The sequence below is a fragment of the Sphingomonas pseudosanguinis genome, assembly GCF_052056765.1.
In the GTDB taxonomy this organism is placed as follows: domain Bacteria; phylum Pseudomonadota; class Alphaproteobacteria; order Sphingomonadales; family Sphingomonadaceae; genus Sphingomonas; species Sphingomonas pseudosanguinis.
Genome location: NZ_CP189889.1, coordinates 1 through 57,378 on the forward strand (window position 1 = coordinate 1; position 57,378 = coordinate 57,378).

At 62.9% G+C, this 57,378-nt stretch carries 51 protein-coding genes and 7 pseudogenes (1 of these 58 only partly in view); 34 read left to right on the forward strand and 24 right to left on the reverse strand.

The genetic code is table 11. The features are described from left to right. Positions 1–236: 236 nt before the first annotated feature. A complete protein-coding gene (locus ACQHGV_RS16240; protein ID WP_206362449.1) occupies positions 237–485 on the reverse strand; it encodes a helix-turn-helix domain-containing protein in 249 nt (82 codons plus the stop codon). Between the two features lie 75 nt (positions 486–560). On the opposite strand from ACQHGV_RS16240, the gene ACQHGV_RS16245 reads away from it, so the two are divergent. After that, entirely contained in the window at positions 561–1,427 is an 867-nt protein-coding gene (locus ACQHGV_RS16245; RefSeq protein WP_440980262.1) for a hypothetical protein, read from the forward strand. A 462-nt stretch (positions 1,428–1,889) separates the two neighbouring features. On the opposite strand, the gene ACQHGV_RS16250 is transcribed toward ACQHGV_RS16245, so the two are convergent. After that, on the reverse strand, positions 1,890–2,156 hold the full coding sequence (locus ACQHGV_RS16250; RefSeq protein WP_440980263.1) for a hypothetical protein: 267 nt from the start codon (positions 2,154–2,156) through the stop codon (positions 1,890–1,892). A 2-nt stretch (positions 2,157–2,158) separates the two neighbouring features. Continuing rightward, positions 2,159–2,584, reverse strand: coding sequence for a helix-turn-helix transcriptional regulator (locus ACQHGV_RS16255; protein ID WP_440980264.1), 426 nt, complete (start codon positions 2,582–2,584; stop codon positions 2,159–2,161). A 128-nt stretch (positions 2,585–2,712) separates the two neighbouring features. Here ACQHGV_RS16255 and ACQHGV_RS16260 point away from each other — a divergent pair, with 128 nt between their 5' ends. Together ACQHGV_RS16260 and mobF are read left to right on the forward strand one after the other, a co-directional pair. Continuing rightward, positions 2,713–3,510 carry a hypothetical protein gene (locus ACQHGV_RS16260; protein ID WP_126053676.1) on the forward strand — a complete coding sequence of 266 codons (798 nt, stop codon included), beginning with the start codon at positions 2,713–2,715 and terminating at the stop codon, positions 3,508–3,510. After that, positions 3,507–6,398, forward strand: coding sequence for a MobF family relaxase (gene mobF / locus ACQHGV_RS16265; protein WP_440980265.1), 2,892 nt, complete (start codon positions 3,507–3,509; stop codon positions 6,396–6,398). The genes ACQHGV_RS16260 and mobF overlap by 4 nt, the downstream gene beginning before the upstream one ends. A gap of 117 nt (positions 6,399–6,515) precedes the next feature. Here the strand turns inward: mobF and ACQHGV_RS16270 are convergent, their stop codons facing one another. After that, on the reverse strand, positions 6,516–8,996 hold the full coding sequence (locus ACQHGV_RS16270) for a TonB-dependent receptor domain-containing protein (protein ID WP_440980266.1): 2,481 nt from the start codon (positions 8,994–8,996) through the stop codon (positions 6,516–6,518). A gap of 297 nt (positions 8,997–9,293) precedes the next feature. On the opposite strand from ACQHGV_RS16270, the gene ACQHGV_RS16275 reads away from it, so the two are divergent. Genes ACQHGV_RS16275 through ACQHGV_RS16290 form a run of 4 tightly spaced genes read left to right on the forward strand, consistent with a single transcriptional unit; the run spans position 9,294 to position 11,923 of the window. After that, positions 9,294–10,523, forward strand: coding sequence for a PAAR domain-containing protein (locus ACQHGV_RS16275; protein ID WP_440980267.1), 1,230 nt, complete (start codon positions 9,294–9,296; stop codon positions 10,521–10,523). A gap of 8 nt (positions 10,524–10,531) precedes the next feature. Beyond that, positions 10,532–10,999 carry a hypothetical protein gene (locus ACQHGV_RS16280; RefSeq protein WP_440980268.1) on the forward strand — a complete coding sequence of 156 codons (468 nt, stop codon included), beginning with the start codon at positions 10,532–10,534 and terminating at the stop codon, positions 10,997–10,999. Positions 11,000–11,012: 13 nt separating this feature from the next. After that, positions 11,013–11,489 carry a hypothetical protein gene (locus tag ACQHGV_RS16285; RefSeq protein WP_440980269.1) on the forward strand — a complete coding sequence of 159 codons (477 nt, stop codon included), beginning with the start codon at positions 11,013–11,015 and terminating at the stop codon, positions 11,487–11,489. Next, entirely contained in the window at positions 11,486–11,923 is a 438-nt protein-coding gene (locus ACQHGV_RS16290) for a DcrB-related protein (protein ID WP_440980270.1), read from the forward strand. Before ACQHGV_RS16285 ends, ACQHGV_RS16290 begins: the two co-directional genes overlap by 4 nt. 24 nt (positions 11,924–11,947) lie before the next feature. Here the strand turns inward: ACQHGV_RS16290 and ACQHGV_RS16295 are convergent, their stop codons facing one another. After that, positions 11,948–13,120, reverse strand: a complete 1,173-nt coding sequence (locus ACQHGV_RS16295; RefSeq protein WP_440980271.1) for a glycosyltransferase — start codon at positions 13,118–13,120, stop codon at positions 11,948–11,950. A 183-nt stretch (positions 13,121–13,303) separates the two neighbouring features. Between ACQHGV_RS16295 and ACQHGV_RS16300 the strand changes: the two genes are divergently transcribed. From ACQHGV_RS16300 to ACQHGV_RS16315, 4 genes are all read left to right on the forward strand, one after another. Next, a complete protein-coding gene (locus ACQHGV_RS16300) occupies positions 13,304–14,851 on the forward strand; it encodes an ArnT family glycosyltransferase (RefSeq protein WP_440980272.1) in 1,548 nt (515 codons plus the stop codon). 134 nt (positions 14,852–14,985) lie between these two features. Next, the gene (locus ACQHGV_RS16305) at positions 14,986–16,002 is read left to right on the forward strand and encodes a hypothetical protein (RefSeq protein WP_440980273.1); all 1,017 of its coding nucleotides are present in this window, start codon (positions 14,986–14,988) and stop codon (positions 16,000–16,002) included. Continuing rightward, positions 15,999–16,637 carry a hypothetical protein gene (locus ACQHGV_RS16310; RefSeq protein ID WP_440980274.1) on the forward strand — a complete coding sequence of 213 codons (639 nt, stop codon included), beginning with the start codon at positions 15,999–16,001 and terminating at the stop codon, positions 16,635–16,637. The genes ACQHGV_RS16305 and ACQHGV_RS16310 overlap by 4 nt, the downstream gene beginning before the upstream one ends. A 158-nt stretch (positions 16,638–16,795) precedes the next feature. Then, complete coding sequence (locus ACQHGV_RS16315; RefSeq protein WP_440980275.1) at positions 16,796–16,969, forward strand: hypothetical protein; 174 nt, start codon at positions 16,796–16,798, stop codon at positions 16,967–16,969. A gap of 1 nt (position 16,970) precedes the next feature. On the opposite strand, the gene fcl is transcribed toward ACQHGV_RS16315, so the two are convergent. The 5 genes from fcl to ACQHGV_RS16340 all read right to left on the reverse strand — a co-directional run bounded on the left by fcl (position 16,971) and on the right by ACQHGV_RS16340 (position 23,621). Beyond that, positions 16,971–17,924 (reverse strand): GDP-L-fucose synthase, encoded by a 954-nt coding sequence (gene fcl / locus ACQHGV_RS16320; RefSeq protein WP_440980276.1) that lies wholly within the window; start codon positions 17,922–17,924, stop codon positions 16,971–16,973. A gap of 10 nt (positions 17,925–17,934) precedes the next feature. Further along, positions 17,935–19,062, reverse strand: coding sequence for a GDP-mannose 4,6-dehydratase (gmd, locus tag ACQHGV_RS16325; protein WP_440980277.1), 1,128 nt, complete (start codon positions 19,060–19,062; stop codon positions 17,935–17,937). 385 nt (positions 19,063–19,447) lie between these two features. Continuing rightward, the gene (locus ACQHGV_RS16330; RefSeq protein ID WP_440980278.1) at positions 19,448–20,527 is read right to left on the reverse strand and encodes a hypothetical protein; all 1,080 of its coding nucleotides are present in this window, start codon (positions 20,525–20,527) and stop codon (positions 19,448–19,450) included. Positions 20,528–20,691: 164 nt separating this feature from the next. Further along, on the reverse strand, positions 20,692–22,899 hold the full coding sequence (locus ACQHGV_RS16335) for a GumC family protein (RefSeq protein WP_440980279.1): 2,208 nt from the start codon (positions 22,897–22,899) through the stop codon (positions 20,692–20,694). Positions 22,900–22,913: 14 nt separating this feature from the next. Beyond that, on the reverse strand, positions 22,914–23,621 hold the full coding sequence (locus tag ACQHGV_RS16340) for a polysaccharide biosynthesis/export family protein (RefSeq protein WP_440980280.1): 708 nt from the start codon (positions 23,619–23,621) through the stop codon (positions 22,914–22,916). A gap of 276 nt (positions 23,622–23,897) precedes the next feature. Here ACQHGV_RS16340 and ACQHGV_RS16345 point away from each other — a divergent pair, with 276 nt between their 5' ends. From ACQHGV_RS16345 to ACQHGV_RS16400, 12 genes and pseudogenes are all read left to right on the forward strand, one after another. Beyond that, positions 23,898–25,208, forward strand: coding sequence for an O-antigen ligase family protein (locus tag ACQHGV_RS16345; RefSeq protein ID WP_440980281.1), 1,311 nt, complete (start codon positions 23,898–23,900; stop codon positions 25,206–25,208). A gap of 64 nt (positions 25,209–25,272) precedes the next feature. Then, positions 25,273–26,892 carry a glycosyl hydrolase family 28-related protein gene (locus tag ACQHGV_RS16350; protein WP_440980282.1) on the forward strand — a complete coding sequence of 540 codons (1,620 nt, stop codon included), beginning with the start codon at positions 25,273–25,275 and terminating at the stop codon, positions 26,890–26,892. Between the two features lie 92 nt (positions 26,893–26,984). Further along, complete coding sequence (locus tag ACQHGV_RS16355) at positions 26,985–28,391, forward strand: exopolysaccharide biosynthesis polyprenyl glycosylphosphotransferase (RefSeq protein ID WP_440980283.1); 1,407 nt, start codon at positions 26,985–26,987, stop codon at positions 28,389–28,391. A 2-nt stretch (positions 28,392–28,393) separates the two neighbouring features. Next, on the forward strand, positions 28,394–29,674 hold the full coding sequence (locus ACQHGV_RS16360; RefSeq protein ID WP_440980284.1) for a hypothetical protein: 1,281 nt from the start codon (positions 28,394–28,396) through the stop codon (positions 29,672–29,674). Positions 29,675–29,781: 107 nt separating this feature from the next. Then, positions 29,782–30,996, forward strand: a complete 1,215-nt coding sequence (locus ACQHGV_RS16365; protein ID WP_440980285.1) for a hypothetical protein — start codon at positions 29,782–29,784, stop codon at positions 30,994–30,996. Then, positions 30,993–32,435, forward strand: coding sequence for a lipopolysaccharide biosynthesis protein (locus ACQHGV_RS16370; protein WP_440980286.1), 1,443 nt, complete (start codon positions 30,993–30,995; stop codon positions 32,433–32,435). The genes ACQHGV_RS16365 and ACQHGV_RS16370 overlap by 4 nt, the downstream gene beginning before the upstream one ends. Further along, positions 32,432–33,436, forward strand: a complete 1,005-nt coding sequence (locus ACQHGV_RS16375) for a glycosyltransferase family 2 protein (protein ID WP_440980287.1) — start codon at positions 32,432–32,434, stop codon at positions 33,434–33,436. The genes ACQHGV_RS16370 and ACQHGV_RS16375 overlap by 4 nt, the downstream gene beginning before the upstream one ends. After that, on the forward strand, positions 33,426–34,613 hold the full coding sequence (locus ACQHGV_RS16380) for a glycosyltransferase family 4 protein (RefSeq protein WP_440980288.1): 1,188 nt from the start codon (positions 33,426–33,428) through the stop codon (positions 34,611–34,613). Before ACQHGV_RS16375 ends, ACQHGV_RS16380 begins: the two co-directional genes overlap by 11 nt. A 14-nt stretch (positions 34,614–34,627) precedes the next feature. Continuing rightward, positions 34,628–35,725 (forward strand): glycosyltransferase family 4 protein, encoded by a 1,098-nt coding sequence (locus ACQHGV_RS16385; protein ID WP_440980289.1) that lies wholly within the window; start codon positions 34,628–34,630, stop codon positions 35,723–35,725. Next, complete coding sequence (locus ACQHGV_RS16390) at positions 35,722–36,837, forward strand: glycosyltransferase (protein ID WP_440980290.1); 1,116 nt, start codon at positions 35,722–35,724, stop codon at positions 36,835–36,837. The genes ACQHGV_RS16385 and ACQHGV_RS16390 overlap by 4 nt, the downstream gene beginning before the upstream one ends. A 253-nt stretch (positions 36,838–37,090) precedes the next feature. Then, a pseudogene (locus tag ACQHGV_RS16395) lies at positions 37,091–37,372 on the forward strand (transposase); the annotation flags it as partial. Between the two features lie 57 nt (positions 37,373–37,429). Then, a pseudogene (locus ACQHGV_RS16400) lies at positions 37,430–37,783 on the forward strand (transposase); the annotation flags it as partial. A gap of 161 nt (positions 37,784–37,944) precedes the next feature. Here the strand turns inward: ACQHGV_RS16400 and ACQHGV_RS16405 are convergent. From ACQHGV_RS16405 to ACQHGV_RS16425, 5 genes and pseudogenes are all read right to left on the reverse strand, one after another. Further along, positions 37,945–38,270: pseudogene (locus ACQHGV_RS16405) on the reverse strand (transposase); the annotation flags it as partial. Between the two features lie 104 nt (positions 38,271–38,374). Further along, a complete protein-coding gene (locus ACQHGV_RS16410; protein WP_440980291.1) occupies positions 38,375–39,433 on the reverse strand; it encodes an acyltransferase family protein in 1,059 nt (352 codons plus the stop codon). A gap of 101 nt (positions 39,434–39,534) precedes the next feature. Further along, positions 39,535–39,826 (reverse strand): annotated as a pseudogene (locus tag ACQHGV_RS16415) (transposase); the annotation flags it as partial. 176 nt (positions 39,827–40,002) lie between these two features. Further along, a pseudogene (locus tag ACQHGV_RS16420) lies at positions 40,003–40,830 on the reverse strand (IS5 family transposase). 143 nt (positions 40,831–40,973) lie between these two features. Then, the gene (locus tag ACQHGV_RS16425; RefSeq protein ID WP_440980231.1) at positions 40,974–41,558 is read right to left on the reverse strand and encodes a recombinase family protein; all 585 of its coding nucleotides are present in this window, start codon (positions 41,556–41,558) and stop codon (positions 40,974–40,976) included. A gap of 231 nt (positions 41,559–41,789) precedes the next feature. On the opposite strand from ACQHGV_RS16425, the gene ACQHGV_RS16430 reads away from it, so the two are divergent. The 3 genes and pseudogenes from ACQHGV_RS16430 to ACQHGV_RS16440 form a co-directional block, all read left to right on the forward strand. Continuing rightward, positions 41,790–42,038: an AbrB/MazE/SpoVT family DNA-binding domain-containing protein gene (locus tag ACQHGV_RS16430; RefSeq protein WP_440980232.1), complete on the forward strand. Its 249-nt coding sequence runs from the start codon at positions 41,790–41,792 to the stop codon at positions 42,036–42,038. After that, positions 42,031–42,426: a type II toxin-antitoxin system VapC family toxin gene (locus ACQHGV_RS16435; protein WP_440980233.1), complete on the forward strand. Its 396-nt coding sequence runs from the start codon at positions 42,031–42,033 to the stop codon at positions 42,424–42,426. The genes ACQHGV_RS16430 and ACQHGV_RS16435 overlap by 8 nt, the downstream gene beginning before the upstream one ends. 401 nt (positions 42,427–42,827) lie before the next feature. Further along, positions 42,828–42,911, forward strand: a pseudogene (locus tag ACQHGV_RS16440) (integrase catalytic subunit); the annotation flags it as partial. A gap of 154 nt (positions 42,912–43,065) precedes the next feature. On the opposite strand, the gene ACQHGV_RS16445 reads toward ACQHGV_RS16440, so the two are convergent. Then, on the reverse strand, positions 43,066–44,283 hold the full coding sequence (locus ACQHGV_RS16445) for an IS701 family transposase (protein WP_440980234.1): 1,218 nt from the start codon (positions 44,281–44,283) through the stop codon (positions 43,066–43,068). 108 nt (positions 44,284–44,391) lie between these two features. Between ACQHGV_RS16445 and ACQHGV_RS16450 the strand changes: the two genes are divergently transcribed. Together ACQHGV_RS16450 and ACQHGV_RS16455 are read left to right on the forward strand one after the other, a co-directional pair. Then, positions 44,392–45,146 (forward strand): IS5 family transposase gene (locus ACQHGV_RS16450; protein WP_440980235.1). Its coding sequence is split into 2 segments (ribosomal slippage): positions 44,392–44,725 and positions 44,725–45,146, totalling 756 coding nucleotides; the frame shifts between segments, so codons are not numbered across the junction. A 6-nt stretch (positions 45,147–45,152) separates the two neighbouring features. Continuing rightward, positions 45,153–45,337: pseudogene (locus tag ACQHGV_RS16455) on the forward strand (IS5/IS1182 family transposase); the annotation flags it as partial. Here ACQHGV_RS16455 and galU read toward each other — a convergent pair. From galU to ACQHGV_RS16495, 8 genes are all read right to left on the reverse strand, one after another. Beyond that, positions 45,332–46,207: a UTP--glucose-1-phosphate uridylyltransferase GalU gene (gene galU / locus ACQHGV_RS16460; RefSeq protein ID WP_440980236.1), complete on the reverse strand. Its 876-nt coding sequence runs from the start codon at positions 46,205–46,207 to the stop codon at positions 45,332–45,334. The pseudogene ACQHGV_RS16455 and the gene galU overlap by 6 nt on opposite strands. 77 nt (positions 46,208–46,284) lie before the next feature. Next, entirely contained in the window at positions 46,285–46,560 is a 276-nt protein-coding gene (locus ACQHGV_RS16465; protein ID WP_440980237.1) for a ribbon-helix-helix domain-containing protein, read from the reverse strand. Beyond that, positions 46,557–47,210, reverse strand: a complete 654-nt coding sequence (gene parA, locus ACQHGV_RS16470) for a ParA family partition ATPase (RefSeq protein WP_440980238.1) — start codon at positions 47,208–47,210, stop codon at positions 46,557–46,559. Before parA ends, ACQHGV_RS16465 begins: the two co-directional genes overlap by 4 nt. 181 nt (positions 47,211–47,391) lie before the next feature. Next, a complete protein-coding gene (locus ACQHGV_RS16475) occupies positions 47,392–48,276 on the reverse strand; it encodes a helix-turn-helix domain-containing protein (RefSeq protein WP_440980239.1) in 885 nt (294 codons plus the stop codon). Between the two features lie 452 nt (positions 48,277–48,728). Then, positions 48,729–49,688, reverse strand: a complete 960-nt coding sequence (locus ACQHGV_RS16480) for a replication initiator protein A (RefSeq protein WP_440980240.1) — start codon at positions 49,686–49,688, stop codon at positions 48,729–48,731. Between the two features lie 194 nt (positions 49,689–49,882). Then, positions 49,883–50,176 (reverse strand): hypothetical protein, encoded by a 294-nt coding sequence (locus ACQHGV_RS16485; protein WP_440980241.1) that lies wholly within the window; start codon positions 50,174–50,176, stop codon positions 49,883–49,885. A gap of 40 nt (positions 50,177–50,216) precedes the next feature. Beyond that, a complete protein-coding gene (locus ACQHGV_RS16490; protein ID WP_440980242.1) occupies positions 50,217–51,179 on the reverse strand; it encodes a tyrosine-type recombinase/integrase in 963 nt (320 codons plus the stop codon). A 65-nt stretch (positions 51,180–51,244) separates the two neighbouring features. Then, complete coding sequence (locus ACQHGV_RS16495) at positions 51,245–51,994, reverse strand: MauE/DoxX family redox-associated membrane protein (protein WP_440980243.1); 750 nt, start codon at positions 51,992–51,994, stop codon at positions 51,245–51,247. Positions 51,995–52,279: 285 nt separating this feature from the next. On the opposite strand from ACQHGV_RS16495, the gene ACQHGV_RS16500 reads away from it, so the two are divergent. The 6 genes from ACQHGV_RS16500 to ACQHGV_RS16525 form a co-directional block, all read left to right on the forward strand. After that, entirely contained in the window at positions 52,280–53,323 is a 1,044-nt protein-coding gene (locus tag ACQHGV_RS16500; protein WP_440980244.1) for a mannose-1-phosphate guanylyltransferase/mannose-6-phosphate isomerase, read from the forward strand. Positions 53,324–53,440: 117 nt separating this feature from the next. Next, positions 53,441–53,878, forward strand: coding sequence for a MerR family transcriptional regulator (locus tag ACQHGV_RS16505; protein ID WP_440980245.1), 438 nt, complete (start codon positions 53,441–53,443; stop codon positions 53,876–53,878). Positions 53,879–54,105: 227 nt separating this feature from the next. Then, positions 54,106–54,857, forward strand: a protein-coding gene (locus tag ACQHGV_RS16510) for an IS5 family transposase (protein WP_440980246.1) whose coding sequence is annotated in 2 segments (ribosomal slippage) — positions 54,106–54,436 and positions 54,436–54,857 — 753 coding nt in all. Because the reading frame shifts where the segments join, the coding sequence is not laid out codon by codon here. A gap of 116 nt (positions 54,858–54,973) precedes the next feature. Then, positions 54,974–55,525 carry a phosphoribosyltransferase gene (locus tag ACQHGV_RS16515; protein ID WP_440980247.1) on the forward strand — a complete coding sequence of 184 codons (552 nt, stop codon included), beginning with the start codon at positions 54,974–54,976 and terminating at the stop codon, positions 55,523–55,525. A gap of 241 nt (positions 55,526–55,766) precedes the next feature. Further along, positions 55,767–57,110, forward strand: a complete 1,344-nt coding sequence (locus tag ACQHGV_RS16520) for an ABC1 kinase family protein (RefSeq protein WP_440980248.1) — start codon at positions 55,767–55,769, stop codon at positions 57,108–57,110. Positions 57,111–57,267: 157 nt separating this feature from the next. Next, a protein-coding gene (locus ACQHGV_RS16525) for a hypothetical protein (RefSeq protein ID WP_440980249.1) crosses the window boundary here: on the forward strand, positions 57,268–57,378 show its 5' portion. It continues 81 nt past the right edge of the window; the window shows 111 of its 192 coding nt (coding positions 1–111); its start codon is at positions 57,268–57,270; its stop codon lies beyond the right edge, outside the window.

Sequence of the window (57,378 nt, forward strand, 5' to 3'; positions counted from 1 at the left end):
AGTGGCGGTAGCTACCATCCGCCTCGCAAAGTAAGGATACTCTCGAGCCTGAGGCGAGTAAGGACCGTGTTGTACCGGGACGCGCTGACGTGTGTACCGGTACAACACATATCTTGCCTGCTACTCAGCTGCAACGTCGCACCACCATAGCGAAGGCGCTTTTTGATTTACCGAACGACGGCGGAATATGTTTAAGCTGATCGTACATCGCATCGACAGGTGGCCCTAAACACAGATCACGACCGGTTTTCAGAGAGAAGTTCACTGAGCAAGGCCACTGGATCAACCCCGATCGCCAGCGCAACTGCGACATATTCATCCACGCTCAACTGACGCTCGCCGGTCTCGTAGCGCGATACATAAGCCTGCTTCCATCCGAGCCGTTTCGCGAGGTCGACCTGACGAAGGCCGGCGTCCCGCCGCGCTACGGTCAGCGCAGCAACGATGCGGGCGTGCAGGTCAGATGGGGCATGGGAGATGGGCACCCCGAAGTATCTAGACCGGCTTGAGCAATATACGGAAAGCGTATATCGTGTGAACAGCCGATCGGGAGTGCTGACATGAGACTGTTCGAGCGCATTGCCATCTGGTTCGAAGACAGGACAATGCCGGATAACCTGAGGATCGGCAGCGACGGCATGGACATCAATCCGGTGACCAGATTCCCGACGATCGCCGGGGCGGAGACACCCGACGTCGCCGGCAATCCCTATGGCTCCACCCAGCCGAATGATTGCCAGTGTGAATGGCAGCACTACGATCGCCGGGACAGCGGGACCCATAACCATTTTCAGCATAACGATAGCTGGTCAACGAGCAGCCATGGTCCCTGCGTAGCTAAGCGTATCCCGGTGTCTGACCGATTAGTCGCACGATGGGAGGTGAGCCAACTGAGCATCATTCCCTATGGGATCAGCCTCATGGCCGTTCTGCCGATGCTGATAGCGACGATCGGTATCGCCAAGGCGATCGGGACCAGGCCGCTCGTGCTCGGGCAAGGCATGGTCATCCTCTGGATTGTGCTGCTCGGCACTGAGACAGGGCGGATACTCTGGACGCTGAAGCACCGTTACGCCTCGCCCCGCTGGCTGCGCGCGGTTCATGCCGTGGTCGGTGATGACCTCGCTGTCCACGCGCTCGCTGAGCTGATGCGCCAGCATCGGTACGAGCCCGATTACGTCCTTGTCAGGTCTGACATGACCATCGCGATCCAGCAGGAGCGTTCCAGACGCAAGGAGGCGGCACTACGTGCTGAGGGGGTCCGGGTGATGGAGAAACCCGAACCTGCCTTGGGTTCAGAGCCCGGAGACGAAGATTCTCGGATCGGCGAAGATCAACGCGCCTGGGCGCGGCAGCGTCGTGCCGCCGAGAGGCTACTGGTTGCAGCAGAACCGGTAACGGGCAGTATCTACAGCGGCTCGCATTGAACCTGCTGTCCCGCGCCATGGATGGCGCAATCGAAGTAGAATGACCACGAGTCCACTATCCGGCTGACAAGCCGGTCTGGGTGCCCCGCCGGAAGCCGGAATGAATGCCGGAGCATCACGGCATCGATACGGCAAGCGTCCGGATCGTGCAGGGAAGGGGCACACACCACGCTATGGATAGCGGTCGCGCGCGGATCGAAAAACCAATATTTATCATGACTGTAGCATAATATCGATCGTGCTACAGCTTTCACGAAAGCTGCCTTCTGACGTGCTACAAGGCTGCTACAGCGCTACGGAGACTATGCTTCATCGGACTGTACGGCGCCTGAGGGTCGCAGGCATGCGGCCCGTGCGCCGCCCCTTGAAGGCACGGCCCATCTCTCGGCAAGCGTCATGGATAAGACCGGGGCGCCAGCACCGGCCGGTATCGAACCCTGCTGTGTGCTTGCGCCAGCGCGATCAGAACGTGCCAGGCGGCCGTTGTTTGAAGCGGCGGGGATCGAGGAACCAGACGAGCATGGCCATGCCGGCGATGGCCGCCGCCACCCAGCAAGCCGCTGTCAGGACAGAGGAGTAATCCAGCAGACTGGCGGCTAGGCCTGCCAGCAACAGTGCGACGGTCAGCCCCGCCAATCGGCGCACGACGGGCCAGTTGCGCCGCGCGAACCCGACGCGTTTGGTATCGGCCGTCCAGGCCGCTAGCTGCTCCTTCGAAGGTCCGCTCATCTTCAATCCCCCAGCGACAAGGCGAGCAACGTGCCGCGCAGCTGCCTGCGATTGGCGGCGCCCGCGTCCGCCCCCCCGTCGTATAGTACGCGTGCGAGCGCCTGACTGCGTTCGTCAGGCAGCTTTAGCCCTACGTCCCTGCAAACGGCGTCCACGTCGCTGCGTAGGCGATCAAGCCGGTCCCAGTCGACGGGGCCGTAATAGCTCTGGGGGACGGTGTCCTTGGCCAGGATCACCCATTCGGGATCGACGTCGTAAGTGTGCCGGAGCTTTGCCATTAGGGCGACTGGTGGCTCCGCCTCGCCTAGTTCCCAGCCGACCAATGTACGCTTGGCATAGCCCAGCGCCTTGGCGAACGCCTCCTGTCCCAAGTTAGCTCTGAGCCGTACCGCCTTGATTCGCTCGCCGATAGTGGATGAACCGCTCACGTCGTCATGGCCTATTCCGTCATCCTGCTCATTATAGCAATTCTCCACCACAACGCTATCGTGACACCATAGCGGTGCCGGCGACAAGCAATTCGCCGGAATTTCACTTGGCGGGGGACGAAGATTTCATGGGCGGTCAGGTCAATGTGCGGCTCGGTGACGAGGACGATGCAGCCCTTACCCGTTGTGCGGCCGAGCGCGGGGTCGAGCGCGCGACCCTCGCCAAATCGTTCGTTCGGGAATGTCTCGATGCGTGGCGGGATGGGCGGGCGGTATTCGATCGGCCCGAGCAACTGGGGCCCGGTGATGTCGTCGCCTTCGGAGCCAGGCTGGACAAGGCGGTCATGGAGATCGACCGCATCGCCCAAGCTTGGGCAGCGCATGAGAGCGACATGCACAAGCTCGAGCGTGAGGATCAGCTGGCGCTGACGCGGGTCCGGGCCGAGTTTATCAAGGGCATGCCCGAGCGCATCACCGCGAGCTTGAATCCGATCAGAGCGGAAATGTTGCTGCTTGCCGAGCGGATCGACAGGCAACCCCGTCTAGACGCCATCGACGAGCGGCAGCGCGACCATAGCGAGCTATTACGAGAGAACACCGCCGCCATCAGGAGCCTCGAGCGACAGCCCCGGACAAACGTCAGCTACACCATCTGGGACAGGGAATTGTCAGGCCGCAAGGTAGGTGCGGCGCTGGCGGTCATCTGGCTGCTCTCCGTCTCCAGCTACTTCGTTGGAGCGATGGCGCTGCCGCCATCGTGGTTCGCCGTTCGATCGGCCAATTATCTGCTAGGCGGCGGAGACCAGGCGGTCTGCGCCCTGGTGAACTACCGGCTGGCAACCGATAGCTGCCGGACACAGTTCGAAGGGAAGGCAAGCAAGGTCACTGTCCGGGCGACACCCGGTACGCCACAGGGCAAACAGTGATCTCGGTTGCGGCGGTCGGTTCGGCCTCCGACGCAGCCGCCTATTACGCTCGCGACAATTATTATACCGCTGATCAGGCAGAAGGGGTCAGTGCCTGGGCAGGCGAGGGGGCCGCCGAGCTGGGTCTGTCCGGGCCGGTCGATGCCGAGCGGTTCGAACAAGTGCTGGCCGGCAAACTCCCCAATGGCGTCGTTCTGGACGCCAAACGAGGTGAACACCGGGCGGGTTGGGACATCACCATGTCCGTGCCCAAGTCGGTGTCGATCCTGGCGCTTGTGGGCGGGGACGCACGGCTGGTGACTGCGGTGCGCGAGGCGGCGGCCGCGACTCTCACCTGGACGGAGCGCAACATTGCCGAAGGGCGGGTCTGGAATGGCAAGGGACAGGGCCCCGAGATGACCGGCCGGTTCGTCGCCGCTACCTTTCTTCACGACGTGAACCGCAGCGGCGAGCCGCAGCTGCACGTCCATAACGTCATCGCCAACGCGACCCGCACTGCGGACGGCCAGTGGCGGGCCCTGCACGCGGACCAGCTGTACGAGCGCCAGCATGTCATGGATGCGGTGTTTCTGTCCGCACTCCGCAGCCGAGTTGAGACGCTCGGCTTTGCCACTATCCCTCGGCACGACGGCCGCAACGGCGCCTTCGAGATTGCCGGCGTGTCCCGCGCGGTGGTGGAAGCATTTTCCGGCCGATCGGCCGAGATCGACGCATACATCAAGGAACGCGGACTGGAGAACACAGCCCAGACGCGCGAATATGCGGCGCTGGCGACGCGCGCGCCCAAATCGTCAGATATTGCCGCAGAGCAGCGCGCGGAAGGATGGCGGAAGCTGGCTGTTGAGAAGGGGCTGAATCCGACAGCGCTGGTGAAGGATGCACTGGCGGAGGCGCGGCGGGGGTATGATGTGTGGACGCGCACGGTGCGGGGCGTGCGCGGAATAGGCGAGCGTGGGGTGGCCATCGCCGGCCGTATGGGGCTGACCCCGCGCGACGGCGACCCGCTGGTGCCCGAACGGCTGGGACGGCTGGAGCCGCGAGCTTATGCCGTAGCGCACGCGGTCGCATCGGCGGTGCGCGACCTGGGCGAACGGGAGGCAGCGTTCGACCGGCTGGAACTCATCCGCGAAAGCCTGTCGCGTGGCGGGCCGGTGACGGTCGGCGATGTCGAGGCCCGGCTGGCGCTGCTGCAGGAGAAAGGCCTGCTGCTCAACGACGACGATCGCATGGTGACGACGCAGGGCGCGGTGCGGTTGGAGCAGGCGTATCTTGCCACGGTCGAGGCGGGGAAGGGGCAGTCCGCCCCGATCGTTCCGCCGGTCGACGCCGCGATCCGGGTGCAGGAGGTAGCACGCGAGCTGGGGCTGCGCCGGCTCAATCCAGGCCAGGAAGCCGCAGCCGTGTTGATGCTGTCCTCGTCCGATCGGGTGGTGAACGTGCAGGGCGGGTCGGGACGCGGCAAGTCCACCGCGATGGCGCCGGTGACGGCGGTAGCGAAGGCGGAGGGGCGGACGGTGATCGGGCTTGCCATCGCCAGCGTGAAGGCGAGTGAATTCGGCCGCGACACCGGGGCGGACGTGAGCACTGTCGCCCGTTTTCTGACGCGTCATGCCCGCGTGATCGACGGCACCGCCCGACCGGAACAGGTCGCCCGCGTGAAAGCGGAGCTGGCGGGTTCGATCATCATGGTCGAGGAGGCCGGGCAGCTCGGTACGCGCGACATGGAACGGATCGTGCGGCTTGCCAATATCACGGGCGTCGCGCGCGTCGTGCAGACCGGCGATACTCGCCAGCTGACCGCGATCGCAGCCGGCAAGCCGTTCGAAGCGAGCCAGCGAGCCGGTGTCGTCACAGCCCATATCACCGAGAATTTGCGTTCCAGATCCGATCAGATGAAGGCGGTCACGGCCGCACTCGACCGCGGCGACGTGTCGGGCACGTTCGAGTTGCTCAGGCCTGCCACGACCGAAGTGCCGGGCAGCGAGGTGGCGACCACGGCTGCAGCGCAGTGGGCAACGCTACCGCGAGCCGAGCGTGACGCCACCCTCCTTCTGACCGCCGGCCGCACCATGCGGAGCGAGGCCAACCAGGCCGTGCAGGCCGAACTGAAGGCGCGTGGCGAGATCGCCGCTACCGGCACATCGTTCACCGTACTCGACCGGGTCAACGCCACCAGGGAAGGCGCGCGGCTGATGCGCGCCTACCGGCCCGGCCATGTGGTGGAGGTGCGCACCAATCTGCCGAGCCAGGGCCTCGTCCGGGGCGATCGTGGTGTCGTGACTGGCGTCGACGAGGATCGAGTGCGGCTCGGCATGGCGGACGGGACCGAAAAGCTGTTTCGTCCCGGTCGGCTAGCCAAGAACCTCGACCGCGATGCCGTGTCGATTTTCGCGTTGAAGCAAGTCGAGTTGCACGTCGGCGACCGTATCCGTTGGAGCGACAACGACCAGACCCGCGAGCTCGATAACGGTGCGATGGCGCGGGTGGATGAGGTGGGCAGGGGCAGGCTGGTCGTGTCCTCACTCGTCGACGGCGCTGTGCATGAGATCGCGTCCGGCGATCGTATGGCCGAGCGGCTGGACCTTGCCTATGCGATCAACGTCCATGTCGCGCAGGGGATCACGACCGACCACGGTATCGTGGCAATGCGGTCGTCGGAGCGCAAGCTGCTGACTGAGCGCTCTTTTCTGGTCGCGCTGACCCGCGTGGCAGACAAGGTGGCGCTGGTGGTCGACGACGGGCGAAAGGTCGAAAGGCATGTCACCCGCAATACCGGCAACAAGACCTCAGCGCTCGACGTGGTCAAACAGGTGCCGGAAAAACATCTGTCGCTTGATGGACCATCGGGGGGCGGGGGCCGGTCGCGGGACTTCGGTCTGGAAATGTAGGTGTGATAGGATAGCAGCCATTGGGACGTCGGATTTTGACCATCCTCTCACCACCCCCCTTGTCGCGCGCGTCCGAACCGTTGCGATCGGCGGGAATCGGCGTCCTACCACCCCAGTTCAGAACAGCTTGCGCACCCCGATCCGGATCGATCGGCCCACCGGGTCGATCAGCGCCGGCTGGAAGCGGTTCGGCGTCTGGCCGTTACGATCGGTGACGTTGATCCGGTCGTTGAGCAGATTCTCGATCGTGAAGTGGATCATCAGGCCCTTGGTCCAGGGCTTGTCCACGATCTTGTGCGTGTCCAGAAAGCTGTAGACGACCAGCCAGGTCCGCCCCGAGAATTGCAGGTCGGAGGCGGCGATGTCGCTGCGGATGCGGGTCGGCCCCTGGACCCGGCCATACATCCCCAGATTGGCGATCCCGTAATTGACCGAGCCGTTCAGCTCGACGTCCCAGCGTGGTCGCCCGCCGGTGCCGCTGAGCGTCGCACCGTCGAGCAGGTCGAGGACCGCCCCGCCGTCGCGCAGGGTCAGCCGATCCTCCAGCCGGTAGTTGGTCGTCGCCGACATCCGCATCTGCAATCGCGGCTTGGGCGGGCGGGGCGGGGGCGCGGTCTTGGCCGCATCGGGGGCGAGCGGCGCGGCCGGGGGCGGTGGGGCCTTGCCCAGGGTCGCCTGGAGATCGACGGTCATGCGCAGCTTGCGCTCGCGCTCGAACGCCAGGTTCACCGGGCGCAGATCGACGCTGATCAACTGGCCGAGCGCGTCGCGACGGAACAGGTCGGGGAAAACGCGTTGAAACGCCGGAGTAGCCCCGCCCAAGGAGGCCGCCTGGTTGTCGATCCGCGTGTCGAGATAATCGACGCTCAGCCGGATATCCTTGTCCCGGATCGGCTGGAGCGCGATGCCGAGCGTCGTGATCCGACGCCGTTCGGGCGCCAGATCGGGATTACCGCCCATGATGGTGGTGACCAGTGTGCTGCGCCCGGTCACATAGTCGAAAAAGGGCGTGTTGGGCGTGGTCAGCACCGGCGCGACCAGCTGGGTGACGGCGGGTGCGGTCTGCGCGACATTGACCGAGGCGTTGAGCTGGACCGGGCGGACGGGCGACCAGGTCAGCCCGAGATTGGAGGTGCTGAGCCGGCCGAAGTCGGACACCTGCGACACCCCCGCCATGCCGCTGAGCTGCATCTCGCCCAGAAAGGACAGCGAGCCTTCGCGCGCCGAGGCGATCGGCACCGTCGCATTGACGCTGGCCCCGCGCATGGTGCGTCCGACGCCGGGGTCCGCGAGCGCGAGGTTCGAGCGTGCCTGGCTGTCGATGCGGCTGTAATCGGTGGTAACGGTCAGTTGCGCCTCGCCGGCGGGCAGGCGGACGATGGGGCCATTGGCGGTCGCCTTGATCCCCAGCGTGTCGGAGGTCGCACGGCTGCGGTTGACAAGGCGCTGCGCCGCGATCGCCGGATCGATCGGCGCCATGGGATCGCCGCCCGCATCGATCGCCGCCTGAAGCGCCCCCAACGGCACGCCCGTCTCCGAACTGTTCCGCGAGACCAGCCGGTCGTAATTGCCCGTCACCGCCCAGCTCCAGCGGCGGACATCACCCAGAAGCGTGCCGCCCGCATGCAGCGCCATGCTGGTCGTCCGTTGGTGCAGCACGCTTGCGGGCAGATAGCGATAGAGCAGCGCATCATTGGCGAAGGGCAGCGCCCCCGCCCCGCCGGGCACCCCCAGTACGGCCGGTGCCAGTCCGTTCAGCCCGCGATTCTGGCTCGCCTCCATCGACAGGGTCAGCGATCCCGACAGGGACTTGCCGAGCGGGCTGGCGATACCGGTTTCGGCATGGATGGTGTCGGTGCGCGGGATCAGGGTGCGATAGGGTCCCAGATCGGTGACCGCGACCGGGGTCGTCGCATAGGCCGCCAGCGACGCCCGCGCGGCCGGATCGACCGGCACCCCCGATAGGATCGCCGCCCGCCCCGCCAGCCGGTCGAGCGCGGGGTCCAGGCTGGCACCGTTCACGCCCGTCACATTGCCCGTCGTCGCGAACAGCGTCTCGGGATCGGGCACGACAGCGCGCTCGCTTTGAAGGACGGGGTTCTGTCGGAAGTGCGACAGGTTGAAGGTCAGGCGGCGGGGGCCGTCGATCCGGGCCGAGGTCAACTCGGCATAATTGGTCTCACCGCCTCCGTCCGTCGCGATGCCGGGCAGGACCTGGAGCGTGACCGCGCGGAATTTCTTCTTGGTGATGAAGTTCATCACCCGCACCGTCGGTGGATAGCCGAAGCGCGCCGCCTCCTGCTCGGGCAGCACCTCGATCCGCTCCATCGCCTCATAGGGCAGGTTCTGGAACTCGGCGAAGCCCGATATGCGCCGCCCGTTGAGCAGCATCACCGGCTCGCCCCCGCTCGCCGAACTGGTCAGCGATTTCACGCGCTTGAGCAACTCGGCCAGACTGGGCGCGCCCAGCGCCGCAATCGCCTCGGCATCGAGCACCGCGACCGGCTCGACCGCGCCGATGATGGAGCCGGGAATGCGCTTGCCGGTGACGGTGACTTCCGCAGGGGGTGCCTGTTCGCCGGGATCGGCCTGCGCCATCGCCCCTGTTGGTATCGCCAGTCCCAGGACAACCGCCGACCATCCCACGCCGCCCCTCGGCCGCGCGCGCTCCCTGTACCCCATCGCCCAGCCACTCCCATCGCCGACGTGATGGTGATGTTTAGTGTGGCAATCATGTCACAATTAAGGCTCGTGCTTCGCCGTATCGACGGAATATCGCGGTGGCCGCCTGCCGTGGTTTTCATAACTGACGTGAAGATATGGCTTGTTTACCCGTCCGACGATTGTCGAATAAGGTCAAACGATCGCGACGACATGCAGGGAGAAGCGCCTGCGATGAGCATGAATGCCGCCGCCAGAGTGGGTGATCCGATCGGCCACAGCTTTAGCCAGAGCCTGTTCGGGGAAGCACTGGACGGTTTGTTCTTTGCCCGCCGCAGCGAGGTGGACATGCGCGCCGGCAATCTCGGCCGACTGATCGCGCGCGGGCTGAGCGGTGGACGCTGGGCGCCGGCCGATGGCCAGCTGACGCTCGGATCGCGCGACGTCTTCATCAACGGCCGCCCCGCCACCATGACGATCCTATCGACCGGCCAGTGCCGCCAGCATAGCGGCCTGCGCACGGTCGTCAGCGGGTCTCGTACGGTCTCCATCAACCAGCGCGAGGCGGCGCGGGTTTCCGACACGCTCGATTGCGGTGCTCTCATCCTGGAGGGATCGCCCGATGTCCGGATCGGCGAGGGACCACCGCCCTCGACCTGCGACCTGTTACGTGCGGACGCCGCCAAGATCGCGCAATTCCTCGTTGAAGCACAGGCCGCGCAGGCGGTGTATGATCCCCCCGGCGAACGCACCCCGCCGCCCGGCTATCGCAACGCCACGCCTGAGGATCTGCGCCGGTTGAACCTGACGGAAGCTATGCTGGAGCATCCCATCGATCCCACGACGAGCGAACCCACCGAGTTTCGTGCCGGTGTGTTCGTCAACAATGCGACGGGCGCGCCGCTGGTGGCGTTCAAGGGGACGACCATGACCAGTGCTTCGGATTGGGGGCAGAATTTTGCCCAAGGCCTGGGGATGGATGCGTTCTATTATACCCATGCACAGAATATCGGCGATACGGTCGCCAATGCACCAGGCGGCATGGGGCGAAACGCGCGTTTCACTGGGCATTCATTAGGTGGTGGCATGGCCTCAGCAGCAGCGCGCTCGTCTGGCCTGCCAGCAACGACGTTCAACGCGGCAGGTTTGCGCAGCGACACCGTACCTAACGCGCTACCATCCGAAATAGACGGCGTTTATCTCAAGGGCGAAATATTACGTTCCAGTCAGGCAATCCCGGGAATGCCGCGGACAGCTGAAACCCGCGCCTGGCCGTTGCCCCCAGACGAACCCGACATAAAAGATGGAATACGTCAGGCTTATGAAAGCGACGGTATCGTAGCCGCCGGTAAATATGCCGCGATGCGCTCGGTCAATTTGCACTTGATGGACGAGGTTATCCCAGCGCTCCATATGAAACAGCGTTCAATTGCACTCGATCTAGTCAGCAACGGATGCGGTTAGGACAGCTTATGCGACGTTACGTAATGATGATAGCTGGCGGCTTGCTGGCAGCAGGATGCTCGGGAGAAGACACGGTGGCGAACAAGCAGGCGATCCAGCCGATGTTAGGTGCCGTCATGCATGCCAAGACCAATGAGGTGCGTCGCCTGGCGGGTCAGGGCGTCGGCCTGAACGAACGCTATTACACCAACAATGATACGCCGATGATCTTTGCCGCGGGCTCAAACCAATGGACCGTGGTCGAAATTCTCATTGATCACGGGGCCGACATCTGGGCCTATAATCAATTCGGAATAACCGCAGCTCAGCGTACCGAAACGAGCCGCGTCATTCCCGGATCAGACGAGGACCAGGCACGACTGCGCGTGATCGCCAAGCTGAAGGCGCGTGGCTATCCCTTTCCGCCACCGAAGAGCGACGAGGTGCTGAAGCTGGTCGAGGAACGACGCTGGCCACCGACGGGAGCGCAGTCATAGGTGAGCGAAGGGTATGAAAATCATTTGGCAGGTCTATGCCGTGACGATCGGCTGCCTATTGGCGACTGGGTGCTCGGGGGAGAGCACAGTGACGAACAATACGGCAATACAGCCGATGTTGGGGGCTGTAATGCATTCCCGGCCTGAAAGGGTTCGCCAGCTAGCGGAACAGGGCGTCGGCCTGAACGAACGCGACCCGGCCAATCAAAGCACGCCAATGATTGCGGCGGCCGAAACGATGCAATGGGGCATGGTCGAAACCTTTATCGATCACGGTGCGGATATCTGGGCGCATGACCAGTTCGGCATCACCGCCGCCCAGCGCACCCAAACCAGCCGCGTCATTCCCGGATCGAACGAGGACCAGGCGCGGTTGCGCGTGATCGCCAAGCTGAAGGCGCGCGGCTATCCGTTTCCGCCGCCCAAGAGCGACGAGGTGCTGGAAATGGTCAAGGAAGGGCACTGGCCACCGGCGGGGGCGCGGTCGTGAGCCGGACGCAGGGCATGGAGATCGCTTGTCCCGAGGGGTGGACCGACCGATCGATGCTGGTGCTGACGGCACCTCCCGGCGTATCGGGGATCGCGGCCAATCTGGTGGTGACGCGTGACGTGCTGGGGGGCGGCGGACAGGCCCCTGCCGACATCGCCCGGCGGATCGAGGCATATGTCGAAGACGAGATCATGCGCTGGAAGGGCAAACCCGGCTATGCAGAATTGATGCGCCGCCACGCCACGCCCGACCTGCCGACCGCCGAGATGCGGCTCGTGTGGACCGATGGCGCGGAGCCGCTGGCGCAGTGGCTGTCCTTCCTGCCGGCGGGCCCCGATACGGTCGTAGTCGCGGCGGCCACCGCACCGCGCGGCGACATGGCCGCGCTCGAACCCCAGTTTCATGCCATGCTGGAAACGCTGCGGCTGACATAGGGCGACAGGCCCTGTGCGCAGGGCTCAGAGTTGCGGCGCGATCGGGACCTCGATACGCGGGGCGGGCACTTGCACGGCCCGGCGGTGCAGGAGGGTGCGCATCACGCGGATATAATGGTCCGCACCATGTTCGATGGTGAAGCGGCGCGCCTGGTGCAGGGTCCGCTGGGCGTTCTGGGCCCGGGGGCGGGCGGCGCGGATGGCGGCTGCGAAGCCTGCTTCGTCGCCGATCGGCACCAGCGTGCCCAGCGTGCCCTGTTGCAGGAGCGCGGCCATTGATCGGCTACAGTCGGTGGAGATGATGCCGATATTGGCGGCCAGCGCCTCGAGGATCACCGCCGGCACCCCCTCATAATGCGAGGACAGGAGCAGCGTGTCGTAGCCCGACAGAAGGCTGGCGGGATTGGCGACATAACCCCGGAACGCGATCCGGTCGGCCACGCCCAGTTCCACCGCCAATGCCTCCAGCATCGTGCGTTCGGGGCCCTCACCGAAGATGGTGAGCGTGTCGGCGGGTGCGGCACCGCGCGCGAAACCGCGTAGCATCAGCGCGAGGTTCTTCTGCGGCGCCAGCCGCGCGACGGTGACGAAGCGGTGGCCGGTGCCGTCGCGCGGCTGCGCGACCGGCGCACCTTGGCGCAGGGCTGCGATCTGCGCCTCGGACAAGGCGGGATCGGGAATGATCGCGACGCGCGCGGGCGAGACGCCGATGCATTGCACGATCTCGGCGCGCATCGGCTTTTCCATGCCGACGAAATGGTCGATCGCCACCCCCTGGATACGCAGCCAGAGGCGATAGAAGACACGGTAGACCCAGGATGCGTCGGTGCGGTCGAGATTGTTGCTGATCTTGGCGATGATCGGCGGGCAATCGCGGCCCAGGATCAGCTTCAGCATCACCGCGACAAAGGCATAGGTATTGCCCGCGCAGAACAGCACGTCCGGTCGGATCGTCCGCACCGCGCGCGGCAGCGTGGCGACCATCCACAGCGTTTCCCAATGCGCGATGCCCGGCCAGCGACGCCGCGGCGTTACGAAATCGAGGTCGGCGCCGACATCCCGCGCCATCGCGCCATCGGTCCGCCCCAGGAACAACGGCGCATCGACGCCGGTCGCGCGCCAGCGATGGACGAGGCGTAGCGCGACCCGCTCCACCCCACCTGGTTCGAAACTGTGCAGGAAGGTCAGGACGCGCACGTCATCCGCCCGCCCCGATCCTCGTCGATATGGCCCATGATCCCGCTCATAGGCCGCCCGGATAGCATGACAGCCCCGTCCATAGACAGCCCCCCATGACACAGGCGTCATAAGGGACTGTCATCGCAGCCCCGACGCATTGCCGCTTGCCTTCGCGCGCAAAGCGACCCACCCGCTGGTCGTATGAAGGACGGGCAGGGTCAGCGGGGATGGACGGCGCGGCGCAGCCGGAACGGGCAGGGCTGGGGCGGGCAGGGGACCGTGCTGCTGCTCCTGACGCTGGTCGCGCTGGTCGCCCGCGCGCGGACCTTCGGCAATCCGGTGATCGGGTTCGACGAGCAATTCTATCTGCTGGTCGGCGACCGGATGCTGCATGGCGCGCTGCCCTATGTCGACATATTCGATCGCAAGCCGATCGGGCTGTTCCTGCTCTATGCCGGTGCGCGGTCGCTCGGGGGCGACGGATTCCTGGCCTATAAGCTGGTCGCGACCGGCTTCGTCATCGCTACCGCTTACGGTGTGCACCGGGTGGCCCGGCGGTTCGCCGGCCCCATCGGCACGGTCGTGGCTGCGATCCTCTATATCCTCTGGCTGAACCTGATGGAGGGGGAAGGGGGGCAGTCCCCCGTCTTCTACAATGTGCTGATGCTGGTGGCGGCGGGCGCGGTACTGCGCGCGGTCCAGGGGCGGGGGCGGCTGTGCGTTCAGGGCGCGGTCGCGATGGCGGCGATCGGGATCGCGCTTCAGATCAAATATTCGGTGCTGCCCGAAGGGGTGGCCTTTGGCTGTATCCTGCTCTGGCACGGGTGGCGCACGCGGGTGCCGATGATGCGGTTGGCGGGCATGGCGCTGGGGTGGATCGCGCTGGCGCTGCTGCCGACGCTGGTCGCTTACGGCATCTATGTCGCGATGGGGCATGGCCCCGCCTGGCTGTTCGGCAATCTCCTGTCGGTTGGCGGACAGGCGGCGCGGCCGTTGGCCGATGAGCTGGAAGGGCTGGCGGCGTGCGTCGGCATCCTGTCGCCGCTGGCGCTGGTGATCGCGCTCGGCCGGCCCTGGCGTCGCGTACCGGGCGAGGCGCGGGGCGGCTTCGGCGTGCTGCTGATCTGGCTGGCGGTGACGGTCGTGGCGGTGCTGCTCTATGGCCGGTTCGGCAGCCCGCATTATGCCATGCCCATCGTCCTGCCCGCCGTGATCGTCGCGGCGCCCGTGTTCGACCGCTGGCGGCGGACATGGACCATCGCCTTCGTCCTCGCGATCGCATTGGCCGGGCAGATCGTGCTTTTCTTGAGCGAACGTACAAAAGGCGGTGCGGCCGAGGCGATGGCGGTCGCGCGCGCGGCGACACCGGCCAGCGGCTGCCTCTATGTCTATGACGGCTATCCGGCGCTCTATATGCTGACCCATAGCTGCCTGCCGTCACGCTGGGTCTTTCCCGGCCATCTCAACACCCGCGACGAGGCGAGCGCGGCTGCGATCGGCATCGATCCCGTTGCCGAGATCCGCCGCATCCTGGCCCAGAGGCCTGGCGCGATCGTCGACGATTATCCGCGCTTCGCCTTCGGCAATGCCGCCACCCGCGCGGTGCTGCGCGGCGTATTGGCGCGCGACTATCACCTGGCCGCCTGCGTGCCGACGGGGCCGCACCGGATGCGGCTGGTCTATCGCCCCGGGCCGGGCACGACGCCCGCGCACTGTCCGTCGCGCGCCGATTTGGACAGCCCGACTTAACCCAGGCGAAGCGGCTACCCCCTTGTCGACCCATAATATTGCCCCCTAGGGTTCCTCCCACGTTCGCACTGAGCAACTTTCGACCACCGTCCCGATGGCGCGGCCCATCCCCCGGACGACCGATGGAGGGCACAATGCCGGATCGACTACAAAGCTATCGCAACCAGGTGAGCGATGCGGTGGATGCGTGGCAGGCCAATGTCTGCAACCCCTATATCATCGCCTACAACACGGCGTACAAAAGCTACAACGACACCTTCAAGAAGCAGAATGACAGCGACAAGGCGCGCGCCGAGCTGTTCGTGACCGCCGCGGCGATCCTGCCGGGATCGATCCTGATGGCGACCGCCGCCACCTCGTCGCTGCGGGTGCTGGCCAATCGCGGCGCGCTGCGCCTGCTGGCGGGGCGCAGCACCACCCGCGCGCTGAACGTCTATAATGCGGTGGCCGCCAATGCGACCGCCACCTTCGCGATCGGCAAGGCGCTCGACATCGTCAAGGACGAGACGGGCAAGGTGATCAAGGACTCGGTCGTCAAGGCGATGAGCAACAGCCGCGACCTGCTGGCCACCGACCCGCTCAACCGCGACAAGCAGCTCAATTCGTGGCTGATCAACCACAAGCTGCTGGCGTTCGAGGCGGCCGGCGCGATCGAGCGCAGCGGTTCGCTGAGCGAGCGTGACAAGGCGCGCGCCTATGACTCTTTGCGCGCCGCGCCGATCGCCAACAAGCCGAATGGCAAGATCGATCCCGCCCGGCTGGCGCCCAAGATCGAGCTCGGCTTCTATATGGTCTGGGTGCTCGATTCCGACGAGCTGGTGACCCAGACCATTCCGGGCAACATGCACAGCCTGACCAGCAAGCCGATCGATGCGCTGCCCAGTTCGCGCGACTATCCGCGCGGCAATACCGATCCCTCGCGCGGCCCCGTGCAATGGGTCGGCGTCACCCGCCCGGGCGGCGATGTCGAGGATCAGATCGACAAGGTGCACAAGCATGTGCGCGGCAACGCCTTTTACGCCCCCGGCGGCTGGTTCGGCAAAAGCGATGCCGGACAGGCCCGGCTGAAGGAGGTCGCCGCAGCCGAGCGGACCCTGACCTGGCTGTCTGATATGACACAGCCGCTGGCGCCGCTGGGGTTGCGGACGTGACCCGGGCGCTGGTCGCGGGGCTGGCGCTGCTCGCGGCGTGCAGCGAAGGGGCGAGCCAGCCCCAGCCCAGCGGCGAGGCACTCGCCCAGATCCGCGCACAGGTGGAGGGGCAGCGGCAATGTGCGCCGCTGTTGTCGGGCACATGGCCGATCGAATTCAGCGCCGATGCGCTGAGCGGCCCCAGGGTCGACGCGTTGGTCGCGGCCGGGCTGATCCGCCGTGTGGCCTTGCCCGACACCGGCGATCGTCCGCGCGTCCGGATCGAGCCGACGGAAGCGGGCAAGCGTGACCTGTGGCTACGCCGCCTCGACCCCACCAGCCCGGCCGAGCCTTTGCTCTGCTACGGCCGCAAGCAGGTGGTCGCGGTCCGTCCCGAGGCACGCGATGTCGGCGCCGCGACCGGCCCAGCGGTCAAGGGCGAGGTGCTGCGCTACGACTATCGTATCGTTCAGCCGCCCGCCTGGACCCAGCGCGCCGACATCCGTGCCGCCTTCCCCTTCCTTACCCGTCAATTGGACGAGGTGCATAGCGCCGAGCAGGCCGCCACGCGCGAGGGTGATCGCTGGGTGTTGAACGGCGATACCGGGAAGGACGCCAGTGCCGAACTCCCTGCCGATCAAGGCTTTTTCCCGTAGACCTGTCGACATATCGACATATCGACATGCCTACAGAGCCTTAAGATTGTATACTATTGTCTTTCATAGCGGCGTGATTGCGATATCATGCCGCTATGACGATCCCTGATGACGCTCCACTCCGCTCGCCGACCCATCGCGGCAGGAGGGGGCGTCATGTGATCCTGCCCTTGCTAATCCTGCTCGCCGGTGCCGCGACGCCGTCGCCCGAGATGATCCATAGCCGTGGCAATCCGATCCTCAGCGATGGTCGCTTCTATTCGACCGACCCCATTGCTGGCTTGAATGGGCTGACTGTCGCCTGCTCAAACAGGCAGGCGACGGCCGTATAGCTCACCGTTCGGCGACGGAGTGTTGATCGAGGAACCACTGGTAGGTTTCGCGCACGCCGTCGGCCAGCGCGATCAATGGCTTGAAGCCCATCGCGCCGAGCCGGCTCGAATCCATCAGCTTGCGCATCGTCCCGTCGGGCTTGCTCGTGTCAAACACGATCTCGCCACCAAAGCCCGTCACTTGCGCTACCAGATGCGCGAGTTCACCGATGGTCACATCCTCGCCATAACCAACGTTGATATGGCTCAGCATCGGCTCGGTATTGGCATCATAGGTCGCCTTGTCGAGGTCGAACACGAACAGCGACGCCTCCGCCATGTCGTCGACGTGCAGGAATTCGCGTCGCGGCGTACCTGTGCCCCAGATCACCACCTGGTTCGCACCCGAGCGGACCGCCTCGTGGAAGCGACGGATGAGTGCCGGCATCACATGGCTGTTCTCGGGGTGGAAATTGTCGCCGGGGCCATAGAGGTTGGTCGGCATGACGCTGCGATAGTCGGTGCCGTGCTGCCGGTTGTAGCTCTCGCACAGCTTGATGCCAGCGATCTTGGCGACCGCGTAGGGTTCGTTAGTTGACTCGAGCACGCCGGTCAGCAGCGCATCCTCGCGCATCGGCTGTGCAACGGCCCGCGGATAGATGCACGACGACCCCAAGAACAACAGCCGGCGAACCCCGCTCGCGAATGCCTGATGGATTACGTTGCATTCGATCATCAGGTTTTCGTAGATGAAGTCGGCCGGATAGGTGTTGTTGGCGTGGATGCCCCCCACCTTGGCCGCCGCCAGCACCACCCCGTCGACCCCTGCCTCGGCGAAGAAACCGCGTACCGCCTGCTGGTCGGTCAGGTCGAGCTCGGCGCGGGTGCGCGTCACCACCTCGACACCGCGCTCTGTCAGCTTGCGCGCGATCGCGCCGCCCACCATGCCGCGATGCCCTGCCACGAAGATCCGCATCAGTCCGTCCTTACGATTCAAGCGACACAGGCAGCGCATAGCCGTGCTGCTTCAGCAGCGCATGGCGCTTGGCCGAATTCAGGTCCTCGGCGACCATTTCGGCGCACATCTCCTGCACGCTTATCTCGGGCACCCAGCCCAGCTTGTCTTTGGCGCGCGTCGGATCGCCCAAGAGCGTGTCGACCTCGGCCGGACGGAAGTAGCGCGGATCGATCCGCATGATTACGTCGCCCGTCTTCACCGCTGGCGCATCCTCGCCCTCGACCGCTTCGACGATACCGATCTCGGCCTCGCCCTCGCCCTCGAAACGTAGCGTGATGCCCAGATGCTTCGCCGACCAGGTGATGAACTCGCGCACCGAATACTGCACGCCGGTGGCGATCACGAAGTCCTCCGCCGTCTCCTGCTGCAGCATCATCCACTGCATGCGGACATAGTCCTTGGCGTGGCCCCAGTCGCGCAGCGAGTCGATATTGCCCATGTACAGGCAAGGCTCGAGCCCCTGTGCGATATTAGCCAACCCGCGGGTGATTTTGCGCGTCACGAACGTCTCGCCGCGTCGCGGGCTCTCATGGTTGAAGAGTACGCCGTTGCAGGCATACATGCCGTATGCCTCGCGGTAGTTGACCGTGATCCAGTACGCATAGAGCTTGGCCACCGCATAGGGCGAGCGCGGATAGAAGGGCGTCGTCTCGCGCTGCGGAATCTCCTGCACCAGCCCGTAGAGCTCGGAGGTCGACGCCTGGTAGAAGCGCGTCTTCTTCTCCAGCCCAAGGAAGCGGATCGCCTCGAGCAAGCGCAACGTGCCAAGACCATCGACGTCGGCGGTATATTCGGGCGCCTCGAAGCTTACCGCAACATGGCTCTGCGCGCCGAGGTTGTAGACCTCGTCGGGCTGGATTTCCTGGATGATCCGCGTCAGGTTCGACGTGTCCGACAAATCGCCGTAATGTAGCTTCAGGTCGGGCGAAGGCGCATGCGGGTCCTGATAGATATGGTCGATGCGCTGGGTGTTGAACAGCGACGCACGCCGCTTGATCCCATGCACCTCATACCCCTTCTCAAGCAGCAATTCCGCCAGATACGAACCATCTTGGCCCGTAACACCCGTGATCAACGCGACCTTCTTACCGCTCACTGATTAATCCCTTTTATAAATCTAGTTCTACTTTTGACGCTTGTCCTGAACCAGAACAAAGAACGATCAAGGATTTTGGGTGGCAGCAGTGGTATTCTCCTGATTACGCACTGCTTGTTGGAACGACCGTAATCCGTTGCGACGTGAGGCATTGCCTTCGATATCGACGTTGTGCGTGATACGGCTATCGATCCGCGTCTGCAGCCGGTTTGGAATTCGCCCCATCGGGCTTACCCCTCGAGCCGAATCAGCCCGACTAAGACGGGTACCAACGCTATTTGGCAGGCTACCACGTGTCCGCGCGGTCTGCGCAGATGTCGGTAGGATCCAAAGCGTAACAATTGGCAGCAGCATGATTGCAGCCCGGTGATAGCGCCGCATCGGGTTATCCCGCCGGTTGCAATTGGACTGCATCGATCGTTCCTTCCACGGCATCGGCCTGGTCATGTGGACGTGCGATGAGCGAGAGCTGTTGCACCGGGCAGTCCGCCGGCACGGTGAAATTCTGTACGAACCCCGTGCTGTCGGAGGTAGCGGGTAATGCGATCTGCCCGAGATCGCGACCATCGGCACAGCGTAATTCCCAATAAGGCCGCACCGCTTCGGACTGTCCGGGTACGCTGCCCCGCCCGCGCAGGACATAACGTCCGGGGGGAAGCAACTGGGCCTGACGGACGAGCAGCCCGCCGCTGCCCGCTCCGACAGCGATACTTAGCACATTGCCGCTATCGCCGCGTTCGATGGACGCCAGGTTACTGCCATCACCAAAGAACTGCCAGTCGAAGACCGAACGCCCCAGGCGTTCCTCGGTAAAGCGCGGGTCACGTGAGCGATCGCGCCGTGCCCTGGAATGAGCGGCCGCGTAGAACCCCCATGCCTCCTGCAAAGCTCCCGCACCAATCAGCTTATCGATTAGAATTGCGACGGGACCTTCGCCGACCGGGAAACCACGATGGCGCAATTCGCGGAACACCTCCCCCGTGACTGCTGGATTGGGTCCTTCCCGTGCCAGAAAGAAGACGAACGCTGGCGCCCAATAGGGTCGACGGTTCAGCAGATCAATCGCACCGCGTCGTACCGGCGGCTCGGAAATCGCCTGCGCCAACACGGGAAAGAGCACATCACGCCCGTTCTGCGACGTACGGAGCGCAATGTCATATTCGCGAAGCACCTGAGGTATGTCGTTGCGTGCAACGGCATCCTCGATCGCCCAGAACTGCACCTGAAGATTGTGCTTCGATAATGCACGGGCATAGTTGAGATAGCCCCGCGCCTGCGCGTTGTCGCCACGTGCCAGCGCGACGATGCCAAGGGTTAGCACGGCGTCGAGCGACATTCCTTCACGGATGATTGCCGATCGCGCTACGCTTCCCGCTGCCGTGATGCGTGGGTCGGTCACGCCCGCAGGTGCCGGCTGCTCCGATGCTACACCAACCGCAGCCCGGGCATAGCGTCCGGCAAGCATGCCGTCCCATGGCGCCATCACTGTCGCACGGGCCGGATTGCTACGCGCCGTCGCGGATGCAAGCGACTGTGCGCCAGCAAGATACGCCGCGACCAGCGCGCCTAGACCAAGCAATCCCCGACCACCCCATCGGACGGCGGTAGCATAGAGGGCCATGGCCGGTGTCAATCCTTACTGCCCGTATCGCGACCGTAGCCATAGCCATAGTCATAGCCGTAGCCGTAGTGCGCCTTACGGGGTTCAAATTTGGTAAGGATGCTGCCGACAATATGCACATTCGCGGCAAGCAGGCGCCCGATTGCCGTCTTGACTAGCGTCGAGCGAATGCCGTGCGATTCCACCGCATAGACCACACATTCGACCCGGCTGCCGATCAGCGGGGCATCGGCGATGCCCATGACCGGCGGGGAGTCGATGACGATATGGTCATAGCGCTCGAGAAGCTGTTCGATCAGCAGCGACAGACGGCTACCGGTCAGCAGTTCCGCCGCATTCGGCGGAACCGGCCCCGCCGACATGGCCGAGATACCCAAATCTTCCATGCGGAAGGTCAGCCGCTCGATATCATTATCGCCCGACAGGAAGTTGCTGAGGCCCTGGTTATGTGTGACGTCCCCCAAAGCATGTACGGAGGGGGCGCGCATGTCGCCATCGACCAGGATGACACGACGTCCTTCGCGGGCTAGCATCGTGGCCAGCGCGAGCGCGGTCGTCGACTTGCCCTCGGCAGGCCGTGTCGAGGTAACCGACAGCGAACGCGGGACGCCATGTTCGGTCGTGAAACGCAGGTTGGTGTGTATCGCAAGATACGCATCGACCAGATCGGACTTCCGGTTGAGCAGCGCTTCCCGCGGGGTCGTACCCACCACCTTGGGCACCGATCCCAACAGGGGCAAACCAAGCCGACGCTCGATCTCCCCCGGATCGGCGATGGATTCATCCATCTGCTCGAGCGCAAGCGCGAGACCCGCTCCGATGAGCGTACCAGCGATCAACGCCAGTGCAAGGTTGAGCAACATGCGCGGGCTGGAGGGCTTCTGCGGAACGTCGGCACGGTCGACAACCGAGATGTTGTTGACGCCTACGCCACCCGCAACGCCGATTTCCTTGAAGCGGTTCAGCAGACCATCGTACAATGCCCGGTTGGAATCCACCTCCTGCTGATAGATGTTGTACTGGATGCTGCGTCGACGGACGTCGATGTACCGCGACTTTAGTTCGTCCACGCGCGTCTGCAATTGCTGCTCACGCTGTACTGCCTGCCGATAATCGGCATCAAGTGAACCGGTGACACGCTGTTCTTCCCGAGCGATGCTCTGGTCCAGTTCACGGATTTGCGAGCGCAGCGCCTGCGCTGCCGGATACCCCGGCTCGAACTGAGTCATCAGGCGCTGGTAATCGGCTGCCAGCTCGGCGCGGCGCTCCCGCAGACCGTTGATCGCCGGGTTGACCAGGGCCGATGCCGAGGCACCGCCACGACCCATTTGGCGGAAGCGTGCTTCGGCTTCGATCCGGTCTGCCGTCGCTTTGGAAAGCGCGGCGTTCAAAGCCGCGAGATCATCGACGACGATGGGGCGCTCAGCGCTGCCTTCACTCTGGCCGGGCAGATTGATAATACGCTCATTCGACGCATAATCGACCAGCTGACGTTGCGATTGGTCGAGGCGCCCCTTGAGCTGGACCAGCTGGCGCTGGAGTACGTCGCGGCCATAGGCGGTCGCTTGTACCTTGCGCTCGAGATTGGTGCGGATGAAATTGTCGGCCCAGGCGTTGGCGACCTTTGCCGACAATGCCGGATCGGGGCTCTCGAAACCAACGCTTACCAAACGGGAAAGCCGCTCCGGCTCGACACTGATGTGCTTCAGCAGCACGTCGCCCGCAGCGCGCAACCGTTCGGCGCGGCCGTTGGCGGGATAGCGACCGTTGACCACGTTGAACGCCGGATTGGTATCATCGCCGACGTTGAACATCTCGAAGAATGCCGGATCGTTCACCAGACGCAATTCGTTCGCGACCCGTTCGGCCAGCGAACGCGCCTTCAGTAACCCATATTGGGTCTGATAAAATTCCTGGTCGGCAATGCTTGCCTCGCGATCGACCCCCTGGAAGTTGGTGACGCGATTGGATTCGCGCGCGATCTCGATCGTCGTGGTGGCGGTATAGCGCGGGGTCATCAACAAGGTGACGACCAGCCCGATCAGCGCGCTGGCGACGATCGCACCGATGATGACGTAGCGCCAACGCAACGCAATGCGCAGATACTGTCGAATGATCGAAATTTTTTCGTTCTCGGACGGTCCTACCTGTAGCGGACGAACGCTGCGATCGCCTGTCGGTACGGACGTGGACGGGATCGGCAATGCGGGATTCATAGGGGTGAAACGCCTTATTGCAAGATAGCGATGAGCGGCCCGGCCAGCAAAGGCGCCAGCGAAACCACGTCACGGAAGATACGACGTTGTGGTGAATCACCTACCACCACCACGTCATTGGCGTAGATCGGCGGATCGACATAGGCACCCCGCCGAATGGCACCAATATTATACAATCCCGCCATTCGCCGATTACCGACGGTACGTAGGATGACGACATCGTCCTGACGTGCGAATTCCGACAACCCCTTGGCCGACGCGACGACGCGCATCAGCGTCATCTGGTTGGTGACGGGATAGAGACCGGGTTCAACAACCTGACCGTCGATCGTCACAACTTGGCTGACCGAATTCTGGATGTTGACCGTAACACGCGGATTGCGGACGTAGCGGCCACGGAGCGACGTTTCGATCATATCCGCCAGTTCACTCGCAGTCTTGCCCCGAGCATCCAACGTTCCGACCAGCGGCATTGAAATTCGTCCGCTGGCATCGACCTGGAGTTCCCGGGTCAGTTCGGAAACGCCGAACACATCGACCTGAATGGTGTCGAGCGGACCGATCAAAGCAGGGCGGTCGGCGGCGGTTAGGTCGGCGCGGTCGGGGGGGGGGAGAATATCGGTTTCCACGACCGTCAGTTCGGCCGAGGGTTCCAGATGTGTGCGGCCGGCGCATCCGGTCAGCACGAGGGCAATCAGCAAGGTGCTAAACGTCTTACGCATGCGGTCCGACAATCTGTGATTGGGGATAAACAATCGCGTCTATAGAAGCAGGTGCAGCAATGGTAAAGTTATCCTTGGATAGCCCTGCTCTGGCAAAGTCCGATCGCTTCGCCTAGTCAGACGCCGTCCCAACCAGCGCAACTGCGCGATCCGCCCCGCCGCAGACGATGGAGAAGCTAAGTCATGCACAGTGCCGCTGCACGTCCTCGGAGAAGTGCAAAGTCCGCGCGTCTTCCTAGCACATTCCGCCCCCGGCCAACCTTCTGGACCTTGGCAGTGCTGCTGGTGCTGGCGTTTCTGACTGGTGGCAGCTACCGTGCCGATGCGCCGTTCCTGTTCCTGCTGCGCCCGGTAGCGATCCTTGCCCTGGCCTATGGGCTGATCGCCTTGCCACGCGATCGGTGGCGGGTGTTTCGTGTACCGCTAGGGATGGCGGGTCTGGTCACAGGTTTGACGGCAATCCACCTGATCCCGCTGCCTCCCACGGTCTGGCAGGCGTTGCCGGGTCATACTCCTGTTGCCGCGCTCGACACGCTGGCGGGGATCGCTCCTGTCTGGCGACCGCTGTCTCTGGTCCCCTCGACAACGCTGAACGCTCTGTTTGCCCTCAGCGTACCGTTAGCCGCGCTGGTGCTCGCAGCGGGGCTCGATCGACAGGACCATGTCCAGTTGCTGCGTCTGTTGCTGGTGATGGCGGGCGTCAGCGCGATCCTCGGCCTAATGCAAGCGACGGGGATGCTCTTCAACCTTTATGCGCCCAACGGCAATGAACGCGGCATCGAGGCGGCCGGCCTGTTCGCCAACAAGAACCATCAGGCCGTGCTGCTGGCCGCCATGCTGCCGATGCTAGCGGTCCTCGCGCGGATCGACCGGAGCGCACGTCCCCACGGCAAGCTGATCGGCATCCTCGCCACCTGCGCCGCACTCACCGTTCTGCTGCTGCTGATCGTCACCGGATCGCGCGCGGGACTGTTCGTCGGGCTGCTCTCGCTCGTCGTCACCCTGTTCTACGGACTGGCACAAATCGCCCCGCTCGCCCGGATCAAGGCCCGCCGGGCATTCATCATCAAGGTGGCGATCGCGATCGGAGCCGCAGGGATCGTTACGATCGCCGCCATCCTGACCTCGCGCGGGCTGGCCTTTGACAGAATGACCAGCGCGACCGCCGATCTGCGTCCGCGCCTGTGGGAAAGCATCCTGCCGATCGTGCCGCAATATCTGCCATGGGGATCGGGGATCGGCTCCTATGTCGAGGTCTATCGCGCACACGAGCCGGTCGCCTTGCTGCGCGACACTTATTCCAACCATGCCCATAATGAATATCTCGAGGTGGCGCTGACCGCTGGCATTCCCGGTCTGCTGCTGATTGTCGGTGCAGGCGCAATATTCGCCTACGCGGCATGGCGGAACCGACAAGGCTCGGACATCCCTGTGCTGTTCGCCCGGCTCGGCAGCGCGATCGTGCTGTTCCTCGCGGCGGCCAGCTTGACCGACTATCCTCTCCGCACGCCGTTGATGGGCGTTGTGTTCGCCATCGCCGTCATCTGGTGCACGCGGATCGAGCCGCCCCGCACCGCCGAGCGTTAGCACCGGACACCTCACGGTAATCTGCGGAAGGACCAGGATGCGCTCATCCCTTACCCGTCGCCGAATGATCGGCGGTACCTTGTCGGCCTCGGCGGCGGCAACGCTTGCCGGCTCGTCGAGCGACGCGACCCAGAATCCGGGTGTGACGGACGTACCCGAATCACCACTGGCGCGACTGCGCTCGGCCATCGGCGCGTCGCTGATCGGTTTCGCGCGGATCGGCGATGGCCGTTCCGCCGGCACGGTGCAGCGGAAATTATCCGAATTGCCCTCGATCGTCGATTTTGGGGCCGTCGGTGACGACCGGACCGACAATACTGATGCGATCCAGCGTGCGATCGATACCATCGCGACGCAGGGCGGGGGTCTGTTGCTGGTGCCGGCCGGCATCTTCCAGATCCGGCACGCCTTGATACTTCGCACCAATGTCCGGTTGACTGGAGTCGGCTCGGCCGCGGTCCTGCACCTCGTCAATACCGACCGCAGCAGTGCGATCCGCGGCGATGGTACCCGAAACCAACGGCTGTACGGCATCTCGATCCGCGATCTGACGGTCGCCGGCGACGTCCGCTTTTCCGGTGGCGTACCCAGCGTCGTGAACGGCAGCGGCATCACGCTCGTCCATGCCGACGATTGCGACGTGACAGGTGTACAGGTGATCGGCTTTTCCGACGGGGGCATCAACTTCCATAACGGTAGCCATAACAGCATCGCCAACTGCCGCGTCGAGCGGACCGCGCAGGGCATATGTTTCACCGCCAGCGACGTGAACGTCACCGGGAACATTGCGCTCGGCAACCGCATCAGCGATACCGGTCAGTACAACGGCCTGCACCTTGAAGGCGGCTTCGGCGGCGAGAAGATGAATGGGCAGGTGTCGCATACGACGCTGAGCGGCAATACGATCACGACGTCCTGGGAAGCGGGAATCAATATCGAACTCGCGCCGCATACGAGTTGCGTCGGCAATACCGTCCACCAGTCCGGCATGGGCCGTACCGTCATCGCGATGGGGATCAAGGTCTATGGCGGCGCTTACAGCGCACTATGCGGCAACACCGTGACCGGATCGAGCGGCGACGCAATCGTCATCGGTGCGAACAGCGGCAGATGTTCGGTGGAGGGAAACACCACCGCTGACAACGGCGGCGCCTTGCTGCTGACCGATAGCGGCGCGCAGGTAACCAACGACGTCGCGATCGGCATCAATAATTTTACCGAAGGCGATGTTCGTACCCAGGGTAACGTGCGTATTCGCAATCGCACTACCGGGTTCAGCTTCGCCAACCGCACCGATCCCGATCCTCAGGTTCTCGACTGGTACCAGGAAGGACGTTTCACGCCGCGCCCGACAGGCCCCAACGCAGCCGGATATACCGTTCGCGACGCACGCTTCACGCGGATCGGCAATGTCGTGCATGTCGCCATCCACCTGACGGGGCCGGGAGAGGGGGCACCGCGTCCGATCGCGATCGGCGGGCTACCCGCCTCGGCGTCGATGGCATCGCATCTGCCCGTCGCCTATCGATCCGGGGCGCACAGCGGCGAAATGTCTGCTGCGCTTACCGCCGGGCAGACGGTGCTTGTGCTGTCGTCCCCGGCTCGGGTAGAAGAGCGAATAAAGAATGCCCGCCAAGTCAAGTGGGAAGTGACGATAACCGGCAGTTACCTGACCAACGATTGAGACGACAGCCCTTCTTCACCCGCCCGCTAGAAACAATCTCCGGGCGTCGCGATCGGCCTCGATCTGAAACCGAATTTTTCAAGGCCTCTCAAATGCTTTCCACGAATGGACCCCGACTTAAGAAGCCAGAACATGATCCCGAAGCCTGGAATATCCATGCTACACCGTCGAGCAAGGAAGCGCTCCGTCTGCGCGGCTATCTTATTCTCGCATTAAGCGATGCCCTTTGCTTGGCGGTAGCATTTATCGGTGCGGGTTTCTTTTACATTAAGGATTGGCAAAGCCCGCATGGCTGGGTCATTCTGCTGTGCATTTTGCCTATTTATTTAGTACTTGCTGCTTATAATAAAGCCTATAGCGGCGCAGTCCTTATCAATCCTCGGACCGGCATCGTATACGCGGCACAGTCGTTTCTATGGAGTGCAGCGGTTGTTTTGTTCGTGGCCTATTTCCTCAAGGCCGGCAGCAATTTCTCTCGCATCGTCTTCGCGATGGGTTGTATCGCCAGTATCGGGTTGATTGCCGTCATCCGAACTTTCGTCGGCAGCATGCTGCTGCGCTATCTGGGGGGGACTCCATTCACGACGGTCGTACTGGTTGATGGGGTCGACTATGTACTGCAAGGGAACGAGCGGATCATGCATGCCGAGCAGATTGGCTTCGATCCGAGCACCAGCGATCCCTACCACTATCATTTGTTCGCGACTGCGGTGCGCGAAGCCGACCGGTTGATCGTCGCCTGCCCTCAATCACGCTACCGCTTGTGGTCGGCCGTTCTCAAGAGCCTGTCGGTCGATGGCGAGATCCTGACCGACGAGCATGATCCACTGGGGATCCTCGGCATCGATCGTTACAACGACCGACAGACGCTGGTCGTCTCCGTCGAACCGCTTCATCTGCGCCAGCGAATTTTTAAGCGGCTGTTCGATATCGTCTTTTCGGCTGCAGCGCTGCTGATTCTGTTGGTGTTGCTAGTCGGCGTGGCGATTGCGATTCGACTGGATTCCGCCGGTCCGATCTTCTTCCGGCAGGACCGGATCGGACGCGACAACCGCATCTTCAGCATGTTCAAATTCCGCAGCATGTACGTCGATCAATCCGACAGCAACGCCGCACAGCTTACCCGTCGCGGGGACAGTCGGGTGACGCGCGTCGGTGCGTTCATTCGCGCGCACAGCATCGACGAACTCCCGCAGTTGCTCAACGTGCTGAACGGTACAATGAGTGTCGTGGGACCGCGTCCGCATGCCATTTCAGCCAAGGCTGGCGATCTGCTCTATTGGGATGTCGACGACCGGTACCGGTTCCGCCATTCGATCAAGCCAGGTCTGACCGGCCTCGCGCAGGTCCGTGGTTTCCGGGGAGCGACCGAACGTACTGAGGATCTGACCAATCGCCTGACAGCCGACCTCGAATATCTGTCGCGCTGGTCGATCTCGCGCGATATCTGGATCATCCTCCAGACTTTCGGCGTGTTGCGCCACAGCAACGCCTTCTAACTATGACAACCCGTTTCCGCATCGGCATGGGATCGACGATCGACCGTCAGGACGAAACAGCCATGGGTACGGGCGATCGATCAATCGCCCCGATATTATGCTTCATTGCGGGATTGACGGTTTTCTTGCCGGTCGCACCGCTAGCCCGCGTCACGCTGTTCGATCTGGTCGCTGCCGGGCTGCTGGTGGGATACTGGTCGTCGGTCAGCGCGCTGTTGCGCGGCACGGTAGCGTTGTTGACGATCAGCATCGCCGCCATGGTGTTGTCCGCCTATGTCAACGGGTCCGGCATGGCAGCATTCGTGGGGCGGGCTTATTCCCCGGTTCTGCTGATGCTGGAGATCATAGGCTATGCCATTCTGATCCGCAACACGTCGGATACCGGGCGCATGGCATTGGTAGTGGGCGCGATGCTTGGTATCTGCTGCCACTTCTTCTATCCGAACGAAGAACGCGTGCTGACCAATCCGATCAAGTTCCTGATCGGTATTCCTTTGGGTGTAGGCGTCGTCGCCGCCTATGCGCTGGCTTGGCGCAACCGCAAAGCATCGATCGGGATCGTCGTTTTGCTGATGATCGGTTATGCTGGAATGTGTTTTTTGGTCGGATCGCGCTCGGTCGGTGGCGTCTATTTCGTGTCGGCGCTATTGCTAGCGGTGATCGGTCGAATCCGGATGCCGGCCAACTACGCAAGCTTCGCGCCGATAATGATCGTGATCGCCGGGTTGCTTGGATACGGCTTCACCGAACTCTATACGTTGCTGGCAATCAAAGGCTTCTTCGGTAGCAAAGCGGCGGGCATCGCCATATTCCAGAGTTCGTTCGGTTCAATCCTGCTCGGCGGGCGACCCGAGATCATTGTCAATTTTTCCGGGATCCGCGATGCGCCGTTCCTAGGCGTTGGAATCGGCAATTATCCGTCGGTCTATCTGTACGAGATGCTCAGCCTTTCGGTCTATTCATCTGACGACGTCTTTGACATCCAGAACATTCTGTACCACTCTAGCTTGTTCGCCACCGCGTTCGAGTCCGGGATCGTCGCGGCATTGTTCTGGGCGTTCCTGTTGTATCGCGCGGTATTCGTCATTCCGCTGATGTCAATCCTGCCGGTCGGCATCCGTGCCTTCGTATTGCCGCTGACGCTGATCTCGGTGTGGAACATCCTATATTCGCCGCCGATACCCTATAACCGGTTCGTCATGGGGATTTCCTTCGCCTTCGTCTTTCATCTCTATTCGCAGTGGACGCGGGAACGAACGAACGACGCTCTACTTGCAACCTGAGCGCCCAGCGACTAGGCGAAGCCGCCCATCAGGCGTTGCACGTCCGAAAGGATTGCGAGTGTCCTGGTGACGATTTCCGCCGCACCAATCCGGATTATGCCTTGACGATGTCTGATCCGCCCGTGCGTCATATCGCCATATTTGAACCCGACCCGTCGGGCCATCGCATGGTATTCGTACGCTATATCCTTGAGGCGATCGCACGCCGGGGCGGCATTCGCGCGACGTTGATCCTTTGTCCTGAGGCATCGCAGACGGCTCAGGTCGTTGTGATGCGCGAGGCGTTCGGGAATCTGCTTGCGATCCACACGGTACCCGACCCCGATCCGATGCGTGGCCCTTTGGCGCTGTCGGGCAAGCTGGCGCGGCAAATTGGCTTTGCGCGACGCCTGCGCGAGGCGGTGACGACGCTAAGGGCGCAAGGCGAGGTTAATCATGTCCATATCCCCTTCGCCGACGACTATGTCCTGTTCCCCTTCGCGATGCGCCAGCGGCCGTTCGGCGATATCCCGTGGAGCGGGATCGTGATCCGGCCCCGCTTCCATCTGGCACGTGCCGGCGCGATCGTGCCGGCGCGGCGTGAGGATCGCGTGGAGGCATGGGCCTATCGCCGGTTGCTGCGCGGAACGACGTTGCGGACCCTGTTCAGCATCGACCCGTTCCTCGCATCGCAGGTCGACGACCCACGGATCGTCACCGTCTGCGATCCCGCCGACATCACCGACCGGACGCCGCAGCGCGACTGGTTGCCGGTCGGCGACGACGCCACGGTCCTGCTGGCCTATGGCTATGTCGACCACCGCAAGGCGATCGACCGCCTGCTGCGCTGCGCAGCCGATCCGAGCGTCCCCAAATCGCTGGTCGTCGCCCTGGTCGGGGTACAGGATCCGGCGATGCACGACGTCCTGCAGGGACCCGATGCCGCGCTGCTGCGTCAACAGGGCAGGCTGGTCGAAGTCGCTCGCCACGTCACCGATACCGAAGAAGCATCGGCCTTTGCGCGGGCCGACATCGTCTGGTGCTATTACCCCGGCAGCTATTGTTCGAGCGGCGCGATGGTACGTGCCGGGCAGATGGGCAAGCCGCTGCTGGCCGGTACCGAAGGGCTGGTCGGGCATTTGACGCGGCAACATGATCTCGGCCTTACCGCACCCGAATATGATGACGCCGCGCTGACCGGGCAGCTTGCCTGCATCGCCGGCGACGCAGCGCTACGTACCCGCCTGGGGACTGCCGGCGAGCGCCATTTTGCCACCGCGACCGGTCACATCTTCGGCGACCGGATCGTCACCCATATCGCCGGACAGGAAGCGGACGCATGAACCGTCCGTTGCCCGAACCCGTCGATGCCGTGCTCGACGCGGACGATGTCCACGCCGAGCGCCGGGCCTTCCGGGCCGGCCGGGTACGGCTCGCCTTCTTTACCAGTGCCGGATCCAAAGCACTCGGATTGCTGGTACAGTTTCTAGCGGTACCGCTGGCGGTCCGCTCGCTGGGACCGGAACGCTTCGGGCTCTACACGATGCTGGTATCGGCCTTAGTCTGGATCGATCTCGGTCGCCTCGGCATCGGGCCGGGACTGACGCGCGAACTGGCGCTGGCATGGAACCGCGACGAGCGCGAACGCGAACGCACCATCTTTTCCAATGCGATGTTCTTCCTGTTCGGCATGGCCGGGCTGATCGGCATCGCGCTGTTGCTGGGCTATCATGCCGGTGCCGCGCATCTGGATGTGGTGTTCGGTCCCTCGGTCGAGCGCTATCGTGGCGAGATCGTCGCCGGCATCGCGGTTGTCGGACTGTTCCTGGTGGCACAGGTGATCTTCAGCGCCGGCGAGGCGGCGCGATCGGCCTATCAGGACGATTTCATTAACAATCTGATGAACGCGCTCGCTAATCTGGCATCGTTGCTGCTGGTGTTCTGGGTCGCGTTGTGGATGCCGACGATCTGGGCGTTCGCACTGGCGGTGTTCGGAGCGATCGCGCTCGGCAAGGGTGTGAACCTCGCACTGCTGCTCACACGGTCGCGCCCCTATCTGTTTCCGCGCTGGCGCTTCGTCGACCGCGGATCGTTCCGGCTGCTGCTGGGATCGAGCATCGCCTTCTGGGTGGCGCAGGTCGCGGTGCTGCTGATGCACAATCTGTCACTGGTGCAATTGGGACAATCGGTCGGCGCACAGGCGCTAACCCCGTTCGCGGTCGTGTTCCGCCTGTTGCAGCTGCTCTCGACCGCGGTGCTGATGATAAGCATGCCCTTGTGGCCGGCGATCACCGATGCTGCTGTACGGGGCGACCGCGAATGGATCGTCGCATCCTACCGCCGCCTGGTGACGATGGCGCTGCTCTTCAGCGGCGCGGTCGCCATCGGCATCGCCTTGCTGGGCAGCACGCTCATTCCGCTGTGGGCCGGAGCCACGGTGCAGGTCGATCCGATGCTCAGCGCGTTGCTGGGGGCCTATTTCGTGATCTGGATGTGGAATCATTGTCATTCCACCGTTCTGTTCGGGCTGGGCCGATTGTGGCCGGTCGCATGGATCATGCTGGTTGAAGGACTCGCGGTGCTGGGCCTCGCGATGCTGCTGATCCCGCGATACGGTGCCACCGGCACCGCGATGGCGCTGTGCCTTGCCGGCGTTCTGGTCAGTGGCTGGTTGTTGCCGCTGGTTCTGCGCCGCACGCTTGCCCGCCCGTTCGACGTGTCCGCAACCTCTTCGGCGGCCCCGCCCGCCGGTCCGACGCTATCCGAGGAACCGATCCCTTGAACAAGATTCTGCATTATGCCCGGCACCTTACCCGGCCGCGTAGCTGGTATCGCCTGTTCAGCCACCTCGCCGACGCGCCGCGTCGCCGCCGGATCGCGGACCAGCTTGCCGAGCAGAAGGCGAAGCGCAGCGGGCAGCAGTATAACCCCGCTCCCCGCGTCGCCGCGATCGTCCAGTTCTTCAACAAGCGCGCCAATATCCCGATGCTGTGGCGCGGGTTGCAGACCGCAGGGTTCGACGAGATCATCGTGATGGACGATGGTTCGGTCGACGGAGCCTCGGCCGAATGGCAGACGCTGCTGACCGAGCCCAACCACTTCCTGTTCCGGTCGAACGACCTGTTCGAGATCATCACCTACGACCGTGCGCTTCGTCATTCGCCGGCCGAGATCGTGTGCCTGTTGCAGGACGACGACAAGCTGCCGACCAACGGACGCTGGGTCGAACGGGCGCTGGAACTGTTCGACCAGTTCCCCGACCTGATGATCCTGGGTGGCTTCCACGCGGTCGAGGTGCTGCCGCGTACCGAGGGTGAAATCGCCGAGAAGATGCTGTGGGAGGTCGAGGGCGAGATCGAGTTCGTTCGCAACTTGTTCGTGCATAGTTCAAGCCGCTTCCCGCGCAGCGAACCATCGCCCGGCCTGCCCGATTTCTATTATGCCATGTCGGTTGTGCGTGCCCCGGTATTCATCCGGCGGCAGGCGTATCTCGACATCGGCGGGTTCGACCTGTCGTTCGCCCCGTTCCTGTGCGACGACATGGACAACGGCATCCGCGCCTGGCAGGCCGGATACAAGGTCGGCGTCTATGACGTTGATTTCCAGCGCGATATCGGGCTGGGCGGGATGCGCGCGTTCAACAGCAAGCGCATGGAAGTCCAGGTCCGCAAGAACTGGGACAAGCTCTACCGCAAGCATTTCGATGCGATTGCGAACGGGGAGATCACGGCAATGGTGGAGAAGGCCAATGCCGAACTCCGCGCGACGAACGATGCCGGCTGATCGGGCGCATGGCCGGGAAGGGCAGCCGTTTCGGCTTGCCTATCTGACCAACATTCCCACCCCGTATCGCCGCGAGATGATCGCGGCATGGGCGGCGGGCAATCCGGGGGTGGCGATCTCCACCTTCTATACCGACCAGGACGATCAGGGTCGGGGATGGGCTACCGCCCCGGTCGGTGGTTCGGTGAGCGAACGCCGTCTGGCACCGGGGATCGATGTGCCGGGATATGGCAAGCTCAATCGCGGGTTGCGCCGGATGGTCGCCGACTGCGACATGCTAATGATCGGCGGGTTCGAGCAGGCGGGCTATCTCGCGGCGGCGCTATGGGCACGGACGATGGGCAAGCCGGTGGTGCTGTTGTTCGACGGATTCAGCCCGGCACGTTTCGCGACCGACCCGCGTTCGGCGTTGCTGCTCAAGCGGCTGACGGCTCGGTTGTCGGACGGGTTCTTCGCCAACGGAACCGCCGCCGCACGCTATCTCCATCGCCGGTTGGGAGTGGATCCTGGCAAGCCGTTGCGCGATCAGCGATTGTCGCATGTCGCCGCACCGATCACAACGGCGCGCGCGCGGTGGCAGGGTATGTTGAGCGGCGCTGTCCGACAGGCATTGGGGCTACCCGTCGGCGACCGGCCGGTATTGATGAGTTGCGGCTATCTGATCGAGCGCAAGCGGATTGATCTGACCATCGATGCGGCGGCGGCGCTGCCCGTTGATCGGCGACCCGACCTGCTCATCATGGGTACCGGTCCGTTGCAGGACGAACTGGCTGCCCGTGCGCGTGCGCAGGGTGTGACGGCCCATTTCCCGGGATTTCGCCAAGCGGACGCACTGGCCGATTATTATTTTGCGGCCGACGCACTGGTCCTGTCGTCGAACGACGATCCCTGGGGGCTGGTCGTCAACGAAGCGATGGATGCCGGGCTGCCAGTGATCCTCAGCGATGCCTGTGGCGCCGCCGAGGATCTGGTGCATGGCGGCGTCAACGGTCATGTCTTCCCCTCGGGCGACGTAGCGGCGTTGACGGCGTGCATCGCCTCCCTGCTGGATGCCGATCCGGCGGTGATGGGACGGGCATCGCGGGACATCATCGCCGGGTGGACCCCGGAGCGATCGGCAGAGAACCTCGCCCTGCTGATCGCCGATGTCCGTACCAAGAAACAGCGGCGGGCGTAGCGAGCGGAACGACCATGGCAACCGACATCATCATCAACGGCCGGTTCCTGACCCAAGGCATAACCGGGGTCCAGCGCTATGCGCGCGAATTGCTGCCGGCGTTCGACGCGCTGCTCGACAGCCGGCCCGAACTGCGCGTCCGCCTGCTCACCCCGCCGATCGATCACGACAGCGTTCCGGCCCTGCGCAACATCCGCCACGAAAGCGTCGGGCGGCGTCAGGGCCATGCGTGGGAACAACTCGATCTGCCCCGCCATGTCGGGCGCGCGGTTTTGTTCTGTCCGGGCAATACCGCTCCGGTCGCATCGCTGTTGGGCAGGGGGCGGGTCGTCGTCACCGTCCACGACCTGTCCTACCGCTATTTCCCCGAAGCCTATAGCCGCGGCTTCCGGCTGCTCTACAACCGCCTGATCCCGTTGATCCTGCGACGTGCCGACCGGGTCGTCACCGTGTCGCAATCCGAACGCCGGGCGATCCTCGAACATTATCCGTTCGCCGATGAACGGTTGATCGCGATCCAGAACGGCGGTCTTCCCACCGGTATCGACGAACAGACACCCGATCCGGCGGCCGATCCGACGGTGCTGTATGTCGGGTCGCTGTCGAAGCGGAAGAACTTCCCCGGCATGCTGGCCGCCGCCATCCGTCTTGCCCGCACCCGTGGCACGCGCTTCGTCTTCATCGGCGGCGTACCGCAGGGCCTGACCGAAACGCTGTCGAGCGTGCCCGACGACCTGCGCGATCACATTCGCTTCGCAGGGCAGGTGAACGACTGGGACCAGTTGCTGGCGGCGTATCGCTCGGCGCATTGCTTCCTGTTCCCCTCGTTCTACGAAGCGTCGCCGCTGCCGCCGATCGAGGCGATGGGATGCGGCTGCCCGGTGATCGCTGGCGACATTCCGTCGCTGCGCGAGCGGTGCGACGATGCTGCCCGCTATTGCGACCCCGCCGATATCGACGGCATCGTCGCGGCGGTCGAGGCGGTACTCGACGATCCGGCCCATGCCTCGGCGCTGCGTGCTGCGGGCTATGCCCAGGCGAGGCGCTACAGCTGGCATCATTGCGCGCAGGCGACGCTCGATGCGATCGTCGGGACGGGGGAGCAGGCGTGAAGGTAGCGGTCGTCCATTATTGGTGGTTGAGCAATCGCGGCGGCGAGGCGGTGCTTGCCACCATACTGGAAATGTATCCGGACGCGGATCTGTACGTGCAGGTCTGTGACGAGGAACTGGTCCGTCGCACGCTTGGTCCGGGTTTCCGGGGGCGGATCATCCAGTCGTTCGTCGGCCGTCTGCCCGGTGCCCGCAAGCAGTACAAGCGCTACATGCCGTTAATGCCGCTGGCGGCGGAGCAATGGGACCTAACCGACTATGACCTGGTCATCAGCAGCGAGTCCGGTCCGTCCAAGGGGGTGCTGACACGCCCGGACGCGCTCCACCTTTGCTACTGCCATTCGCCGATGCGCTACATCTGGGACATGTATCAGCCGTATCTAAAGGAATCCGGCTGGTTGATCCGCCGCCTATTCCCGCTGATCGCCCATTGGCTGCGCGTATGGGACCGAAGCTCGGCGGATCGCGTCGATCATTTCATCGCAAATTCGCGGTTCATCGCCCAGCGGATCGCCAAATTCTACCGTCGCGAGGCGCAAGTGATCTGGCCCCCAGTCGATGTCGCGGCATTCGACCATCGTCGCCCGCGCGAGGACTTCTATCTCTGCCTAGGCCAACTCGTGCGCTACAAGCGCGCCGAATTGGCGGTGGAAGCGTTCAATCGGACCGGACTGCCGCTGGTGGTGATCGGCGAAGGTGAGTTGCTGGAGGATTTGCGGCGTACCGCAGAACCGAACGTCAAGCTTCTGGGACGTCAGCCGTTCGATGTGGTGAAGGATCATCTTGAGCGATGCCGCGGGCTGATCTTTCCCGGCGTCGAGGATTTCGGCATCGTGCCCGTCGAGGCGATGGCGGCGGGCGCACCGGTGATCGCCTATCGCCGGGGTGGCGTGCTCGACACTGTCGTGGATGAACGGACCGGGCTGTTTTTCGATCGACAAGATGTCGATTCGCTCGCGGAAGCGGTTCTGCGGATCGAGCGCGGCGACATCCGCTTCGATCCCGAGACGCTGCGCGAGCATGCCGCGACGTTCGACCGGCAGCGCTTCAAGGACGAACTGGCCGACGCGATCCGTGACGCGGACGCGAGGATGCCTAAGATACGGGATTGATCTTTCCCCGGATCGGCGGTCATGCTGCGTAGGTTGGTCGCCGTCGTCGGACCGGTACTGCGTTGCGAATGACTCGAATCCGGGCATGCATCCTTGATTTCCTCCCCTGTCCAGCTCATCCTCCCCAAGACGATGCTGCGCGTCGGTACCACCCGCGAACAGTTCTCGGTCGTCGCCGATCTCGCGCAGGCGCTAGATGTTTGGTCCCAACGATTGATGGTGCAACAACCACAAGCGAGTGGAAGGAAGCGCTATGGGCCAGATTCTATACGGGAGCGCCACGACGACAGAGGTCGTCCGTCGAGCGATACAGCATAGTAAAGAGAGCCTGAGAGCGCTGGCCAGGCGCCACGGCGTCAACCAGAAGACAATCGCCAAGTGGCGCAAGCGCTCGTCGACAGCCGATCTGCAAACCGGCCCCAAGGAGCCCAGGTCCACGACGCTGACGATCGAGGAGGAGGCGGTCGTTGTGGCGTTCCGACGCCACACGCTGCTGCCGCTCGACGACTGCCTCTACGCGCTACAGGCCACGATTTGAGATGGCCCCCTAAATGACCTGACAGGGTCTCGCTCTTGGATAAGAGTGAGGCATATGACTGAGCATACGACCAGGCGTTACAACGACGGCGAGGTTCTCTCCGGGGTTCAGCGCCGGAGGCGCTGGACCCCGGAGGAGAAGGTCCGGATCGTAGAGGAGACTTACCTGCCGGGCATGAGCGTGTCGCTGGTGGCACGCCGGCACGGCATCGGCGCTGGGCAGCTGTTCACCTGGCGCAGGCTGATGGCACAGGGTGCGCTGACCGCAGCGGATGCCGGCGAGGAGGTGATGCCCGCGTCCGAGTACCGGGCGCTGCAGGCCCAGGTGAATGAGCTTCAACGCCTGCTCGGCAAGAAGACGATGGAAGCGGAGATCCTGCGCGAGGCCATGTCCCGGGCCGCAGGCCCAACAAGCTGCCGTTGCGCTCGACCTCGTTGCCGGGGGACGGTCAGTGACCGCGCAAGAGATCAGCGCGCTTTCGCCGTCGACCAGATGCCCGTCGAACATTGGATGATCCGATGCGATCACCGGAGTGCGTAAGGCCAGCCCCTCGAATAGGCGTCCCTGCAGCGTTCGATGAGGCCGGGTGCGCTGTCACGGTCCTGACAATCGGCGGAATGACCAACGCGTCGAGCAGGTTGCTGGCCGTGTCGGTGGCGATGTGGCGCTTGCGCCCCTTGATCCCCTTGCCGGCATCATAGCCGCGCGGTCCGCCTGCTTCGGTGGTCTTCACCGATTGGCTGTCGATGATGCCAGCGGTCGGTTCAGCCTCGCGGCCTTCCGCGACCCGCGCCCCGGCCACCAGCACCGCGTTGATCGCGTCGAGCAGGCCGCTGTCGCGCATCCGGTAAAAATGATACTGCACTGTCGTGAACGGTGGAAAGTCACGGGGCAGTCGGGCTCACTGGCACCCGGAAACGAACCATCCGCTACGACAAGCCTACCGCTAACTTCCTTTCAGGCATAGCCTTCACAATAAACTTATCATTCCATCTTCTGTTAATTCTCAAAATTACGAATAGTTACATTAATATACTTCTGGTTTGTAGAATTTCCATTTTCCTTTAGTACGGAAAAGGGCAGTCCAAACAGATTATTTATGTTAAATTTTATTAAAATTCTTTGTATTAAAATAGGAAAAAAGATTCCACACAATACTGCAGGAATAATTACAGCAGGAATGCTTTTTATCATAAATATCTTAACTAAGATAGTTCTGACGAAAACAATAAATATAATGTGCATCACATATATACTTATTGAATACTGTCCTAATGCGCTTAACATCCTTACCATTATACCATTACCTAGTTTATATTCAATAAATCGACATATTGACGCTGTCGAAATAACACCCATTATGGCAGCAATGAAAGGCATCCGCTCTGGTACGCCAAGGTAATAGGATGCAAAAGCGGTAATAATAAAAATTGTCGATACGCCTAATACTGCACCAAAATTTTCTGGAATTAGACGAATAAATTTATGTTTCTGTATAAATATTCCAATGGAAAAATACAATAAACCATAAAATACGTCGTTAATTACGCCCCCTATAGTGTAGAACGAAATTATAAATAAAATACAAAATATTGTAGTTTTTATTACTATGGGAATGTTTTTTAAAAACCAAGATATAAAGTAACAAAAAAACAGCGCATATAAAAACCAGAAAGGTGATATCGGGCTCCACAGTATTTGGGACAGACGAGAGAGACTCATTCCACCATTTGTTACGGAAGAACTAGACAAAATAATTTGGATCGACCCGCAAAATAACGACCAAAAAAAATAAGGATATAAAATATTTTTTATTTGTCTTATCCAGAAATTTCGATTCGATTTTTGCAACGATTTCGAGAAAAATAGTCCAGACGCTATGAAGAATAGCGGCATATGGAATGTATAGACAATGTAGTCTGTTACTAAAAGTGGCGAGTCTTGCGGTATAAAACCTGCCGAACTCAGCCCTCGGAGACAATGTCCATATACAACTAAAATAATTCCTATGCCTTTTGCCATATCGACCATGGCGGATCGTTTGATATCGGTTTCCATTGAGGACCAGTAGCATAAGTCAAAGATTTATGTCACATTTTGTTTGGGTTTAACCTCAGTCAGAGCCGAAATGCCGGGGCTGTTGTGAGGGAATACCGCTATCGCTTCCGAATGGCTGCCACAATCGCTTCGGCACTATCGAAATGTCGGCGGTGGTGAATTGACCATCAGCAACCGGCCATCGGTATCCACAGCGATATGTCGCTTGCGCCCGACAACCTTCTTTCCGGCGTCAAACCCACGCTTTTGTGGCGCTGGTACCTTGATCGACTGACTGTCGGCAACGGCAGCACTCGGGCTATGCTCGTGCCCTTCGCGATCGAGCATCAGCGTGATGTCGTGGATCGTGCGGAACAGCAGCCGGCGTACGGAGAGGCAGAACCACCAGTATACCGCGTGTCACGGCGGAACGTCGTTCGGCGACATACGCTACCTACTACCTGTCCGGCCAATTGCTCGTCGCTCAATCCAGCCATCCGGCCACGGCTCTCTCAGGTCCGTATCCCAAGCACGAATTACGCCACAACCGGCACTTCACCCCATTCTCAAACAGTCTCTGAGAGCCCGCCTCATAATTCGAGCTTTGCGAGGCGCAGCGTCATTCGTCTGATGGAAGCGATGAGGAGCCATGCCTCGGAGGAGGCGATGGAAGCCTCCCAGTCCTTTGCGAGGCGTCGGCATCGGTTGAGCCAGGCGATTGGGCGCTCGACGACCCAGCGGCGGGGCAGGATGACGAAGTGATGGGCATCGAAACGTTTGATGATCTCGATGGCAAGGCGGTCGAGATGCGCGATGGCGTTCTGAAGCTTCTGCCCGGTATAGCCGCCGTCGGCGAAGAAGCGGACGAGCGAGGGATATGCCTCCCGACTGCGCTCGATGAGGGCCGGTGCGCCGTCACGGTCCTGGATGTCGGCGGAATGGACCAGTGCATCGAGCAGGTTGCCTGCCGTGTCGGTTGCGATGTGACGTTTGCGGCCGTTGGTTTTCTTGCCGGCATCATAACCGCCGGGCCCGCCCGCCTCGGTGGTCTTGGCCGATTGACTGTCGATGATGCCGGCGGTCGGCTCGGCCTTGCTGCCCTCCGCGACCCGTACCCCGGCCACCAGCACCGCGTTGATCGCGTCAAGCAGGCCGCCGTCGCGCATCCGGTAAAAACGGTACTGCACCGTCGTGAACGGCGGGAAGTCCTTGGGCAACTGCGCCCACTGACACCCCGTCGCCGCGAGGTACTGGATCGCGTTCTACAGATCTCGTGCCCGGTGCAGATGCGGGCGACCTACCTTCGTCGTTCGCGCCAGCAGTGGGGCGATGATCGCCCATTCCCGGTCGGTGCAGTCACTTGCGTAGCGCAGCCTGCTTCTGTCATGCTCGCGCCGAGCGGTTTCGGTCAAGCCCATGTGATCCCCGTGGTCTTCGCAACCCTCGGTGAATCACAACCGACTGAAATTGCTCAACTCAATTTTCGGTCGGGCTCTTAGCGCGCACGAACCGGACAAAGTGCGAGATATGCCGCCAGTCGATCGGGTAGAGATAGAGATGTTCAGGACGGATCGGCATCATACCCCCGATAGGCCCGCGCCGGTGACGCCGGCAGGAAGCGATAGACCGTCCCGCGCGAGATACCGAGCTGGCGCGCGATGTGCGCCGGGCGGACACCCTCCACCGCCAGCCTGCGTACCGCGTCGGGATCGATGCGGGGCTTGCCGCCTTTGTAGACGCCGCGCGCCTTGGCCGCCGCGATGCCTTCCGCCTGGCGTTCCTTGCGCAGGTTCGTCTCGAACTCTGCGAACACCCCCAGCATGTCGAGGAACGCCTTGCCGGCGGCCGTCGTCGTATCGATCGGCTGCTCGGTAGCCTTAAGCGCTACGCCCCTGCCCTTCAGCTCGTGGACGATGTCCTGAAGGTCCTTCATCGATCGCGCCAGCCGGTCGATACGCGTGACGACCAGCGTGTCGCCTTCGCGCAGGAAGTCGAGCAGGATCTGCAGCTCGGTCCGCCCGCCGCGATCCGTGCCGGACTTTTTCTCCGATCGGATCGTCTGGCATCCAGCCGCGCGCAGCGCGGCTTCCTGGATGCTCAGGTCCTGATCGAGCGTTGACACGCGCGCATAGCCGAAAAACGTCATGAAGGCCCTTTCTGTTCGATCAGCTTCTAGACCCTCAGCGGCATCTGTTCAATATCGCTGCGAACAACCCTGATTAGACGCAATGAGTGTTTCATGAGTAGTGTTCCATCACGGTATACCCGTTTTGTCACATGATGTAACCAAGTGGCCGACATAAAGGGATGCCATTGCCGTCATTCGGCATTACCTGTATTTAGCATATCCATATGTAGCATATACGGAGTGGGTACAATGAATGCCTATAGTGGCAAACTCGTCAGTGGGGGCCGACTTCAACTCCCCTCTGACGTGCGTAGGCAGCTTGGCCTGTCGGATGGCGATCAGGTAGTGATGCGTGTTATTGACGGAGAATTGCATATCCGGCCACGCCGTGACGTTTTGAAGCATATTCAGACCATGCTACAGCCCTATGCTCCGATCGACGGTTCGGTCGTAGATGAGTTGATTGCCGACCGTCGTACCGAGGCTAAGCATGACTGACACCTTGTACGTTCTTGACGCATCGGCGTTGCTCGCAGCATTTTTCAACGAAGCTGGAGCAGATGTCATTGCCCAACGAATGAGCGGTGCGCTCGTCAGCACAGTCAATCTTTCCGAGGTTGTCGCGAAGCTTGTCGACCGGGGCATCCCTGGTGATCAAATCCTCGAAATCATGGATCAGCTCGACGTTGAGATTGTGCCGGTGGATCAGGAGCAGGCGTTGACGGCGGGGTTCTTTCGCAAAGAAACGCGATCGGCTGGCCTATCCCTTGGTGATCGCACCTGCCTGGCGTTGGCGCGAGTGCGTAACGCAGTTGCCCTGACTAGTGATCGCGACTGGTCGACCATCGCGGAAGAAGTCGGTGTCGAAGTGATGGTGATCAGGTAGCGAGGATCAGACCCCGCTACCATCAGCTACCCACGATGCTGCCGTCCCGGCTAGAGCGCTTTCCGACCAGGTTGAACCACCGTCATCGCCCTGCGGGCGACCGCTAACGCGGGGGGGCGCTTTCGATCCGGGGTGGCGTTGCTCGTCGGTCACGATGCGATGGCATCGCGCCCTCCTCCCGCCTTGCCCCGATCCTAAATCACCACCGTGCCAGGTGATCCAACCTGGTCGGAAAACGCTCTAGTGCCGCAAATCCAGCCCCATAGTGGGTGGGTGTGGGGCAGGCGGCGGGTGGTTTGAGTGTGATCGGTATTTTGGCCAATATTGTGATGCCGGAGTCATTTCTGTCATTCCTGGGCGACGAAATCGCAAGCGGTCCATTCGCTACGCGAACGATTAATGCGGCAACACCGCCATTGGTAGCCTCCGGTTCCGCTGCGCTTCATCTATGCCCGCCAATGGCGGCGGAAACGACAATGCACTAGCATTACAGTTGCGTTGTTGATCGAACATGCGCCTGTCGAGCGGCGGCTTGATGGGCGCGTCGCCAGCATGACCATGCGATGACGTGACGAGGCTCGATGCGGCGCTGGGCTAGCCGGATGGCGATACGACGAATTTCCTGGACGGACCAGCGGATCAGGCCCGCGGCCTCGTCCAAGCTCTTTTTGGGGGCGCGGCATTGGCACGGGTGCGAATGGCCGCCAGCATGGCGAAGGCCAGCATGACGAGCGAGACGTGCCGATGCCAGCCATGCCAGGAGCGGGTTTCGTTGTGGTCGAGGCCTAGTTCGTTCTTGGCGGTCTCGAAGCTGTCCTCGATGGCCCAGCGATGTCCTTCCACCCCGACCAGGGTTTCGATGGTCGTGCCGGCCGGGCACCAGGTGGTGAAGAAGGCAAGGTCATCACCGGCAAGGTGGCGGCGGATCAACAGGCCCCTGGTCCATGTCCCGGTTGCGCCATCGACATATTCGTCGGCTTCGAGGTCGGCGAGCTCGAAATAGGCCCAGTCGTGGAGGCGTTCGCCCTTGGTGCCCTGACCCGCCGGCAGACGCTGCCAGCCAGCCGGATCGAGGTCGTTTGCGATCTGCGCGGCGGTGCCCGCAACCACCGGCTTGTCGCCCCATGAGCCGAAGCGATGGTCGCCCTTCACGCCCAGCACATAGCCCTTGCCGGCACGGCGCAGCACCTGCTCGACGTCGCCGACGCCGTAGACCGCATCCGCCGCGACCCATGCGAACGGCATACACGCTGCGAGCGCGCGTTCGATCATCTTCACTGCCAGCGCCGGCTTGGTGGCGAATGCCGTGCCCTCCGGCACATGCGCAGCCGCCAGGCGTTCCGGGTCGGCGGTCCAGCTCCTCGGCAGATAGAGCGCACGGTCGACGAAAGCATGGCCCTTGCTCGAGACATACGCGGCGAACACGCCGATCTGGCAGTTGGTCACCTTGCCGGCCGACCCGGTATATTGGCGCCCCACGCCACCCGACGCCTTGCCCTGCTTCAGGAATCCGGTCTCATCAATGACCAGCACCGCATCATCAGCGCCCAAGTGCTCAAGCGCATAGTCGCGCACGACGTCGCGCAGGGCATCCGCATCCCACCGTCCGCGGCCCAGGATCGCCTGCTGTCGCCATGGCCCCGCATCGCCGGCCGCCTCGGCCCGCATCCACCCGGTCTTGCGGCGCTCGTCGCCCAGCAGGCCATCCAGAAAACTGTTCGCCGATGCCGCAACACGCGCCTGGCTGAACAATGGCCGCATCCGCGCTTTCACCTCGCGCAGCGATGATGCCCAAAGCTCCAGCGTCGCCTCGACCGATACTCCCGTCACCACAACCTCCTCGTCATGGTGACCCATTGATTCAGAACACGATCAAGAACGCAACTGTAATGCTAGGCTCAGGACCTATTAAATAGCTTGCGTAGATGAGGCGTGGTTGATTCATTGGTGGAGGAGGAGCTGTCGATGAGTGACCTGTTTTGGCTGACGGACAAGCAGATGCGGCGGATCGAGCCGTACTTTCCGCTGTCGCATGGCGTGCCGCGCGTGGATGACCGGCGGATCGTCAGCGGCATCATCTTCGTGATCCGCAACGGTCTGCGCTGGCGGGATGCACCAGCGGCTTACGGTCCGCCCAAGACGATCTACAACAGGTTCATCCGTTGGAGCCGGATGGGCGTGTTCAACCGGATCTTTGCCGGACTGGCAGCCGAGGGCGGACCACCGGATCAGCTGATGATCGATGCCACGCATCTGAAAGCGCACCGGACGGCAGCCAGCCTGCTCAAAAAGGGGCTCTTCCCCGATGTATCGGCCGCACCAGAGGCGGCCTGAACTCCAAGCTGCACGCCGTCTGCGACGATCGGGGACGCCCGCGCGTCATGCTACTCACTGAAGGGCAGATGAGCGACTATAAGGGAGCGGCCCTCATGTTCGAGGCGATGCCGCCTGCTGCGGTGCTGCTCGCCGATCGCGGCTATGACGCCGACTGGTTCCGCCAGGCGCTTGCCGCGCGTGGCACCAGCGCGTGCATCCCGTCACGCAAAGGCCGCAAGGTCCTGATCCCACATGATGCTGCACTCTACCGCCGTCGTCACAGGATCGAGAACATGTTCGGCCGCCTCAAGGACTGGCGACGCATCCATACCCGCTACGACCGATGCGCTCACGCCTTCATGTCCGCCATTGCTCTCGCCGCATCCGTCATCTTCTGGCTGTAATCAATGAGTTCTGAGCCTCGGGGCTTCGTCGTACTGCCGCGCAGATGGGTGGTCGAACGTACCATTGCCTAGCTCAATCGCGGCCGGCGCCTCGCAAAGGACTGGGAGGCCTCCGTCGCTTCCGCTGAGATTGGCTCATCATCGCCTCTGTCAGGAGAATGACACGCCGCATCGCAAGACCCGAATTATGAGCCGGGTTCTAAGGCGAATAGCGTCTTGGCGAACTCCCGCACCGCCGGACCGATGTCCTCGCGCGCGACGCCCAACGCCAGGTTCGCGGTCAGCCAGCCGGCCTTGTCGCCGCAGTCGTAACGCTGACCGTCGAAGGTGAAGCCGTGGAAGGGCTGCTTGCCGATCAGCTTGGCCATCGCGTCGGTCAGCTGGATTTCGCCGCCCGCGCCCGGCTCCTGCGCGTCGAGGATGTCCATCACCTCGGGCTGGAGGATATAGCGGCCCGGGATCATCAGGTTCGACGGCGCCTTGCCCTTGGGCTTTTCGACCAGCGCGGTGACCTCGGTCAGGCGGCCGTCCTGCTTGCCGGGCGAGATGATGCCATATTTGTCGGTCTCGCTGTCGGGCACTTCCAGCGCGCCGATGACGTTGCCGCCGACTTGGTCATAGGCCTCGACCATCTGCTTCATGAAGCCGCCGATCATCAGTTCGTCGGGCAGCAGCACCGCGAACGGCTCGTCGCCGACGATCTCGCGCGCGCACCATACCGCATGACCCAGGCCCAGCGGCTCCTGCTGGCGGACATAGACCGGGCTGCCCGGCTTCTGGCGGATGCCGTCGAGCACCGCGAGGCTCTTGCCCCGCGCCTTCATCGTGGCCTCGAGCTCGTAGGAGATGTCGAAATGGTCCTCGAGCGCGCCCTTGCCGCGCCCGGTGACGAAGATGATCTGCTCGATCCCGGCTTCGAGCGCTTCCTCGACCGCATATTGGATCAGCGGCTTGTCGACGACGGTCAGCATTTCCTTCGGCATCGCCTTGGTCGCCGGCAGGAATCGCGTCCCCAGACCCGCCACCGGAAACACGGCCTTGCGCACTTTCTTGATCGTCATGAAACCTCCTGTGTGGCTGAGGCACTATCCGACGAGTTTGAACCTAACAACGTCAGCCTGTCTCAAAAGCCGCAGTTTCATCCCCCCACCGGGCTTTCCCCATATTTGCGCAGCACATCGTCAAACGCCTCTGCCATTAGCGCCTGAAGGCTTCGCCCCTGTCGTCGTGCCATCATATGCATCGCTAAAGACATTTCGGGCGTGAAGAAGCCAGCGATTTGTTTGCGGCCCTCTCGACTAGCAGGACGACTGGCTCTTCCATCATCGCTATTAGTAACGGGAGTTTGATGGGCGTGCGCCGCGACTGGCGCGGTACGATCGCGCAGATTGGCGAAGCTGGGTTTGCGGCTCATGCAGGGACCTTCTTAAAACGAGGGACAGGCAGGTCTAGTTGTCGACATGTCCACTTGTAGAGTTCACGAATTTCTTCGGCCGCCTTGCCCGCCGGTTCGGTTTCCATGACTGTACGCCCCTCCGCCGAGGCGTGGCGGTACGCGGCCCGGTCGGGGATCAGGACGGGGCATGGCGGGGTGCCATAGCTTTCGACCAGTTCACCCGCCTCGGCATAGACGCGCGGGGCGTTGGGATTGCCGGCGGTGAACACGACGAAGGCTGGTTTGCGCAGCAGCTGGACCAGTTTGGCGGTCGTCTGGATCGCCGAGAGGTCGAAGGCGCTCGGCCGGCAGGGGATCAGCACCAGGTCGGCCGCCTCGACTGCGGCGCGGGCGGCGCTGTCGGCGTGTGGGGGCGTGTCGATGACGATCAGCTTGGCCCCCTGTCCCCTGGCCTGTTCGACCTTGGCGGCGAGGCGCGGGGGTGGGCTGTCGATGACTTCGGGCGGCGCGTCGTGGCGCCAGGACGCCCATTGGCTGGCAGTCGCCTGGGGATCGGTGTCGATGATGAGCGACACCTGTCCCGCTTCCTGTCCTGCGGCGGCAAGATGGATGGCCAGGGTCGTTTTTCCCGCACCGCCCTTTTGGCTGATGATCGCGATTGTTGGCATGTTATATGGACTACATGTCGACAGGCCGACGTGTCGAGAATGAATCGACACAAGAGCGACTGGTCATTCCTGTTTCTGCCTTCCATTTCCACACGACCTTGCGCGGCGAAAGACCGGCTGGCGTATCCGCTTGCTCCTCCTAGGGAGCATGGCGACGGCGAAGCCGGCGCTTCCTGTCAGTTCAGCGGACTGTGTCGTCTGTGGTTTTCATTTCGTTCAATCTTAGGGTCAGAAATGGTGCCTCACCCGGCGAGGGTGAGCCATCTGGCTCCCTTTCAAACAAATTTGAGAGGGGTTCAGGATCAGTGTGAGACTCTCGCACTGGCTTCTGTCGATCAAGGGCACCACCCAGCCGGGCCAGTACGCGGCCCAACGCTCCGCCCACGGTGAACCGCGCCAATTCGCGACAGGTCAGCTGCGCCTTGAGCCGTTCCTGTTCCTCGGCCTGCTCCGTCACATGCTGAAGGGCATCGTCGGGAACCGGGGCGGGGCGGAGCCAGCGGGGCAGCAGCGATAACAGCCGCTTGGGCACGACCGGGCGATAGGCGTTGGAGGTCTGTTCCCAGCGCGGCCCCGGACCCTCGCCTTCCACCCGGCGGAACCGGCGCTGGCGGACGAGGAAACCGGCATCCTCCAGGATCTGGAGCGCACGCGCGACGGTGGCACGGCCGAGCGCGGTCGCGGCGGCCAGTCGGTCATAGCTGGGATAGACACGGCCCGCATTGAGCCGGGCGAGCGTGCACAGCTCCTCATAGACCCGCACCGCCCCCGCCGTCAGGCTGGCCAGCGCCTGTTCGAGGCCGGTCAACGCCCTGCCCTGCCCCCGCGCCTCGCGCTTGATCCGCCGACCGGCATCGAGCGCGGTGCGTGCCATGCGGATCAGCCGGTCGCACTCGCCCTTGGCCGGCGTCGCGAAGAACATGTCCTCGAACGTCCCCGCCTCGATGCTGTCGCGGCGGACGCGGGCACCGGTGCGATGGCCCATGCGCACGGATGTCCCCGATCGCGTGGCCGCGGCCTGCGCAAGCGCGCGCGTCGTCGCTTCACCAAAGGTGAACGCCGTCATCTTCCTTCCCCTTATTTCCGGGGCCGGACCAAAAAAAGGACAATAAAGGGCGTGGCGCGAAGCGCGCATCCTTGAACCGCAGGGGCGACAGGCGTATCAGGAGGGGGTGTGTGATGCCCCGGATCGACGTTTGGCGACGTCGCTCCTGTAATACCTGGGATGCCCGGCCTTCGTGCCGGGCTTTCCTTTATGTGGTCACGACCGCTCCCATATGCTGCCTTCACAGGTCTCGACCCGCGATATGGGTTAACCTTGCAGTAAATCTCCAACAAAGTAAGCCGTGACGATTCGTGCTTTCGAGTATGAATTCAAAAAAACAGCGCCCGAATTACAAAATTCGGGCGCGTCATTCGTGCTATCGGATATGAATTCGGCAGAGCATTCGTGCTTTCGAGTATGAATTCAACCCTGCAATTCGTGCTATCAAGTATGAATTGGGTTGCCCCCGCGAATCACGCCTCGATAGGCACCGATGGGATTCGGGGTGTCTCCGAAACCTCATCCGCCAGCGCTGGCGGACGCGCGGTCACGATCACCCGGGCGGAGGGCGCGCGCCGCCCCCGCCCCCTGCCCTCGGCGGGTTCCTCGGCCTCGACATCCTCGATGACTTCGACCTGGTAATCAGGAATGGCGTCGGCCTGCGCGATCGCCTTCATCGCGGCGCGGAAATTGGCGAGCGGGTTCTGATAGCCGATCTGAAGCCGGAAGGTCGCCAGATCGATCTCCAGCCGCCCCTCCTCGGCGGTCGCGCGCGCCACCTCGTAGATACGTCGTTCGACCGGGCCGAGCTGGAAATAGGCCGCCGCATAGGCCAGCACCTGCCGATCGCGCAGGATGGCGCGGTGGAGCCAGTCGCACAGTCGCACCTTGACCGCCTTCAGCCGCCGTTCGCCGGTGCGCGTCTTGGAATAATGCAGCCGCGCCTCGGACAGCCAGGAGAAGAAGCCTTCCTCTCCCTCGCCGCCCGCCTCGATATTGGTTTTGATCTGCGTGCCCTGCAGGCGCTCCAGCGCCTCGGACAGCCGCTGATAGGAGCGTGCCGAATGGTTGGAGCTCGTCACCGAGAACAGGTCGTGCGCGGTGAAGATGAAATCCTGCCCCACCTCCTCGCCACGCTCGATCTTCCCCGCCATCAGGCTGGCGATGTAGAGGACGATCTCCTTGTCATAGATGGTCGCCACCCCCCGCGCCGAGGGCCGGACGTCGATCGAGACATTGGCGTGATGATAGGTCAGCGGCTTCATCCACGCGGTCTTGCTGAGCGCGAAGAAGGGAAAGGCCATCAGCGAGCGCTCGCCCCGGATCTCGCTGGTCAGCGGGCTGTCGAGGTGGAACAGGTCGCCCTGCGGGCGGGCCGGCGATCGGGGGGGACTGGCGTCCTTCTTGCGCGCGGAGGTGGGCGTACGGGTCATGTTGGATTTCATACTCGAAAGCACGAACTTTGGGGAGGGCCAGCGCCCTGCCCCTTGGGAAATCAGCCTCGTGGGCGGTTGAATTCGTGCTTTCGAGTATGAATTGGGCCGGGGCCGCGGTGCTTCTATCGACGGGATCGCATGGCGCCATCCGGCTGCGGCCAGCGGACGGAAAGCCCCGGCAGAGCGCGGCTTTAGTCCTGCCGGATACGAAGACCGGGCCCCCTGCCCCGCAAGAGCCGCAGGACCAGGACACCCAGCCAGAACCACAAGGCCGGCAACAAGGGAAAGATGGCCCCCAGCGCCAGCGCAATGAATAACGCCGGCAAGCCATGAACCGTCTGGCCATTATAGTGGACCGTGCTGCCGCCCATCATGCCGATCAGCCCGAATAGCAGGCTGACGGGAAAGACCAGCGCGAGATGCGCGAGATAGGCAAAGCGCAGCACCGGTCCGGCCGCCAGTCGGTTCGCCGTGATATTCTCCATACCCCACCCCCCTTTAAAGACATGTCGACAATCCGACACGTCAGATAATCACCCGCTCCACCTCATCCAGCGTCACCGTGTCCGAGCGCCGGTCATAGAGCTGGGTCGTGCGGGTGGAGGCATGGTTGGCCATCGCGGCCGCGCGCTCCAGCGTGCCGCCATTCTTCAGATAGGCGGTGATCCCCGTCGCACGGAAACAATGGTTGTTGATCGCGGTACCGATCCCGGCCGCCAGCGCCCGCCGGCGGACCATCTGATAGGCATTGGCCTGGGGCAGCGGGGTCTGGGACAGCCGGCCGGTGCCGCGCGCGATGGTGCGGAACAGATAGCCCTTGCGATCCTCGGCCAGCCCGCAGCCGTCGATATAGGCGTGGAGATATTCGTCGAGATTATGGTGGCACAGCATTTCGTGCCGCTTGCCGCCCTTTTCGTGCAGCCGCACCCAGAGGCGGCGGTTCTGGACGAACACATCCTCGACCCGGCACGCCAGCGCGGCGCCGACCCGCGCGAAGCTGTAGACCATCAGCCCGATCAATGCGCGGTCGCGAAGGCCTATACATGTCGACACGTCGATACTGTCGAGCAACTCTCGCGCCTCGGCAGGGTCGAGCACCGGCGTCTTGCCACGCCGCACGCTATAGGCCGGTCCTCGCACCGAGATCGCCGGATTGGTCGGCACGACATGACAGAGCACCAGCCAGTCGAACAAATGCCGTATCCCCGCCAGTCGCTGCTTGACCGTCGGCACCGACAGCTCGCGACCCAGTTCCTCGATCCAAGCCGCGACATGGATGGGCTCGATCTGGGGGAGGGTGACGACACCCCGCTCGGCGCACCAGGCGAGGAAGTCGGACACGCCGCGCGCATAGGAACGCCTGGTATGCGCATTGCGGATGGTGGCGACGAAGAGTTCGAGGAAATGCTTCTGCGCCCGCTCGTCCGCCGCGGCAACGATCGCGGGCAGTTGCAGCGTGGGCGAGGGGAGGGGGGACAGTCGGGCCATGGAATGGCACCGATGCTAGCAGCCCCGTACCCCTCTCACAAGTCTACGTGTCGTGGTGTCGACAATCATACATGTCGGATTAGCATCCATAGCGCCATGCCGATCATCATCAGATTTTCGGTTAGCGACAGAAAGCCCAACGGCACGTTGCTCGATCCGCCGACACAGGCGCATTTCAGTTCGCGCCGGTCGATATAGACCGCCTTGATGACTGACACCGCGCCGATGCCACCGATGACTAAAGCGATCGGCACCGACGCCCAGACCGCCACGCCGGCGATCATCAGGATGCCGGCCAGCCCTTCGGCAAAGGGATAGACATAGGAATAGGGGACCCAGCGCTTGGCGAGCAGGTCATAATTCAGGAACATGGTCGCGAAGCTCTCGACATTCTGGAGCTTCAGCAGCGCCAGCACCGCCATGCTGAACGCGACGAACCATTCGACCGCGCGGAGGGTGAAGGGCGTCGCATAGATCGCCTGCGACGCGGCCAGCGCCATCAACGCGGTCATGGCGAACAGCGCCGCGACCGGGCGATAGGTCATGGCCTTGGGATCGACGACGCGCTTGCCGAAGAAGCGACGCAGATCGTCATAGCCACCCACCCGCTCGCCCCCGATAAAGACCTGCGGCGTGGTCTTCACGCCATGCTCGGCCTTGAAGGCGTCGGTTTCCTCGCGGGTCCGCAAGGCATGATCCTCGACTGCGTAACCCTGGCGTCGCAGCAGATCCCTGGCCTTCAGGCCATAGGGACAGACATGCGTGTCCATCACCATGCGGTACAGGGTTGCGGTCCTGGGGGCGGCGCTGGCCATCGTTCTTCTCCGATCAGGGTGCGCGTCCTATATGGCATCCGTACCATGGTACGGAGTCAAGGGTGTGTTATATTACAGGTCTATTGGTCTCGAGGATTTGACATACCTACATGTCGACACTCAAACGGAGCCAAGCGAGCATTTTTTACGGGAGAATGACGGGAAGAGATTGGCGCATGAACAGATTGAGTTTTGTTGCGTCTGGGAACCAGGCATCGCATGCCACTATAAGCGTTGAAATTGATCACCTCTTTTAAAGCAGCGTGACGACAAAAGGGATTCTTCATGACCACTTCGATCGTACCGGTAATTCTGTCCGGCGGGTCCGGTACGCGTTTATGGCCAATGTCCCGGCCGGAAATGCCCAAGCAGTTGCTAGCGCTGACATCGGACGAGACGATGCTGCAATTGACCGCGCAGCGGACCAACACCGACGGTTTTGCAGCCCCGATTGTCGTGGCGGGACAACGCCATGCCGATCTGGTCGAAAGCCAGCTGACCCAAGCAGGCACCCCGCCCCAGGCACTGATCCTGGAACCGGTTGCCCGCAACACTGCACCCGCCATCGCGCTGGCGGCTCTTGTCGCCCAGCCCGAGGATGTGCTGCTGGTCATGCCATCAGATCACGTCATCGAAAATCTCGATGCATTCCACAGCGCCATTCGAGCAGCGCTGCCCATGGTATCCCAAGGCTGGCTCGCCACCTTCGGCATTTCGGCGGACACGCCCGAGACAGGCTATGGCTGGATTCAGGTCGGTCGCGAGATCGCGCCGGGCGTGCATCAGGTTGCCCGCTTCGTCGAAAAGCCTCAGCTGGAACGGGCGGAAGCCATGCTCGCGCGGGGCGATTACGCGTGGAACGGCGGTATCTTCCTGTTCCGTGCCGACCGTTATCTGGAAGAGCTCGGCCGACATGCGCCGGACATGCTCGCCGCAGCCGAAGAGGCGGTCCGTACCGCCAGGCACGACGGCAAGCGCATCTGCCCCGATGAGGCCGCCTTCGCCGCATGCCCGTCAGACTCGATTGATTATGCCGTGATGGAACGTGCCGACCGTGTTGCGGTGGTCCCTGTCGCCATGGGCTGGAACGATGTCGGTAGCTGGGATGCCCTGCACGCCATCAGTGAGCTGGACGGCTTCGGCAATGCTCATCGCGGCGAGGTGCTGGCGATCGATACCACGAACTGCCTGATCCGCACGGACGGCGTACGTGTTGCGGCGGTCGGCGTACAGGACTTGATCGTGGTAGCAAGCGGCGAAGACATCCTGATTCTGCCACGTGGACGTAGCCAGGACGTCAAGAAGCTGATTGAGGCCATGAAGCGCTAAATCACGGGGCCGGTGATCCGGCCCCTTATCTCGCCGCGCTTGGCGTCCAGCGATAACAGGCTGACAAACTCTCTAGCATTTATCCGCACAAGGTCATTGGCAGGTTGGAGTGGCATCATGCCCGACTGGACGATCGCGCGGCTGGCGCGTGAGGGCGGGGTGGGGGTTGAGACGATCCGCTATTATCAGCGGCGCGGCCTGCTTGCCACGCCCGAGCGTCCGCAGGGGCCGGGCAGGGCGGGCCGCATCCGGCGTTATGGCGAGGAGGATGCGCGGCGACTTCGCTTCGTTCGCTCGGCGCAGCAGGCGGGCTTCACGCTGGCGCAGATCGGCGCGTTGCTGGCGCTGGATGCGACCGACGACCGGGCGCGGGTGCGCGATCTGGCGCGGGAGAGGATTGCGGCGCTGGATGTGCAGATCGCGGGGTTGCAAAAGGCGCGGGCCGCGCTCGACCATCTGGCGCGCGAGTGCGGAAACGGGGCGGCAGGACCATGCCCGATCCTGCTGTCTTTCGAGCATGAGGCGGAGACCTGCCCGGGGCCGCTTTCTCAATGATCCGAAAGAAGGAATTACTACCGATCGACATGTAGACAGTTCGACACGTCGATTATCTGACGCGATCGTACGCGTTATCTGGTAGCGCATGACGAAACAAAGAGACGATGACGGGGCACTTTTCTCGGCACAGCCCCTCGTTACGTTTCCGACCCACGCGCTCGCCATAATCCGGCCTAGGGCCTGTGGGGATTCACAAATTGCGATGGATGTGATTCACGCTGCGGATGGATCGGGACATACTGACGGACGCTCAATGGGCGAAGATCGAGCCGCATTGTTTAGGCAAGCGGACTGACCCTGGCCGAAGTGGCCGAGACAATCGGTTATTTGTGGAGGCGGTGTTGTGGATCGCGCGCACGGGCAGCCCGTGGCGTGATCTGCCGGAGCGGTTCGGCAACTGGAGTACGGCCTTCCGGCGCTTTCGCGACTGGCGCGAAGCCGATGTCTTCAAACGGATATTTGATGAACTGTCGGACGAGCCGGACCTCGAATATGCCATGGTCGATGCGACGATCGTCAAGGTCCACCGCCACGGGCAGGGCGCAAAAGGGGGACTCAGAGCCAGGCCATTGGCCGCTCCAAAGGCGGCATGACGACCAAGATCCTCGCGCTGACCGATGCGCTGGGCAACCTCGTGCGTTTCCACCTGATGCCGGGACACCGCTTCGACACCGTCGGCGTTCCGCCGTTGATCGACGGGATCGCGTTCGATGGCCTGATCGCGGACAAGGCATTCGACAGCAACGCGATCATCGCCGACCTCGACGAGCGTGGAGCGGCGGTGATTATCTCGCAGCACCCACGGCGCATCGGCGCACGCAAAATCGACCCCGCCATCTATGCGTGGCGGCACCTGATTGAGAACTTCTTTTGCAAGCTCAAAGAGTTCAAACGCATCGCCATGCGTGCCTGCAAAACCGATCGCAGCTTCGAGGCTATGATCTACCTCACCGCCGCCATCATCAATTCACGATGAATCCCCACACGCCCTAGTCAAACCATGGTTGCTCTTCCCGCAGGAGCCCCCAAAACGGAGCGCCTATCAGGGGCCGATGGCTTCGTGCCCCGCTCCGCAACGATGATGGACGATCCTTGACCACCAAAATCTATCTGCCCGCCGACCGCCTGCTGGAGGATTCCTTCCGCCTGGCCAATCTGGTCTTCGACTCCGGCTTTCGCCCGACCCATATCGTCGGCATCTGGCGCGGCGGTGCGCCGGTCGGCATCGCGGTTCAGGAGTTGCTCGAATATCGCGGTATTCAGAGCGACCATATTGCGATCCGTACCGCCTCCTATACGGGCATCGACCAGCAGGAGCCGCAGGTCCGCATCTATGGCCTGGGCCATCTCGTCGACGTCCTCAACCCCGAGGATCGCCTGCTCCTGATCGACGATGTCTTCGATTCCGGGCGGTCGATCCGCGCCCTCCTGAAGGAACTGAAACAGCGGTGCCGGAACAACCTGCCGGACGCGGTGAAGGTCGCGACCGTCTATTACAAGCCGTCGCGCAACGTGACCGATCTCAAGCCCGACTTTTTCGTCCATGAGACGAATGACTGGCTCATCTTCCCGCATGAGATCAATGGCCTGACCGAGGACGAAATCCGGGCGCACAAACATGGCGCCGACATCATCCTGCGCTGACCATCGGAACACGGCCGGGGGATTGAAATAAGGGTTAAAGCCGCCGGCATGGACGGAGGCGTGTACCGAACATTGGGATGCGCCTCACTCCCTGCCTGCTATCTTCAAGACAGGAGCCATACCCGGCTCTCGCTCCATCTATTTGAAGACATGTCGACATGTCTTCATTCCGACAGGTCGGGCTGTTGGCTCTTGCACGGCACCGAGGGAACCAACCCCTATCCCCGCCGCTATGCCGGGCATGGCCAATGACAATGACAAGCCGACCCACCGCGCCGTGCCCAGCGGCCGCTTCGCCCGCGCTGGCGCGTTTGGCCGGCTCGCGGGTGGGGTCGCCGGCGGCATGTTGGCCGAGGGCGCGCGGCGTCTGGCGCAGGGCGAGCGGCCGAGACTGGGCGATCTGGTCCTGACCCCCGGCAATGCCGCGCGCGTCGCCGACCGGCTGTCGCATTTGCGCGGTGCGGCGATGAAGCTGGGGCAGATGATATCGATGGATGCGGGCGACCTGTTGCCGCCCGAGCTCCAGACCATCCTCGCACGGCTCCGTGACCAGGCCTACCGGATGCCGCCCGCGCAGCTCGATAAGGTGTTGCGCGCCGAATGGGGCGCCGACTGGCGTCGCCGCTTCCGCCATTTCGAGGCCGCACCGATGGCGGCCGCCTCGATCGGGCAGGTCCACCGCGCGACCTTGCCCGATGGCCGGGTGCTCGCGATCAAGGTCCAATATCCCGGCGTGCGCGACAGCATCGGCTCGGACGTCGACAATGTCGCGACGCTGCTGCGCGTGTCCAACCTGATCCCGCCCGCGATCGACCTCAAGCCGCTGCTGGCGGAAGCCAAGACACAGCTCGCCGAGGAAGCCGATTATATCCGCGAGGCGGAGCGCATGCGTCGCTTCGCCGAGCGACTGGCGGATGATCCGCGCTATGTCGTGCCCAGGCCGGAGATGTCGCTGACCACGCCGCTGGTGCTGGCGATGGACTATATCCCCGGCCAGCCGATCGAGACGCTGGCCGAGGCCGATCAGGCGACCCGCGACGGCGCGATGACCGCGCTGATCGACCTCGTCCTGCACGAACTGTTCGATTTCGGCATGATGCAGACAGATCCCAATTTCGCCAATTACCGATGGCAGCCCGATACCCGGCGCCTCGTCCTGCTCGATTTCGGCGCCGCGCGCAACGTGCCGCCCGAGACGGTCGCCTCCTATCGCCGGCTGATCGAGGCGGGGCTGGCGCATGACCGCGACCGCATCCGCGAGATCGCGGTGGAAACGGGTTTTCTGGGCGAGGCGGCGGTCGCCGCGCACCGCCCGGCGGTCGATCGGATCATCGCCGCGATCGACGATACGATGGCGCGGCCGGGGCCCTTCGACTTCGGCGACCGCGCCTTCGTACCGGTGGTCCGCGAAGAAACGCGTCCGATGATCGCCGATCGCGACACCTGGCATGTCCCGCATGTCGAGACACTGTTCGTCCAGCGCAAGATCAGCGGCAGCGCGCTGCTCTGCGCGCGATTGAAGGCCCGGGTCGATGTGCGCGGGCTGGCCGCAGCCGCGATCGGTGCGGACATACCGTCCGTTTAGAGGTTCTCCGCCACCGGCGTCTCATTCGTGAGACGATGATGTGTCCAAGATGGGCAGACGGAACCCCTTGATCTAAATTGGCTTCGTCGGGGCGATGGGGTTGTGCCCAACCACGTCCCCTTCGTCCCGCGCCATTCCTCGATCAAAGTTCCTTATCGTGATGCTGCGCTTCCCCAAGGTGTCGCTGGCGCTTCCGTTCGTGCGGACGCGCAGCTGGCGGACGGTTTTCGTCCTGTTTCGGGTCGTGACCCTGCAGGATGACCATCGC

Excerpts from the sequence above, each read along its gene's own strand:
- ACQHGV_RS16245 (WP_440980262.1), top strand. The coding sequence starts at position 561 with ATGAGACTGTTCGAGCGCATTGCCATCTGGTTCGAAGACAGGACAATG.
- ACQHGV_RS16250 (WP_440980263.1), bottom strand. The coding sequence starts at position 2,156 with ATGAGCGGACCTTCGAAGGAGCAGCTAGCGGCCTGGACGGCCGATACC.
- ACQHGV_RS16260 (WP_126053676.1), top strand. The coding sequence starts at position 2,713 with ATGGGCGGTCAGGTCAATGTGCGGCTCGGTGACGAGGACGATGCAGCC.
- ACQHGV_RS16270 (WP_440980266.1), bottom strand. The coding sequence starts at position 8,996 with ATGGCGCAGGCCGATCCCGGCGAACAGGCACCCCCTGCGGAAGTCACC.
- ACQHGV_RS16275 (WP_440980267.1), top strand. The coding sequence starts at position 9,294 with ATGAGCATGAATGCCGCCGCCAGAGTGGGTGATCCGATCGGCCACAGC.
- ACQHGV_RS16280 (WP_440980268.1), top strand. The coding sequence starts at position 10,532 with ATGCGACGTTACGTAATGATGATAGCTGGCGGCTTGCTGGCAGCAGGA.
- ACQHGV_RS16285 (WP_440980269.1), top strand. The coding sequence starts at position 11,013 with ATGAAAATCATTTGGCAGGTCTATGCCGTGACGATCGGCTGCCTATTG.
- ACQHGV_RS16300 (WP_440980272.1), top strand. The coding sequence starts at position 13,304 with ATGAAGGACGGGCAGGGTCAGCGGGGATGGACGGCGCGGCGCAGCCGG.
- ACQHGV_RS16305 (WP_440980273.1), top strand. The coding sequence starts at position 14,986 with ATGCCGGATCGACTACAAAGCTATCGCAACCAGGTGAGCGATGCGGTG.
- fcl (WP_440980276.1), bottom strand. The coding sequence starts at position 17,924 with ATGCGGATCTTCGTGGCAGGGCATCGCGGCATGGTGGGCGGCGCGATC.
- ACQHGV_RS16330 (WP_440980278.1), bottom strand. The coding sequence starts at position 20,527 with ATGCTTGCCGGACGCTATGCCCGGGCTGCGGTTGGTGTAGCATCGGAG.
- ACQHGV_RS16335 (WP_440980279.1), bottom strand. The coding sequence starts at position 22,899 with ATGAATCCCGCATTGCCGATCCCGTCCACGTCCGTACCGACAGGCGAT.
- ACQHGV_RS16340 (WP_440980280.1), bottom strand. The coding sequence starts at position 23,621 with ATGCGTAAGACGTTTAGCACCTTGCTGATTGCCCTCGTGCTGACCGGA.
- ACQHGV_RS16350 (WP_440980282.1), top strand. The coding sequence starts at position 25,273 with ATGATCGGCGGTACCTTGTCGGCCTCGGCGGCGGCAACGCTTGCCGGC.
- ACQHGV_RS16355 (WP_440980283.1), top strand. The coding sequence starts at position 26,985 with ATGCTTTCCACGAATGGACCCCGACTTAAGAAGCCAGAACATGATCCC.
- ACQHGV_RS16360 (WP_440980284.1), top strand. The coding sequence starts at position 28,394 with ATGACAACCCGTTTCCGCATCGGCATGGGATCGACGATCGACCGTCAG.
- ACQHGV_RS16365 (WP_440980285.1), top strand. The coding sequence starts at position 29,782 with ATGTCTGATCCGCCCGTGCGTCATATCGCCATATTTGAACCCGACCCG.
- ACQHGV_RS16370 (WP_440980286.1), top strand. The coding sequence starts at position 30,993 with ATGAACCGTCCGTTGCCCGAACCCGTCGATGCCGTGCTCGACGCGGAC.
- ACQHGV_RS16380 (WP_440980288.1), top strand. The coding sequence starts at position 33,426 with ATGCCGGCTGATCGGGCGCATGGCCGGGAAGGGCAGCCGTTTCGGCTT.
- ACQHGV_RS16385 (WP_440980289.1), top strand. The coding sequence starts at position 34,628 with ATGGCAACCGACATCATCATCAACGGCCGGTTCCTGACCCAAGGCATA.
- ACQHGV_RS16410 (WP_440980291.1), bottom strand. The coding sequence starts at position 39,433 with ATGGAAACCGATATCAAACGATCCGCCATGGTCGATATGGCAAAAGGC.
- ACQHGV_RS16425 (WP_440980231.1), bottom strand. The coding sequence starts at position 41,558 with ATGACGTTTTTCGGCTATGCGCGCGTGTCAACGCTCGATCAGGACCTG.
- ACQHGV_RS16430 (WP_440980232.1), top strand. The coding sequence starts at position 41,790 with ATGAATGCCTATAGTGGCAAACTCGTCAGTGGGGGCCGACTTCAACTC.
- ACQHGV_RS16435 (WP_440980233.1), top strand. The coding sequence starts at position 42,031 with ATGACTGACACCTTGTACGTTCTTGACGCATCGGCGTTGCTCGCAGCA.
- ACQHGV_RS16445 (WP_440980234.1), bottom strand. The coding sequence starts at position 44,283 with ATGGGTCACCATGACGAGGAGGTTGTGGTGACGGGAGTATCGGTCGAG.
- galU (WP_440980236.1), bottom strand. The coding sequence starts at position 46,207 with ATGACGATCAAGAAAGTGCGCAAGGCCGTGTTTCCGGTGGCGGGTCTG.
- ACQHGV_RS16465 (WP_440980237.1), bottom strand. The coding sequence starts at position 46,560 with ATGAGCCGCAAACCCAGCTTCGCCAATCTGCGCGATCGTACCGCGCCA.
- parA (WP_440980238.1), bottom strand. The coding sequence starts at position 47,210 with ATGCCAACAATCGCGATCATCAGCCAAAAGGGCGGTGCGGGAAAAACG.
- ACQHGV_RS16475 (WP_440980239.1), bottom strand. The coding sequence starts at position 48,276 with ATGACGGCGTTCACCTTTGGTGAAGCGACGACGCGCGCGCTTGCGCAG.
- ACQHGV_RS16480 (WP_440980240.1), bottom strand. The coding sequence starts at position 49,688 with ATGACCCGTACGCCCACCTCCGCGCGCAAGAAGGACGCCAGTCCCCCC.
- ACQHGV_RS16485 (WP_440980241.1), bottom strand. The coding sequence starts at position 50,176 with ATGGAGAATATCACGGCGAACCGACTGGCGGCCGGACCGGTGCTGCGC.
- ACQHGV_RS16490 (WP_440980242.1), bottom strand. The coding sequence starts at position 51,179 with ATGGCCCGACTGTCCCCCCTCCCCTCGCCCACGCTGCAACTGCCCGCG.
- ACQHGV_RS16495 (WP_440980243.1), bottom strand. The coding sequence starts at position 51,994 with ATGGCCAGCGCCGCCCCCAGGACCGCAACCCTGTACCGCATGGTGATG.
- ACQHGV_RS16500 (WP_440980244.1), top strand. The coding sequence starts at position 52,280 with ATGACCACTTCGATCGTACCGGTAATTCTGTCCGGCGGGTCCGGTACG.
- ACQHGV_RS16505 (WP_440980245.1), top strand. The coding sequence starts at position 53,441 with ATGCCCGACTGGACGATCGCGCGGCTGGCGCGTGAGGGCGGGGTGGGG.
- ACQHGV_RS16520 (WP_440980248.1), top strand. The coding sequence starts at position 55,767 with ATGGCCAATGACAATGACAAGCCGACCCACCGCGCCGTGCCCAGCGGC.